This window comes from Mesorhizobium sp. M0563, assembly GCF_040321065.1.
GTDB lineage: Bacteria > Pseudomonadota > Alphaproteobacteria > Rhizobiales > Rhizobiaceae > Mesorhizobium.
The window spans coordinates 114344-170373 of the sequence record NZ_JAMYQV010000002.1; the positions used below are offsets into that span (position 1 = coordinate 114344).

Here is a 56030-nt window from a genome sequence, read left to right on the forward strand (position 1 = left end):
CAAGCTGGCCGGGTTTTCCGGCCTGCTGCACGAGAACATGTACCGCTTTGCCGGCTGGCGTTTCCTGGAAATCGGCCGCAGGCTCGAACGCGGCATCCAGATCGCCCGCACGCTCGCCCGACTGACCAGGGCCGAGGCGCCGGAAGGCGCGCTCGACATGATGCTGGAGATCGGCGACAGCGTCATGACCCACCGCCGGCAATATCCGGTGCAGGCGGGACGGCGTACCGTGGTCGACCTTCTGGCGCTCGATCCGCTCAACCCGCGCTCAATCCTGTTCCAGCTCGAACGGCTGAAGGCCGAAATCGCGCTGCTGCCCTCTGTCGGCGGTGAAGGCCATATGTCGCCGGCGGCCAAGGAAATCCTGCAGCTCAACACGTCGATCGCCATCAGGGAGCCCTCGGACATGACGGCCAAGGCCCTCAGCGACCTCGCCAATGAAATCGGCGGCCTCTACAACAGCCTCTCCAAAGCCTATTTCGGATAGAGACGGCATGCTCTACGACATCAGGCTTCACCTGCGTTACGACTATGATGCGGCGGCCGGCGGCGGCCGCCATCAGGTGCGTGTGCTGCCGCCGACCATCCCTGGCGTACAGCGCGTCATCGCCGCTTCACTGTCTTTTGTGCCGGCGCCCAGCGAACGCTCCGACTTTTCCGACTTTTTCGGCAACAGTGTCACCTCGATCGCCTTTCGTGACGCACATGATGCGCTCGACATCAGGATGAGCGCGCGTGTTTCAGTGTCGCGGCCGGAGCCCGGGCTCGACGTATCGCCCGACCTACGCCGGCTGAGGGAAGAACTCGGCGCGGTGCACTCGCTGGCGCCGGCTTCGCCGCATCACTTTCTGGCCGCCAGCGATCATGCCGGCATCGACCCGGCAATCACTGCCTATGCGAAAGGCAGTGCCAGCAGTTCGACGGTCGGCACGGCCATGGCTCTGTGCAACCGCATTCACCGCGATTTCACCTATGACGGCGAGGCGACCACGGTGCAGACGCGGGCCAGCGACGCCTTCGGCCTGAAGCGCGGCGTCTGCCAGGATTTTTCCCATATCATGATCGCCGGCCTGCGTGGCCTCGGCATTCCTGCAGGCTATGTCAGCGGATTCCTACGCACCATCCCGCCGCGTGGGAAGCCGCGGCTCGAAGGCGCCGACGCCATGCATGCCTGGGTCAAGGTGTGGTGCGGGCGCGATGCCGGCTGGCAGGAATTCGATCCGACCAACGGCATGCGGGCAAGCAACGATCATATCACGGTCGGCTATGGCCGCGACTACTCCGATGTGGCGCCGATCGTCGGCGTGCTGAAAACCACGGGCGGGCAGGTTGGCGAGCAGGCAGTCGACGTCATACCGGTCGTGCTCGAAAAGGCGTGACGGCACCTCCTCGTTGCACGGCGTCGTCGTTAATCTGTCCTGGCAATCAAAAGGCGGTGGAACCCGCAGCCAGCAGGCGGCTTATCTACGGAAATTCCGTGGAGAGGACATGCTGGACAAATCCGGGTCGTCGTCTGGCCGATCGGCTGTTAGGAAAGCTGCACCAAAGAACGGGGTGCCGCGGAACGGAGCGCTGGAGAACGGCGCGCACGCCTCGGCCGTTCGGGCCTCGCTCAACTATGTCGCCGACACCGAGCCCGGTATTCGCCGGCTGCGTTCAGGCAACGGGTTCTCGTACAAAGGGCCCGACGGACGTGCCGTCGACCAGGACGCGCTGGCACGCATCAAGGCGCTCGCCATTCCACCGGCCTGGACGGATGTGTGGATCTCGGCGGATGCCGACGGTCACATTCAGGCAACCGGTCGGGACCAGCGCGGGCGCAAGCAATACCGCTATCATCAGCACTGGGCGGAGGAGCGTGACGGGGTCAAATACTCGAGCCTCATCGCCTTCGCCGAAAGCCTGCCCGAATTGCGACGGCAGATCGATGCCGATCTGCGCCGTCACGGCCTGCCGCTGGAACGCGTCGTTGCGGCCATCGTCTGGCTGCTCGACAACACGATGATCCGCGTCGGCAACGCCGCCTACGCCCGCGATAACAAGAGTTTTGGGCTGACCACGCTGCGCGACCGCCATGTCGACATCAAGGGCTCGAGCCTGCGTTTTGCCTTCATCGGCAAATCCGGCAAGGAATGGAGATTGAAGCTTGTCGATCGCCGGATCGCCAAGATCGTGCGTGGAGCGCAGGACCTGCCGGGCCAGAAACTGTTCCAGTATCTCGACGAGGAAGGAAACAGGCATCCGGTGCGCTCCGACGACGTCAACCGCTATATCAGGGAGAATTCCGGTGTCGAGTTCAGCTCCAAGCATTTCAGAACCTGGGGCGGCACCATCCATGCGGCGTCGCTGTTTGCGCAAACAGAACGTCCCGAAAGCCAGGCGCAGCAAAAGCGGGTGATGAACAATGTCATCGACAAGGTCGCCGAGCGGCTCGGCAATACACGCGCCGTCTGCCGCCGCTGCTACATCCATCCGGAAGTCTTCCGCGCCTGGTCCGAAGGACAGCTGCTCGACGAAATGGCGGATGCCAACAAAGGCAAGCGCTCGATCGTCGGGCTCGACGACGAGGAGGCTCTGGTCTTGAGATGGCTGAAGGCGAGGGAATGACGCAGGACCGGGGGCGTATTTTTTTGTCGACGCCATGTCGGCATCGGTCCTAGTGTTTCGTCCTTTGACAGAGAAAAGGACGACCCATGCTTTACGCGATCCTCTGCTATGCCTCCGAAGACGTCGTCTGCTCCTGGAGCAAGGAGCAGGACGATGCCGTCATGGAAAAGCTTATCGGCGTACAAGAGAAATATGCCAACGCCGGGCGGCTTGGCCCCGTGGCGCGGCTTTTGCCGACGACGGCGGCGACAACGCTGCGAAAGGTCAAGGGCGAATCGATCGTCATCGACGGCCCGTTTGCCGAAACCAAGGAACAGTTCCTCGGCTTCTACACGCTCGAATGCGCCGACCTCGACGAGGCCGTCGACTTCGCGCGCGAGCTTTCCGAGGTCAACCCGAGCGGCGGCTCCTACGAGATCCGGCCGGTCTCGCTCTTCAACCCCGCCAAGGTTTCCGCATGACCGAACTTGCCTGGATCAGCACGGCAATCAGCACCGCTCGCCCGCAGGCGATGGGGGCATTGCTGCGCTACTTCCGCGACCTCGACGCGGCGGAGGAAGCATTCCAGGACGCCTGCCTGAGGGCCCTGAACAACTGGCCGAAAAATGGCCCGCCGCGCGATCCGGCAGCCTGGCTGATCTTCGTCGGCCGCAACAGCGGCATCGATGCGGTGCGCAAGCGCGCCAAGCAGGCGCCGCTGCCGGAGGAGGACCAGATCTCCGATCTCGACGATGCCGAGAGCGACATCGCCGAGCGGCTGGACGGTGCGCATTACCGCGACGATATTTTGCGGCTGCTGTTCATCTGCTGCCATCCCGACCTGCCGGCCACCCAGCAGATCGCGGTGGCGTTGCGCATCGTCTCCGGCCTGACGGTCAAGCAGATCGCCCGCGCCTTCCTCGTCGGGGAAAGCGCCATGGAGCAGCGTATCACGCGCGCCAAGGCGCGTATCGCCGACGCCGGGGTGCCGTTCGAGACGCCGGGAGCGGTCGAGCGCTCCGAACGGCTCGCCGCCGTCGCCGCCATGGTCTACCTGATCTTCAACGAAGGCTATTCCAGCAACAGCGGCGAGGCGTCGGCGCGTGCGCCGCTTTGCGAAGAGGCGATCCGGCTGGCCCGGCTGCTGCTCAGACTATTCCAGACCGAGCCGGAGATCATGGGGCTGACGGCGCTGTTGCTGCTGCAGCATGCACGCGCGCCGGCCCGCTTCGACGAGAACGGCGAGATCGTGCTGCTCGAAGACCAGGACCGCAGCCTGTGGAGCCGCAAAATGATCGATGAAGGCCTGGCGCTGGTCGATAAGGCGTTGCGCCATCGCAAGCCCGGTCCCTACCAGGTGCAAGCGGCGATCGCCGCGCTGCATGCACGGGCGGAAAAGCCCGAGGATACGGACTGGAACGAGATCGACCTGCTCTACGGGCTGCTCGAGCAGATGCAGCCGTCGCCGGTGGTGACGCTCAACCGCGCCGTCGCCGTCTCCAAGGTGCGTGGACCGGAAGCCGCACTCGCCATGATCGAGCCGCTGGAGCAGAGGCTTTCCGGTTATTTCCACTTCTTCGGCCTCAAGGGCGGCCTGCTGATGCAGCTTGGCCGCGGCGACGAGGCGCGTGTCGCTTTCGACCGCGCCATCGCGCTTGCCAACACGGCAGCCGAGGCGGCGCATATCCGCATGCATATCGACCGGCTGATGAAAGAAGGCGCCAAGCAAAGGGCGCATTGATCCGACGCCTCCGCCTGGTTCAACGGTCTGACCTTTGCTTAGACCATGCCGGGGTGGCGATTTTTCCCTGAAACGAGTAATGCCACGCCATGACAGTGCCTGATGTGCCGACCGGCACAGAGACGGCGTGGCACAAGGCTTTGACCGACGCCATATGAGCGGCGGGATCTGAAAGGGATGAAAATGACGATTGCGAAGGAAACGGCCGGGCTTCTGGCGAAACTGGGTGTTGCCGAGGGCGCGCTTACAGGCGGCGATCTCATCGTGCGTAGCCCGGTGACCGGCGAGCAGATCGCCGCGCTGAAAACCATCTCGCCGGCCGACGCGGCAACGACCATCGACAATGCCCATAAAGCTTTCCTGGCGTGGCGGCAGGTACCAGCTCCCAAGCGCGGCGAACTGGTGCGGCTGCTCGGCGAGGAATTGCGCACACACAAGGCCGAGCTTGGCCGGTTGGTCTCGATCGAAGTCGGCAAGATTCCATCCGAGGGTCTTGGCGAAGTGCAGGAGATGATCGACATCTGCGATTTCGCCGTCGGTCTCTCCCGGCAATTGTACGGCCTGACCATCGCCACCGAGCGCCCCGGCCACCGCATGATGGAGACCTGGCATCCGCTCGGCGTCGTCGGCGTCATTTCGGCCTTCAATTTCCCGGTGGCGGTCTGGTCGTGGAATGCAGCGCTGGCGCTGGTCTGCGGCGACGCGGTGGTGTGGAAGCCGTCCGAGAAGACACCGCTGACGGCGCTCGCCTGCGAAGCGATCTTCAAGCGCGCGGCAAACCGTTTCGGCGATGCGCCGGAAGGGCTGGCGCCCGTGCTGATCGGCGATCGCGCCGTCGGCGAGATCCTGGTCGACCATCCGAAGGTGCCGTTGGTCTCCGCCACCGGTTCGACGCGCATGGGCAGGGATGTCGGCCCACGGCTGGCCAAGCGCTTTGCCCGTGCCGTGCTTGAGCTCGGCGGCAACAACGCCGGCATCGTCTGCCCGACGGCCGATCTCGACATGGCGCTGCGCGCCATCGCCTTCGGCGCCATGGGCACGGCCGGCCAGCGCTGCACGACGCTCAGGCGCCTGTTCGTGCATGAAAGCGTCTATGATCACCTCGTTCCGCGCCTGAAGAAGGCCTATGAAAGCGTCTCGGTCGGCAATCCGCTGGAGACAAGCGCTCTCGTCGGCCCGCTGATCGACAAGGCTGCCTACGAGAACATGCAGAAGGCGTTGGAGGACGCGGCTTCGCATGGCGGTAAGATAACCGGCGGAATGCGGGTCGAGAACGGCCATGCGGAGGCCTACTATGTGCGTCCGGCGCTGGTCGAAATGCCGCGCCAAGTTTCGCCGGTGACGGAGGAGACCTTCGCGCCGATCCTCTATGTGATGAAATATTCGGATTTCGACGCCGTGCTCTATGAGCACAATGCGGTCGGCGCGGGGCTTTCCTCGTCCATCTTCACCCGCGACCTGCAGGAATCCGAGCGTTTCCTCGGCGTCGACGGTTCGGACTGCGGCATTGCCAACGTCAATATCGGCACTTCGGGGGCCGAGATCGGCGGCGCCTTCGGTGGCGAGAAGGAAACCGGCGGCGGCCGCGAGTCGGGCTCGGATGCCTGGAAGGCCTATATGCGCCGCGCTACCAATACGGTGAACTATTCCAAGGCGCTGCCGCTCGCCCAGGGCGTTTCGTTCGACATCGATTGAAATGCCAAACCTTCGTCGCGGCGGCGCCAAAGCCGCCACGACGGCGTTCGGCTCGCCGTTCAGCTGGCTTCGGAAGTTACAACACAATTGTCGAAGGCTGCATCGATGATGGCGAGCTTGACCGCCTGGGCGGTCATGTATTCCTGATAGAACTCGCTCGACACCCACATGACCGAGTGACCCCGCTGGCCCAACCAGCCGATGCTGCCGAGTTCCTCGGCATCGCGCAATTTGCGTGACAGGTGGGTCCGGGAAAGCTTGAGCCAGTTCGCGAAATCTCCGATTGAGACGACACCGGTCGGAATTCGGTCCAGGTCAGCATGATCGGGATCGACGCCAGACATCAGCCAATCCATGACGATGCCGCCATTGTCGAGCCAGGTGAACAAGGAAAAGGTCTGTCTCGGCTCCCGCACGGCATGCGACGAAAGCAGGCCGTCGGCCACCAGCGGCTGCAGTTTGGCGAGCAGGTCCGGTTGTGCGACGAATGCAGCCAGTCGAAATCCATTGTCCAGGCTGTCCAGCGTTTTCAGATGCGCCATGACCCAGCCGGCAACCGTCTCCAGAGTGCCCGCGGTCGGCTCAAAGGGGCGGATGCGCCCGTATTTGATCGGCAGATGCCGGATGAAACCGTAATGCAGCATCTCCTTCAGGAAGGCGTCGGCGGTGTTGCGGCTGGCCACCGAATGCCGGCAGATGTCGTCCATGAACCGTGCAGACGTAAGTCCCTTGCGATGATCGTCCGGCTCTCGATTGAAATACAAGCCAAGGCCGATATGGGCCATCAGCCAACGCTGTTGCGCGGCGAATACGGAGGCCAGCCGCGGGTTCGCTTCATAGGTTTGGAGAAGCGTCCGCGACTGAGCCTGGACATGGCGACGCAGTGCCGGATGGCTGGCAATGTCTTCAGAAACCAGCGCCATCCCCGCCGCGCCCAATCAAATTTGCAACTGGAAATGCCGGTAACAATTTCAGCCTTCGCGGGCCGTGTCCAGAGCCGGCGCATCAGGATACGAGCTGAATCCCGCCGGCTAGTGGCTTAATTCCGCGACTTGATCGCCGAGGCCCCTGATCTCGCGAGGCGCTGATCTCGCTGCAGAAGGCTAGCCTGCTTGAACCCACCAATGATGGCTTCGCCTGTCCAGCCCGTGCTCCCGCCGATGGCGACGCGGAACCAACACAAGTTTTGCTCGTTGAAGAACGCTGATTGGACTGAGACAGTGAGGAACTACAAAATGGAGAATGGCCTTTTCGCCACGCCGCCTGCAGCGTTCCGGAAAACAGAGTCGGTTTGGCTACGGGCGCTCAAGTGGCTGTTACGCCGGGTGCGCAGCGCCTCCGACAGCTCGGGAACCATGTTGAAACCAATCCTTTCCGGACCCGAGAATGATAGCGGGCCCACTACGCCTCGACGCGCTTGAGGCCGAAGCGCGCTGCGATCTTGACGCCAAAAATAACCGCTCACATGTCTCTTTATGGCTGCCGCCGCGGCCGAGAGCCATGACCGCTTCGCAGGCCCGCCACCGCGGCGTGTTCGCCTGATGCAGCAGGCGAGAGCGGCGGTGGCACGCAGCGGCGGGAACCATCGGGCATGCTTGGCTATTAGATACAGGCGGCTGCTGGTCTGCCGGGCCAGGAGCCATTTGCTATGATCATCAATCCCCCACCGGAAAGCGCCATCCCGGCATCCGTTCCGTCGGTCGATCCAAAAGCCGCCCCGACGCCTCGCAATGCCGAAGCGGAGGTCTTTTATATCGAAGCGATCCGCGAGCTTGTCGCGACGGGCATCCCCTTTCTCGTCGCCGGCACCTATGCCGTAAGCGCCTATACCGGGATCATCCGCCCGACCAAGGATCTCGACATTTTCTGCAAGGCCGGCGACTGCCCGCGCATCCTCGCCCATTTCAAGCAGATCGGCTATGCGGTCGTGGTCGAGGACGACCGGTGGCTCGGCAAGGTGTTCAGGGGCACGCATTTTTTCGACGTCATCTTCACCTCGATGAACGGCACAATGCCTGTCGACGACCAGTGGCTGGAGCATGCTCGCCAGGCCGAATTGCTGGGCAGCCACGTGCGGATCATCGGCCCAACCGAGCTTATCTGGTCCAAATGCTTCATCCAGGACCGCGGCCGGCATGATGGCGCCGACGTCGCGCACACCATCCTCAAGGCGCACGACCAGATCGACTGGCAAAGGCTGCTTTCCTACATGGAAGTTCATTGGGAAGTCTTGCTGATGCATCTGTTGAACTTCAGATGGATCTATCCGACGGAGCGAGACCGTGTGCCCGCGTGGCTGCTCGACGAGTTGCTCGACCGGCTGGCCAAGCAGCGCGAATTGCCGCCTTCCCGGATGCGGATCTGCCGCGGGCGCATGCTTTCACGAACCGACTATGAGATCGACGTCAAGCAATGGGGCTTTGCCGACGTCGGCGGTGAAGGAGAATATAGCGATGGCTGACGAGCTCGAATCTGCTTCGGCAAAGGCCGAAAACGGCGGCACACTCAAGGTCGCCGCCATCGGCGATCTGCATGTCGGCAAGGAGGACCAGGCGTCGTACCGCGATCTTTTCGGCGAGATGTCGCGCGAAGCCCAGGTTCTCGTGCTGACCGGCGACCTTACCAATCTCGGCAAGCCTCGGGAGGCCGAAATCCTTGCCGAGGAACTGCGTGCCTGCACGATCCCGGTCGTCGCCGTACTTGGCAACCACGACTATGAGTCAGGCGCCGTCGAGCAGGTCACCGACATTTTGCGTCAGGCGGGCGTTCATCTCCTCGACGGCGAGGCGACGGAGATTCACGAGGTCGGGTTCGTTGGGGTCAAGGGTTTCGTTGGCGGTTTTGGATCGCGCATGCTCGGCTCCTTTGGCGAACCGGCGATCAAGTCGATGGTGGCGGAAAGCGTGAACGAAGCGATGCGGCTTGAAAACGCGATGCGGCAGGTCCGCGCCAAACGCACGCTTGTCGTTCTGCACTACGCGCCTGTCGTCGAGACGGTCGAAGGCGAGCCGCTGGAGATTTTCCCGTTTCTCGGTTCGTCACGCCTGGCCGAGACAATAGACCGGTTCCAGGTCAGCGCAGTGGTGCATGGCCATGCGCATCGTGGCGTCTATGAGGGCCGTACGCCGGGCGGAGCGTCGGTCTATAACGTTGCCATGCATGTCGCCAAGCCGACCGGCCGCCCCTACGCCATGCTCGAAATCTGACAGGCGGCGCCGCTGGCGCAAGCAATCGCCAGACAGGCTGCAGAACGATCACGGCAACTGCCGGCTGAAAGACATCCGCTTCGGCGGAATATCGTTTTCATCCGGATTGGGAATGGGGTCCTCGTCGGGGAGCCTGTCGGGGTCCGGCTCACGCACGGGCTTGGGATCGGGGATGGGAGGCGGTGGTACCGGGGTCGGTGTTGGCTCGGGTGTGGGAATAGTGGCCATCGTGATCATCTCCTCTTGGCGCAGAACAACGCAATGGGTTAGCTGGTTCCCGGCTTCCTCGTTTTTGGAACCACACCGTCGCGCCTGCGGGTCAGCCCATCTCCGGATTCTCGTGTCTGCTGCCCGACTTGCCTGACCGCAGCAGCAGGGCAAGCGGAACGAGCAGGGCGGTTGCCACCGCGCAATAGCGGAAGACATCGACGTAGGCGAGCAGCGTGGCCTGGCGGGCGATCAACTGGCCGAGCCAGCCGATCGCCTGCTGCTTCGCCTGGACCAGCGGCGAACCCTGGGCGACGAAATGCTCGGTCGCCTGCCGAAGCACCTGCTGATAGGCGGGCGACGATTGCACGGTGTGGCCAACCAGATTCGATTGATGGATCTGGGAGCTTTGCGCAATGACGGTGTTGGACAGCGAGACGCCGATGCTGCCGCCGATATTGCGTGCAACGTTGATCAGCGCCGATGCCTGGTTGGTCTGTTGCGGGGGCAGGCCGACATAGGCCGCGGTCGAGATGGGAATGAACAGGAACGGCAGCCCGACCATCAGGAAGACACGGGCAAAGGCAAAGAAGCGGAAGCTGGCGTCCGGGGTAAGCGAGGTCATGTGCCAAAGCGCGACTGCGACCACCGACATGCCCACCATGATCAGGTATTTGGGCTGCACGATGCTGCCTACAAATCCGGACACCGGCATCAAGATCAGCATGGCGATGCCGCCCGGCATCATCGAAAGGCCCGACAGCGTCGCGGTGTAGGCAAATGTCGTCTGCTGCAGCTGCGGCACGATCTGGGTGGTGCTGAACAGGATAGCACCGACCGCCATCATAACCAGGAAGGCCGTGCCGAACTGGCGCGTGAACAATAGGCGCATGTCGACGACCGGATCGCTGCGACTGATTTCCCATGGGATAAGCAGCAGGAACGCGATCGCGGAAATCACTGCGAAAGTCGTAATGAAATTCGAGGCGAACCAATCGTAGCGCTGGCCTCGGTCGAGGAAGATCTCGAGGCACCCCAGTGCGGTAGCCACCAGGATGAATCCGACCCCGTCGATCTTCAGGCCGCCTTTCAGCCGTTCCTTGCGTTCGCGTTCGAGTACGTCCGGTTCGACCAACAGCCATTGCACCAGTGCCAGCGACAGGATGCCGAACGGCACGTTGATGAAGAAGATCCAGTGCCAGGAGAAATGGTCCGTCAGCCAGCCGCCGATCGTCGGCCCGACCGTTGGTGCGACGATGACGGCAATGCCGTAAAGCGCGAAGGCTTGCGAGCGCTTTTCCGGCGGAAAGGTATCGGCAAGGATCGATTGCTCGCTTGGCGCCATGCCGCCGCCGCCGAGGCCCTGAAGGATCCTGAACAGGATGAGCAGTTCCAGGTTGGGCGCCAGTCCGCACAGCAGCGACGCGACGGTGAAGGTCGCCACGCAAAGCATGTAGTAGCGCTTGCGGCCGATGACGCTTGCCAGCCAGCCGCTGACCGGGATGATCACCGAGTTGGCCACAAGATAGGTGGTAATGACCCAGGTGCTTTCGTCCATTCCGGCCGCCAGGCTGCCGGCGATGTTGCGCAGGGCGACATTGGCGATCGAGGTGTCCAGCACCAGCATGAAAGTGGCGATGGAAACGACAATGGCGATGAGCCAGGGATTGTGTGTCCCGGCGGCGGATCGGCTTTCGCCCTGATTTCTGGCTGCTTCGCCGCTCATTGCACCTTGACCGTCGGCACCACCGACAGCCCTGGGCCGAGAAGCACATCGGGCGGCTTGTCGAAGACGATCTTGACCGGCACGCGCTGCACCACCTTGACGTAGTTGCCGGTGGCATTTTCAGCCGGCAGGAGGCTGAAGGCGGTGCCGCTGCCGGCCTGGATGCTGTCGACGCGGCCATGGAAGGACTTGTTCGGGTACGCGTCGATATCGATGTCGACCGGTTGTCCCTGCCGCATCAGGTCGAGCTGCGTCTCCTTGAAATTGGCCCTCACCCAGACCTCGTCGGGAACGAACATCATCAATACCTGGCCAGGTTGCGCGTAGGTGCCGTCAGCGGCCGAAATGCTCGTTGCCCGCCCGGCTGCGGGTGCTGTGATGGTCGTGCGCGACAGCGTCGTGCGTGCTTGCTCCTGGCTGGCTTTGGCCTGTTCGAGCTGCGCCTCGGCGCTCCTGGCTTGTGCCTGCAAGACCGAAACCTGGCTTTTTGCTGAGGCGACATTGGCCTCGGCACTGTCCAGCGCGGCCTGATCCTGACGCAGCGTCGATGCCGCTTGCTGCGCCTGCTGCTGCGTTGCCGTGCCCTTGGCCAGGAGTTCGCGATTGCGTTGATCCTCTGCCTTGGCGAAATCCAGCGCTGCCTTGGCCTGTGCAACCTGCCTCTGGGCAGCGTTCACCTTTGCGTTTTGAGCCTCGATCTGAGCGGTGACATTGACGATTTCGGCTTCGGCCGCGGCGACGCCGGCATCGGCCTGCTTCAGATTTGCCTGATAGTCGCTGTCGTCGATGCGCAGGAGGACATCACCTGCCTGCACGTGCTGATTGCGGTAACCGCCAGCTCGGTAATGCGGCCGGCGATTTGGGCGCCGATCGTCACCGTGCGGGCGTCGATGAAGGCGTCGTCGGTCGATTCGTACTGGCGAGCGTTCAGCCACCAGATCACGACGCCTGCCGCGACGAGCAACAGCGCAAGCGCAACCGCCGCCGTCGCATAGGGATGGCGCCTGGGAAAGCCGAGCAGACCGGCCTTTCGTTGCGAGGCATCCCCGTCGGGCTTTTCCTGCCGCGGCTCTGCCGATCGCTCACGAGATTCTCGAACCCGGGCCGGTTGCTCCCGAGTTTCATTTACAGGCTCGACGTCTTGTTCGACGCTTTGCGGCTTCGTGTCCAACGGAATGGCTTTCAAGACTGATATTGCAGCCGCCGGGGCGGACGCAAAGCCAAACCGCGAGCTTCCGCAAAAGTTCCTGCCCGGAATGGGTTCGGTTAACGGGGCGACGTCGAACCCACTGAGCGGCGCCGGCGCGTTGGAACCGAGCGCCGCTTCACCGGGCAGGTGATCCGTACGCCTCATGTTGCGGTGATCCGGCCTTGTCAGCGCTCCACGGCGCGATAATTGCTCATATAGGCGTGGGCGAATTCACCTGTCGACAGGAGCCGACCATGAAACATCAAACACTCGACCAACTGCATGCCGTCGCGGAAGTTGAGTCCTTCGCGGCGTATCCGGCGATGAGCCGAAACCAGCGGATTGAACGTTGGGCAGAACTTCTCGAGCAAAACCCGACGCGATGCCTTGGGGCGCTTCCAGGCACCGAATATATGAACAGGGAAGCGCGCGACAGATCGCGTGGCGCTGGGACGCCGCTCACTGTCGCTTTCGAGGATCCGGTTCTGCGTGCCATGGGCTTGAACGACGATACCTATGGTGAGGCAAAGCGCTTCTTCGAACTGAGCGACCGGCAGTTGCACCAAATCGTTTGCCATTGCCACGTTGGCGCCACGATGCAAGCGCGATGGGCCGCTGCCAGGGTGCGCGGGATAGTTCGCGGCAACAGATTTGTTGCCTGGATGAAGGGCTTGATCGTGCATTGACGCGATACGAGGAACGGCGGAACACGCGTTCTTTCCGCGCTGCGGGGAGCGCTTCCGAACTTGGAAGGACTCGTGCCCCGTCAGGCCGCGCAGATTGTGAAACTCCTTGACGCTTGGCTGCGCCTTGTCGCGGCCATGCGTCCGTCTTTGATGCGAGAATTTGAGTTGGCCCGCCGCAATTGAGAGCCTTCGTCCGACGGGCGTTCGAGCGCCGTCCAGGCATGTGCGATCTGGCTAGGGACAACAATCCCGCGATCGTGGAAGATCCTTCGACCTGGTGAGCGGCCGATCTCTCCAAACACCCTTCGATCCGCTCTAGCGGTCGATCTCTCCAAATACCCTTCGACCCACTTTAGCGGTCGATCTCTCCAAATACGATGTCGAGCGAGCCGATGATCGCGGCAACATCGGCGATCATATGGCCTCGGGACAGGAAATCCATCGCCTGCAGGTGGGCGAAGGAAGGTGCGCGGATCTTGCATCGGTAGGGAATGTTGCCTCCGTCCGACACGAGGTAGACGCCGAACTCACCCTTCGGCGCCTCGACGGCGGCATAGACTTCACCGCGCGGCACGCGAATGCCTTCGGTATAAAGTTTGAAGTGGTGGATCGTCGCTTCCATCGAGCGCTTCATCGTAGCACGCGGCGGCGGCGTGATCTTGCGGTTCGGGATCGCGACCGGCCCCTGACCTTCGGGCGAGCGCAACTTTTCCAGACATTGCCGCATGATCCGGACCGACTGGCGCATTTCCTCCATGCGTACGAGATAGCGGTCGTAGCAGTCGCCATGCTTGCCGACCGGGATATCGAAATCCATCTCCGAATAGCATTCGTATGGCTGCGCCTTGCGCAGGTCCCAGGACGCGCCCGATCCGCGCACCATCACGCCGGAGAAGGCCCAGGCCCAGGCATCGTCGAGGCCGATCACGCCGACATCGACATTGCGCTGCTTGAAAATGCGGTTCTCGGTCAACAGCCCTTCGAGATTGTCGCAGACCTTGAGAAACGGATCGCAGAAATTCCAGATGTCGTCGAGGAGTTCCGGCGGCAGATCCTGATGCACGCCGCCGACCCTGAAATAATTCGCGTGCATGCGGGCGCCGGACGCGCGCTCGTAAAAGACCATCAGCTTCTCGCGTTCGGCGAAACCCCAGAGCGGCGGCGTCAGCGCGCCGATGTCCATGGCTTGCGTGGTGACGTTGAGGAGGTGCGACAGGAGCCGGCCTATTTCGCAGAAAAGCACGCGAATGAGTTGCCCGCGTTTCGGAACCGATATTTCAAGGAGCTTCTCGGCGGCGAGACAGAATGCGTGCTCCTGGTTCATCGGCGCGACGTAGTCGAGCCGGTCGAAATAGGGCAAGGCCTGCAGGTAGCTCTTGTACTCGATGAGCTTTTCGGTGCCGCGATGCAGCAGGCCGATGTGGGGATCGGCGCGTTCCACGATCTCGCCATCGAGTTCGAGCACCAGCCGCAGGACGCCGTGAGCGGAGGGATGTTGTGGCCCGAAATTGATGGTGAAGTTGCGAACTGCAGCCTCGGCCATGACAGTCCTCCGCGATCCAGGCGGGCTTCGGTTCCATGCCGGAACCGGCTTGTCCGCTTTCAGCCGCTCACGTCGTCGTCTGGATGATCAGCGTCAGCGTGCCGTCGCCGTCGATATTGGCGGCCACGACCTGCGTGGAATTAAGCCCGTTCGCCGCCAGTGCCGATGCCGCCTGCGGCGATGCGTCGATCGAACTTTGCAGGATACGCAAATCCTCGGCGCTGGTCTGGGTGACGACGGCCTCCGCCTGTGCCTTGATGTCAGGAGGCAGATCCTCCATCGCCACGATTGTCACTGCGGTGAAATTCTGCGCGGAGAAGGCTTGGTCAGGTGTAGCCTGGTCGGGAGTGGCCCCTTCGGGCGTGGCTTGCTCTGGCAGGGTTTGCGGGGCCGTCGGCGGGACAGGGGCAAGCTCTGGTCCCACGGATTGCGCATAGACCGGCGAGGCAAGAGCCAGTGCCGAGAGTGTGGCAATTGTCGTCGATAGCCGCATGGCCTTTCCTTCCGTTTTGCTCAGGGACGATCAATTCGGTGACGACACAACCATCGTGTCGAAATATGGTTCCGTCACGGAGGTTGCTGTCTTGCCGAAGCCGTGATTGTCGCGGAAGCGAGCGCGAAATCCGGCGTTGCCTGTCTCAGGCGGCGGTGTGGCTGCGATCGGGCTGCGGCCAGCGCTGCAATGCCTCACGGCCCTGAGCGGTCAGTTCGTAGATCCCGCGATCGGTGCGCGCGAACCAGCGATACACGTTGTGCAGCAGGATTTTGGGCGCGTTCGGCAGGTTGGGCTTCAAGTCACGCGGCCGCTTTGGGCCGTCCGCGAGTGCTGCGGCGCATGCCAGGGCCTGCTGGCGATAGGCGGTCATGATCGGCGCACGCGAGCCGCCGCCGGCGACAGGATCGCCCTGCCGACGCCGATGTTCGTCGATCAGTTTCGAGCGTCGCCGGGGATCCCGACGCGGAGCCAATGCTGTCGGGCTGAGCAGCACCTGAACCTCGCCGTTCGTCCGCACGCCAAGCAGGCCAAAGCCGAGGCGACGGCAGAGATTGCGGTATCTCACGTCGCTCTCACGGCCTTTGCCACGGCCCGACATGCATGCTGCGAGCCAGACCTCGTCGCTCACCGCCATACGGTCGACGCCCTGGAGGACCAGCTCGAGATTGAACTTCAGCTTCAGCTCGCAGATGACGACGATCGGTGGAGAGTCTGCACTCAGCGCCAGCAGATCGCAGCCGCCGATCTCACCCTTGACCATGAAACCCAGGCCTTCGAGGAAGGTCTTGACCGGGCTGTAGAGTGAAGTCTCGAGCATGGGCTTTGTTCGCTGCGAATCATCCCGCCCGATTGGCGGTTCAGCCGCGATGATCGCTCGTTGCCGTTGAACAGGAGGTAAACGACGGCCAAAGCAAGTGGTCAGAGCCGTGCCACGGCCGCTTGCTAATTTGGTATGCTGGTATAATGTGTATCTGAGGTAGCATGCTCCGCATAGCTGCGCTGTGCTGGACATCCGAGCGCCCGAGACATCGTCCAGGGCATCGTCATTTGAGCGGCGGCCCCGCCTTTTGTAATCCGCCAGCCGGCGGCGATGTGCATACAAGTCAATGGGATGACGATCGGCAGGGCCGTCGTTGGAAATCAGGAGTAACGGACAATGACAACGATTGCGCTGTTTGGCGCTGGCGGCAAAATGGGTTACCGCCTGTCGACCAATTTTCGCGGATCTCCCTATACGGTACGGCATGTCGAGGTCAGCGACGCCGGCCGCGAGCGGCTGAAGTCGGGCCTCGGCATCGATGCCGTCAGCGCCGATGAGGCGCTTGATGGCGCCGATGTGGTGATCCTGGCGGTGCCGGACACCCATATCGGCAAGGTCGCGGCGAGCATCGAGAGCAAGCTTGCATCAGGCACGATGGTCGTCGTGCTCGACGCCGCGGCACCCTTCGCCGGGCATTTGCCGCAGCGACCGGACCTGACCTATTTCGTCACCCACCCGTGCCATCCGCCGATCTTCAACGACGAGACCGACATGGCGGCCAAGAAGGACTATTTCGGCGGCGTCAAGGCCAAGCAGCACATGGTCAGCGCCTTGATGCAGGGGCCGGAGGAAGATTTCGCCAAGTGTGAGGCGATCGCCAAGATCATCTGGGCCCCGGTTATGCGCTCGCATCGAGTCACCGTCGATCACATGGCGCTGCTCGAGCCCGGCCTTTCGGAAACGGTATGCGCTTCGCTGCTCGTCGTCATGAAGGAGGCGGTCGACGAGGTGGTGGCGCGCGGGGTCGACAAGCAGGCGGCGCTCGACTTCCTGCTTGGCCATATGAACGTGCTTGGCGCCGTCATCTTCGGCGAGACCAAAGGCGTGTTCTCCGACGCCTGCAACAAGGCGATAGAGTTCGGCAAGCCGGTGCTGATGCGCGATGACTGGAAGCGGGTGTTCGAGCCGGAGGAGATTGCCGCGAGCATTCAGCGCATCACCTGAGGGCGCGACGCGTCTTCCGGAACATATCACCTGAAATTGTCATTGACTCATCATACCAGTTAGCTTAGCTGTTCGATGGCTCGGACCGTCAAGCTTCGCAGCAAGCTCAGGGCCTGGACGAGTGGAGGATAGCGGGGAAACGATCGATCGAGGTGAAGCCGGCAAAGGGCTTGTGAACCTGACGCGATCCGCGATCCGCGCTGGCTAACGAATTGAATGCATATAGCCTTGGGATCAAGGCACGGGTTTTCAACGGGAGGAATACATGAAACTAACACGCAGAATGACGCTTGCGGCTTTCGCCGGCATGCTGGCGCTTGGCACGGCCGCACCCGCCTATGCGGCGGATCTGATCGCCATCATCACGCCCTCGCATGACAATCCGTTCTTCAAGGCGGAAGCTGTCGGCGCAGAGGCCAAGGCCAAGGAACTCGGCTACGAGGCGCTGGTGCTCGTCCATGACGACGATGCCAACAAGCAGTCCGAACTTATCGACACGGCGATCGGCCGCGGCGCCAAGGCAATCATCCTCGACAATGCCGGCGCCGACGCCACCGTCGCCGCCGTGCAGAAGGCCAAGGACGCAGGTGTTCCCTCATTCCTGATCGATCGCGAGATCAATGCCACCGGCGTTGCCGTCGCGCAGATCGTCTCCAACAACTATCAGGGCGCCCAGCTCGGCGCGCAGGAATTCGTCAAGCTGATGGGCGAGAAGGGTAATTTCGTCGAGCTCGTCGGCAAGGAATCCGACACCAATGCCGGCATCCGCTCCAAGGGTTACCACGACGTCATCGACGACTATCCAGACTTGAAGATGGTGGCGCAGCAGTCGGCCAATTGGAGCCAGACCGAGGCCTATTCAAAGATGGAGTCGATCCTCCAGGCCAATCCCGATATCAAGGGCGTGATCTCCGGCAACGACACGATGGCGATGGGCGCCCATGCGGCACTCGCCGCTGCCGGCCGCAAGGACGTCATAGTCGTCGGCTTCGACGGGTCGAACGACGTGCGCGACTCAATCACCTCCGGCGGCATCAAGGCGACAGTTCTGCAGCCGGCCTTCGCGCAGGCGCAGATGGCGGTCGAGCAGGCCAACGACTTCATCAAGAACAAGAAGTCTCCCGCCGAAGAAAAGCAGCTGATGGACTGCGTCCTGGTCAATGGCGACAATGCCGCCAAGCTCGAGACGTTCGCGCTCACCAACTGAGCCGGCGTAACATCAGGCAGCAAGGGACGAGCCTCCGGTTCGTCCCTTGCTTCCATTTCGCCCTTGCTTCCATTTCTCTGGGTGCTCCTGACCGCCATGCCGAACGAGCCGACATGTTCAACACGCTGACCCGGCCGATCTTTGTCGCGTTGTTCCTCGCAGCAATAGTCAGCCTGACCGCCTGCAAGATCTTGCCGACGCCGTCGGCGGAAAACGGCGGCACTGGCTCCGCGTTCAATCCCGACAAGTTGGTCGAGGACATCTGGGCGACGAAGGTGATACCCTATCTGCAGCAGAAGGCCGGGCCGTTTCCCGAGGTGCATGCCTTGGCCAAGGCCGACCCCGCCGCTGCCGGCGCGAAATACGGCAACCCGAAGAAGCAGGCGAATTCGCCATGGACCTTCGCCGTTCGGCTCGAGGGCAAGGTCGTTGCAGCCAACACACAGTCACGGGCGGCGACGATGGACATCGATGCCGACGGCGACGGCAAGGCCGATGCGCGGGTGCAGATCGGCCCCGCCATGCGTGGGACCGCCCTGCGCGACAGCCTCGACTTCATCCAGTTCAACGATTTCACCAATCAGATCGACTTCGCCCAGTTCGGCAAGGCGTTCAACGCCTATGCCGACAAGACCGTGCTTTCCAAGCTGCCGCGCGAGACACCCGAGGGCCGCAGCGTCGAGGTACTTGGCGCCTATACGCCGGGCAGTGGCCAGGACCTGCCGCTGGTGACGCCGGCGGAGGCAGAGATCGGGCCGAAGCCATGAGCGGCAATCAAGATGTCATCCTGAAGCTGGAGGATGTCTCGAAGGTCTATTCCGGCACCGTCGCAGTCAAGCGGGCGAATTTCGAGGTGCGCAAGGGCGCGGTCAACGTGCTGGTCGGCGAAAACGGAGCCGGCAAATCGACGCTGATGAAGATCATCGCGGGCGTCGAGCAGCCGACACTCGGGCGCATTCTGCTGGACGGCGAGGAGGTTTCCTTCTCGTCATCCGGGGATGCGGTGAATCGCGGCATCGGCATGGTGTTCCAGGAGCTGAACCTGTTCGGCAATCTGACTGTCGCCGAAAATATTTTCGCCACCCGCGAGATCACCAACCGCTTCCGCAAGATCGACCGCAAAGAGCAGGAGCGCCGCGCGGCGGAGTTCCTTGAACGCCTGGAAGCCGGCATCCGGCCCGACATGCTGGTCGAGGATCTGCGCATCGGCCAGCAACAACTGGTCGAGATCGCCAAGGCGGTTTCGCTCGATGCGCGCATCCTGATCATGGATGAACCGACCTCGGCGCTCAGCGCGGCGGAAGTCGAGATCCTGTTCAAGGTGATTGCCGACCTCAAGGCGCGCGGCGTGGCAATCGTCTACATCTCGCATCGGCTCGAGGAACTGATCCGCATCGGCGACACCATCACCGTGCTGCGCGATGGGCGCATCACCGGCCAGGCGGAGATGAAAGACGTCGATACCCAGTGGATCGTGCGGCAGATGATCGGCTCCGACGCCAAGGACTTCGCCAAGGCCGACGGCCATGTTCCGGGCGAAGAGATATTCCGTGCCGAGGACATTTGCCTGCCGCGTGTCACCGGCGGGCTCGCGGTCGACCACGTCTCGCTGTCGCTGCGCGCCGGTGAAATCCTCGGCATCTACGGGCTGATGGGAGCCGGACGCAGCGAGCTGTTCGACTGCATCATGGGCCGTCACGGCCATTCGACCGGAACGATATTCATTGCCGGCAAAAAAGTGCACGAGCGGGACACGACGCGACGCATCCGCCGCGGCCTGGCGCTGATCCCCGAAGACCGCCAGCGCGAAGGGCTGGTGTCGACCCTCTCCGTCGCCAGCAATCTGACGCTGGCCAGCCTGTCGCGTTTCGTGCGCCTGTTCCACATTCGTGGTGCCGCCGAACGACAGGCGGTGGCCCAGACCGTGCGCGAATTGGCGATCAAGGTCGCCGATCCGGCGCAGGAAGTCTCGTCGCTATCGGGCGGCAACCAGCAGAAGGTGGTGATCGGCAAGGCGCTGCTCACCGGACCGAAGGTGCTGCTGATGGACGAGCCGAGCCGCGGCATCGACGTCGGCGCCAAGGCCGACGTGTTCCGCACCATGCGCAAGCTGTCGCGCGACGGCCTGGGGATCCTGTTTGCCACCTCGGATCTCGATGAGGTGATGGCGTTGTCAGACCGCATCGCGGTGATGAGCAATGGAAAATTGACTGGTATGTTCGACCGCGCCGAGGCGACAGAGGCCGCAATCGTCGCTGCCTCGGCGCTCGGCCACGGACCGGTCCCGCACGGAGAGCAAGGCGCATGACTGACATTCCAGCCAAGGCGGCGGTCACCTCCCTTTCGAGCGGCTCGGTCCTGCTGACGCTGATGAAGGCGAGGACGTTCATCGCGCTGATCGCCGTGCTGTTGTTCTTCTCGATAGCTGCCCCCAATTTCCTCTCGGCCGCCAATCTTATCCTGGTGTCGAAGCACGTGGCGCTGAACGCATTCCTCGCAATGGGCATGACCTTTGTCATCATCACCGGCGGCATCGACCTGTCGGTCGGCTCGATCGTCGGCCTGTGCGGCATGGTGGCCGGCTATCTCGTGCTCAACGGCATCGACCTGCAGGTCGGCTATACCATCTATTTCAACGTCTTCGAGATCGCGCTGATCACGCTTGCCGTCGGCATATTGATCGGCGCCGTCAACGGCTTGCTGATCACCAGGCTTAACGTTGCGCCGTTCATCGCCACGCTCGGCGTGCTCTATGTCGCGCGCGGCCTGGCGCTGCTGTCGTCCGACGGGCGCACCTTCCCCAATCTCGTCGGCAAGCCGGAGCTTGGCACCACCGGATTCGGCTTTCTCGGCGCCGGCCGGTTGCTCGGCCTGCCCGTCGCGCTGTGGATTTTGCTCGTTGTTGCATTAGGGGCCGCCTATCTCGCCAAGTACACCCCGCTCGGCCGCCACATTTTCGCCGTTGGCGGCAACGAGCGGGCGGCGCGGATTTCGGGCGTCCGCGTCAACATGGTGAAGATGTTCGTCTACATGTTCTCCGGTTTCTGCGCGGCGATCGTCGGGCTGATCATCTCGTCCGAACTGATGGCCTCGCATCCGGCGACCGGAGAGAGCTTCGAACTCAACGCCATTGCCGCGGCAGTGCTCGGCGGCACCTCGATGTCGGGCGGACGCGGCACCATTGGCGGCACCATTGTCGGCGCCTTCGTCATCGGCATTCTTTCGGACGGGCTGGTGATGATGGGGGTGAGCTCGTTCTGGCAGATGGTGATCAAGGGCCTCGTCATCATCGTCGCCGTCGTCGTCGACCAGGCACAGCGCCGGCTGCAGAGCCGGGTGACGCTGATGCAGATGGCAAAGGCCGGCTGACATGACGGAACTGCGGGGAGCGCTGATCGGCTGCGGCTTCTTCGCCATCAACCAGATGCATGCCTGGCGCGACATAGAGGGTGCCTCGATCGCTGCCATCTGCGACCGCGATCCGGACCGGTTGAGGATCGTCGGCGACCAGTTCGGGGTCGCGCGGCGCTATACCGACGCGGCAGCACTGTTTGCCGGCGAAAGGTTGGATTTCGTCGACATCGCCACCACCGCGCCGAGCCACCGTCCCCTCGTCGAGATGGCGGCGCAGCACGGCGTGCCGGTAATCTGCCAAAAACCTTTCGCGCCGACGCTTGCCGACGCCAAGGCGATAGTGAAGGCATGCGCCGTCGCCGGTGTGCCGCTGATGGTGCACGAAAATTTTCGTTGGCAGTCGCCGATCCAGGCGGTGCGTGCCGTGCTCGACAGCGGCGACATCGGCACACCCTTCTTCGGACGGATCTCGTTTCGATCGGCTTACGACGTGTTTTCCGGCCAGCCCTATTTGGCGACGGGAAAGCGCTTCATTATCGAAGACCTCGGCATCCACATCCTCGACATCGCCCGCTTTCTGCTGGGCGACGTCTCGACGGTCACTGCGCGAACGGCGCGCGTCAACCCTGCCATTGCCGGCGAGGATGTTGCGACGATGCTCATGGACCACACGAGCGGCGCCACTTCGGTGGTCGACTGCAGCTACGCGAGCAAGCTCGCGACTGAGCCGTTTCCGCAGACGCTGATCGAAATCGACGGCAGCGACGGCACGATCCGGCTGGCGCAGGGCTACCGGCTCACCGTCACCGGCAGGAGCGGAACGGCTGTCAGCGACGTCTCGCCGCCGCTGCTGCCTTGGGCATCGCGGCCGTGGCACAACATCCAGGAAAGCGTCGTCGCCATTCAAAAGCATTGGGTCGATTGCTTGACCAACGGAACCGAGCCCGCGACCTCGGGCGCGGACAACCTCAAGACATTGGCGCTGGTCGAGGCGGCCTATGCCGGCGCCGCAAGCCGCGAACCGGTGCAACTCGACGCCTTGCTGAAATGACAGCCGACGCCTTCCTCCTTTACGGCACGCATGCGGTTGAAGTCGAACCGGTCAGGCTGCGCGCCGGTGCGCTGACGGCGGACTTCGTCAACGGCAATCTGCGCAACATTCGGCAGGGCGGCACCGAAGTTCTGCGCGCCATCGCCTATATCGTCAGAGATCGCGACTGGGGCACCTACGAGCCGGCGCTCACCAACCCTGCCATCGAGCAAGATGCCGAGGCATTTTCCGTCAGCTATTCGGCAAGTTGCCAGGCACCGGACGGCAGTCGACTCGGCTTCCGCGCGACCATCAAGAGCTCCGCCGATGGCCGAGTTGGTCTTCGACGTGAGCGCTCGTCCCGACAGCGATTTCGAAACCAATCGCTGTGGCTTCTGCATCCTGCATCCGATTGCCGGCCTGGCCGGCAGCCCGGTCACGGTCGAGCATACCGACGGCAGCGTGGTCGCAACGAGGCTCCCAGAACTAATCGATCCCTGGCAGCCGTTCAAGGATCTGCGGGCGATCACCCATGAGGTCCGGGCGGGCGTCACCGCCGAATGCCGTATGGAAGGCGATGCCTTCGAGATGGAAGACCAGCGCAACTGGTCGGATGCCTCCTACAAGACCTATGTCCGGCCGCTCGCGCTGCCATGGCCCTACGTGCTGCCTGCCGGCAAGCCCTTCCGCCAGACCATCAGCTTGCGGGTGGAGGGTGGCGGGAAAGTGCCGGCCACCGCGGCAACCGCCGAACCGATTCGTGTCACGCTCGGCCAAGCCGGGCCGGTGCTGCCGGATATCGGCGTTATCATCTACCCGGATGAGGTCGAGGCCGCGCTGAGCAAGCTGTCGGTGCTGTCCGAGCTTGGCCCGCAGCAATTGATGTTCCACTTTGACCCGACGCGCGGCCACGGGCTCGACGCCTTGCGGTCCTACGCCAGGCTGGCCGCCGCCTATCCGGCTCGGACAACGCTCGAATGTGTCATTGCCGGCGACGGCGATCTCGACGTCGAGCTTTCAGGCGTCGCCGACAGGGTGCGCAAGGCCGGGCTCAAGCTCTCGGCCATTGCCGTTTCGCCCTCGGTCGACCGGCAGTCGACGCCGCCGGGCAGCGCATGGCCGCAGTGCCCGCCGCTCGAAGATGTCTATGCCGCGGCGCGGCGTGCCTTTCCCGACACCCGCCTCGGCGGCGGCATGTTCAGCTATTTCACCGAACTCAACCGCAAGCGTGTGCCGGCCGACCCGCTCGATTTCGTCACGCATTGCACTTGCCCGATCGTGCATGCCGCCGACGATCTCAGCGTCATGCAATCGCTGGAGGCGCTGCCTTTCATCACGGCGTCTGTACGGGCGATCTTCGGAACAAAACCTTATCGGATCGGGCCGTCGACCATTGCCATGCGCCAGAACCCTTATGGCGGCGCGACCAAGGCCAATCCCGACAGTCAGCGCATTGCCATGGCCGACCGCGACCCTCGCCATGCCGGACTGTTCGGGGCCGCGTGGACGATCGACTATGCCGCACGCCTCGCCCCTGCCGGGCTCGAAATGCTCACGCTCTGCAGCTTCACCGGGCCATTCGGCGTGCTGGCCTTGTCGGATGAACCGGTCGAAGAAGGTACGCGCCGGCCGATTTTCCACGCGGTGAAAGGACTTTGCGAACTGGCCGGCCATGCGCACATAACGGCAACAACGACCGATGAGACGCGGGTGCTCGGAGTGGCCAGCCGCGCCCAGACAGGCAAGATCATCGTCTGGCTGGCGAACCTTACCCCGGTCGACGTTCCAGTCGATGTTTCCGGGCTCGGCTCCGATCAGGGTTTTCTGAAGATCTGGGATGGACGAACGTCACGCCAGATTCAGCGCGACGCGTCGGGCCGAGACCGTCTTGTGATGACGCCTTACGCAATCGTCCGGATCGGCTGAAGTCATATGCCGGGGTTCATGAATCGCCGCAATTCCGCAACGGTTGCCCCTAGCCGCAGCATGTCCGCTGCCGGCTTGTCACCCGATTTGCTTTCGAAACTCGCCTGGTGCCATTCCAGTCGTCCTGGAAAAAAGACGGCTGAACGAGGCGACGTCCTGATATCCCACCCGATAGCAAATTTCTGAAACGCTCAGTTTCGTTTCCTCAAGCATGGATTTTGCCAACTCCAGCCGCCTTTCCTGGATCCATTTTCCCGGCGTTGTCTGGAACTCGTCGAAAAACCTGCGAGACAGGGTTCGCGAAGACATCGCAAATTCGGTTGCGAGAAAGTTCAAATCGATTTCCGACATCTTGTCTTTCGAGAGTTCGCGCAGCTTGTTCTCGAATGGGCTGGCCTCGTTCGATATTTCGTCGAGAGGAAATTCGTAGGGACTCTGAAATGTGCGCGGCGGAGGAAGAACCAGAAGTTTTCGAATGATCCGCTCTTCCTTCGAGAAGCCCAGATCGATCAGCAAAGCCCTGGCGAGTTCCAGTCCGGAAAACCCGCCTCCACATGTGTAAAGGCGGTCCTGGCGAATGAGCAGGCGGGAAGCGTCCCATCGCACTTGCGGAAACCGGCGGCTTGCCTCGTTCTTCAGCCACCAGGATATCGTTGCGCGCTTGCCGTCCAACAATCCTGAATTGGCGAGCAGATAACATGCGCCGCAATGTGCTGCGATGATTGCCTCCTGCTGCTGCGCGAGCGCGATCAGCGGTTTTGAATGCTCACTCTCCTCGTCGAGCGAGCGCAGAAGGTCCGGAATCTCGACACCCGGCATCGCAATGAGAATCAGGACATCCATTTTTCGCGATGGTCGAACCTTTGTCGGGAAGGAAATTCCGGTGCTTGATGTCGACCGCGTGCCCCTTGAAACGAACTCACATGAAAGAACCTGTGAACGGCAGACGTCATTCACAAGCTGAAACATTTCGACCAGAGTCGAGACAACGGCCGAATAGAAATTCGACGGCAGCCAGATCACAACGTGGAGGCTCCTGACAGCCATTGCGGTACTCCCGGTGTCGTTCTCGTCGGATGGCAAGTCTAGCATAGTCTTTGTCAAAATTGCCAATTCTAGAAAAAGAGCGGCGCCTCCAGGATGGCCGTATACGGGCTCGCTGACGAAAGCGGCCGCGGAAATCCATGGCTGGAAAGATGCAAATGCTGAAATCGCTGAATGAAAACAATGCGGCACATACATCGGATTTGAACGGCTACAGCAAACTGCGCCGGTCCCGACTCAGGCTGACCTGTGGTCAGTCAGTAGGCCGAGAACACAGTCCCGACCGCGACGCCGGTAGAGACCTGCGCTTGATTTTCAGTTGCCGGAATTCATCACGTAGAGCGCACGCGAGCGTTCGAGGTGCTTGATCATCGCCTTCTCGGCGCCATCCGCATCCTTGGCTTCGATGCGCTCGATGATCTCTTCGTGCTCGGTCAGCGTGAACTTTTCCTTGCCGGTCCAGATCAGCATTTCGGTGTGGTATTCCTTTAGCCAGCCAAGCATTGCCTCGCTGACGGCGACGTAGATCGGGTTGCCGGATATTGCCGCGATCTGGGTGTGGAATTTCATGTCGGCGGATATGAAGGCTTCCGAGTCGCCGCGAAAGCTGCGCTGCTCGATGACCGTTGCGCGCAGCCGCTGCACGTCCTCGGCGGTGGCCTTTTCAGCAGCTTCCTTTACCATGCCGCGCTCGAAGAAGATGCGCGCGTTTTTGAGGTGCTCGAGCGTATCCTTCGACGATGACAGGATGATCTTCGCCGCGCCATCGACCTGCTTGATGATCGACTTGGCGGTCAGCTGCAGCACCTTGGCCCGCTCACCATGCGAGATCGCTACCAGCCCCATATTGCTCAGCGCCTGCATCGCCTCGCGGATCGCCGGCCTGCCGACCTCGAAGCGCTCCATCAGTTCGCGCTCCGACGGCATGTCGTCGCCCGGCTGCAATTCGCCGCTGGTGATCAGGCGCTTCAGTCTCAAGAATACTTCGTCGGAAAGCTTGCGCCGGACGATCGGCTCCGAACGGTTCATCGTCGCGAATCACTCCTATGACCGGCCTCTATCTAGCATTTCCGCCACGAATTCCGGAACGCCTGTAGCCCGCCCGCCTTTACCTGCCAAGCCGGATAAGGCTTGCAATGCTTATGTACTCATTATACCAGATTTCGAGGGCCAAGGAACCTTTTTCGAACCACCCCGGCAGGCCGCGCGAATATGATTGTTCTCACCTATCGCATCGAAACACGCGGCAATATCGAGGCGCTGGCGGCCAAGATCGCAAGCGACCAGTCGACCGGAACCTTCGTCGCGCTAGCCGGCGAGACCGAAGAGCTCAAGGCTAGGGTCGCGGCGCGCGTCCTGGCGATACGGCATCTGCCGGATGCGGATCGGCCGTCTCTTCCCGAAACCGGTCCCGAAGCCGGCAATGGCCCGGTCAAGCGCGCCGACGTCGACATCGCCTTTCCGCTGGAGGCCATCGGCACCGACCTGTCAGCGCTGATGACCATTGCCATCGGCGGCACGTTTTCGATCAGGGGCCTGTCCGGCATTCGTGTGATCGACATGAAGCTACCCGAGGAGTACCGGGGCGCGCATCCCGGCCCGCAATTCGGCGTCACGGGCAGCCGCAGGCTCACCGCTGTCGCGGACCGTCCGATCATCGGGACCATCGTCAAGCCGGCGCTGGGACTCCGCCCGCACGAGACGGCCGCGATGGTGCAAGAGCTGATTGCCGCCGGCGTCGATTTCATCAAGGACGACGAGAAGCTGATGAGCCCGGCCTATTCACCGCTGTCAGAGCGGGTGAGGGCAATCATGCCGCTGATCCTCGACCACGAGCAGAAGACCGGCAAGAAGGTCATGTATGCCTTTGGCATCTCACATGCGGATCCCGACGAGATGATGCGAAACCACGACCTGGTGGCAAAGGCCGGCGGCAATTGTGCTGTGGTCAACATCAATTCGATCGGTTTTGGCGGCATGGCTTACCTCCGAAAGCGCTCCAGCCTGGTGCTCCATGCCCACCGCAATGGCTGGGACATTCTCACCCGTCATCCTGGCCTCGGCATGGACTTCAAGGTCTGGCAGCAGTTCTGGCGGCTGCTCGGCGTCGACCAATTCCAGATCAATGGCATCGCCTCGAAATACTGGGAACCCGACTGGTCCTTCGTCGAATCCTTCAAGGCGGTGACCACGCCGATCTTTTCGCCGGCCGATTGCGCATTGCCGGTCGCCGGCTCCGGCCAGTGGGGCGGGCAGGCGCCTGAAACCTTCCAGCGAACCGGCCGGACGGTCGATCTTCTCTATCTCTGCGGCGGCGGCATCGTCAGCCACCCGGACGGGCCGGGCGCCGGCGTGCGCGCCGTGCAGCAGGCCTGGAAGGCGGCGGTCCAAGACATCCCGTTGGCGGATTATGCCTTGAGCCATGTCGATCTGGCGCGGTCGATCGAGAAGTTCGGCGACGGCAAGGCGGCCTGACGCCATGCAAAACCTGCTTCTGAGTTATTATGGCGACGACCTGACCGGCTCGACCGATGTGATGGAGGCGCTCGAGCTCGGCGGCGTGCCGACCGTGCTGTTCATGCGGCAGCCGGACGAGGCGCTGCTTTCGCAATTTGCGCATTGCCGCGCCATCGGGCTGGCCGGCACCAGCAGAAGCGAGACGCCGCAGTGGATGGACACGCATCTGCGAGATGCCTTCGCCTGGCTGAAGACCCTCAACGCCGAGATCTGCCACTACAAGGTCTGCTCGACCTTCGATTCCAGCCCGGCAATCGGCAGCATCGGCCGGGCAATCGAGATCGGCCGCTCGGTTTTCCGGCAAGGCGGCGTGCCGCTGGTGGTCGGCGCGCCGCAGCTGAAGCGCTACACCGCCTTCGGTCATCTCTTCGCGGCCTACCGCGACAAATATTTCCGTATCGATCGCCATCCCGTGATGAGCCGCCATCCGACCACGCCGATGGACGAATCCGACCTGCTGATCCATCTGTCGCGCCAGACAGACCTCAGCTCGGGGCTGGTCGACCTGGCGACGCTGCAATCGGCGTCGCGGTCGGAAGCATTCGACCGGCTTGTGGAGAATGGCACAGACATCGTGCTCTTCGATGCCGACAGCCTGGAAACCCAGGCGCTTGCCGGCAAGGAGATATGGCGCGCTCGCAGGCCGGGCGGTTATTTCGTCGTCGGCTCTTCAGGCATCGAATATGCCTTGCTGGCCGAATGGGCATCGAACCGGATCGTGGATGCCAAACTCGCGTTTTCGCCGCCGGGAGCTGCCGACAGGATCGCCGTGGTCTCGGGGAGCTGCTCGCCGACGACGGAACGGCAGATCCGGCATGCTCTAGCCGATGGCTTCGACGGGATCGAGATCGACCCGGTCGAACTGGTTTCTGAGGCTTCGAACGACGCTATTGCGCGCGCGGTTGCAACCGGCCGCTCCAGCCTGAAGGCCGGGCGCAGCGTCATCCTCTACACCGCGCTCGGACCGGCGGCCGACCGCGGTGCTGAAATCGATCTCCAGGAAGGCGCCCGCCATAAGCTTGGCCGCGGCCTTGGCGAGCTTCTCCGCGAATTGACGCTTCAAGAGAAGCTACTGCGCGTGGTCATCGCCGGCGGCGATACGTCGAGCCACGCACTTGGCCAGATAGGCGTCGATGCGCTGACGGTGCGAATGCCGCTGCCGGCATCGCCGGGCTCGCCGCTTTGTCTCGCGCATTCGCGCATCGAGGCGATTGACGGGCTGGAAATTGCCCTCAAGGGCGGACAGGTCGGAACCGACCGCTATTTCTGCGCCATTCGTGATGGGATCGGCGGTTGAGAGCAGAAATTTAGGTAAGTCGTTGGTGCTCAAATCGAGATCCGGCAGCATCCATTAGCCGGCAAATCAATCAGAGGCGCGTCTGATCCCGGTTACCGCGTGCGACCCATCGCCTTGACTGGATGGCGCTGACGGGCATAGGCGACACAGGCGTCCACCGTGCTGACACAGAGTCCGTCGCGGTTGTTCGGCAGGTTGTTGTCGCCGGCGTAGGCGACCTCGGCAACATGGCCGTCAACCATTCGAATTTGCGTATTGCAATAGCCGCCGGGGGCGACGTTGACGGAACCTCCGAGCGCCGGGACGGGGCCAATGGCCACGGTCGGAACCACAATGTTGAGATTGCCGCGTTGAACGACGCGCTGATAGGTCCAGATCTGGCCGGATCTGCCAACATCGGCGGTGGCTGTCGGAAAGCCGGCACACATTCGAACATCCGCTTCGCTAAGGCCGACCATCTCCTTGCGGGCTGCCGCCGCCGTGGCGTCCTCCTTCGCAGTGCTCGACGTGTCGTCGGGCATGACGCAGGAGGACAGGATGGCGGCGCTTACGGATAGAACGAGAAGGGCAAGCTTTCGTGTGTGGAAAGATGTCATACCAACTTCGGATTGCATGGGAGCCCCGAATGCCAACCTAGGAAGTGAGCCAGTCGAGTCAACCGGCAGAAATTCACGAAGTCGTTTGGTGCGCCACCGCCGCGCATCTGCTGCAAGGGGTTGACGCTGCTGCCATGACCCTCGCACCCTGTCTTCCGCCTGGACGCCGAGTACTGGCGCACGGTGCTGTGACTTTGGTTCGGCCGACGGTGTGCTAGTTTCCAGCCAATTGCTCCGGAGACGTCATGCTTATCAAGCTGCAAGAAATCGCCCTCGCTCTTCTGCTGTTGGTCGCCGGCGCTGGGGCCAGTCATGCGGAGGCGGCCCAGCGGCCGCCGCCCACAGGCGGGGTTCTCTCGCTCCTGCCGCCGCCGCAGACTTCCGATCATTCGATCGTCATCGCCGGACGCACGCTCGATTACGAGGCCAAGGCCGGCACGCTGTCATTGCCGTCCGGCAAAGGCGATATCACCGCCGAGATTTTCTATGTCGCCTATGCACTGCATCCCGGAAAAGAAACGGGACCGGATCCGCGGCGTCCGATCACCTTCGTGTTTAATGGCGGTCCGGGAGCAGCTTCCGCCTATCTGCACCTCGGCGCGCTCGGTCCGCGGGTCCTGGCGACGGCGGCCGATGGAAGTTTCCTGCCGCCGCCACAGAGGCTGTTCGATAACCCCGACACTTGGCTCGACATGACCGACTTGGTCTTTGTGGACCCTGTCGGAACCGGTTACAGCCGTGAAGCGCCCGGCACGGAGGCACACAGCTTCTGGGGCGTCAGTCAGGACGCCGCGTCGATAGGCGCGTTCATCCGGCTCTATCTGGCGCAGACCAACCGCACGGCATCGCCGATGTTTCTTGCCGGCGAAAGCTATGGCGGGTTTCGGGCGGCATTGCTCGCCAGGAAGCTTCAGGAAGACATCGGCATCAGCCCGAGCGGCGTCGTGCTGATTTCGCCGGCGCTCGAATTCACGCTGGTGCGCCCGGACGAGTTCCAGCCGCTCCACTGGGCGCTGGAACTGCCGTCGCTGGCGGCAGTGCGCCTGCACAGCGAAGGCGTTTCCGGCCCGGCTCTGCAGGAGCGGCTGGCAGAAGTCGAACGCTATGCGCTCGGCGATTATCTGGCCGCGCTAGCCGGTGGACTGGAGCAAGGTGGACGGCTGGCGAGCCAGCGTGTCGCCGAAATCACCGGTCTGCCGCTCAACCTTGTCCAGCGGCACTTTGCACGCATTCCCATAGGGCTCTTTGCCAAGGAGTTTGCACGGGCAAAGGGCAATGTTCTCAGCGCCTATGACGGCAACATCGCGACGGCGGACGTGGCGCCAGAGAGCCTGGGAGTCGAGGGTCCCGATCCGGTGCTCGAGCGAAGCGTGCCGGCGCTCACCTCTGCTTTCGTCGGCTACGTGCGTGATGAATTGAACTTCCGTACGGATATCAGCTATCGGCTTCTCAACCGCGAAGTTAGCGGCAATTGGGACTATGGAACGAGCCCGACGCGTCAGGGCTATGCGGGTGTCATGGACGACCTTCAGCAGGCGCGCACGCTGAACCCCAATCTCGGCGTGCTGATCGTCAACGGCTACAGCGACCTGGTGACGCCGTACATGGGCTCGCGCTACCTGCTTGGTCAAATTCCTTCGCTTGCCGGCGCAAAGCCCATTCGCGCCGAGGTGCTGGAAGGCGGGCACATGATGTATCTGAGGCCGGATGGACGGGCGGCACTGAAGCAGGCCGCGTCCGAGCTTTACCGAACGACGCAATGAGACAGTTGCGCAAAAAAGCGCCGGATGCGCTGTTCGCCCTCTCATCAGGCCCTAGTTCCATCGCAATTGATCGGTTACACACCAAGGATGGCGTCTTTTAGCGACGTTCGACAGCAAATTAGCCGGTTCTCCAGAATCGCGCCACTGATGCGGCGTGTTGCCGAGCGGGCCACTCGGAACACTCGGCCACACTGGGTGACAAGCCTTGTCGGCCGCTGGAACGCGTTGTCGCTGGCCACGCAGTTCCTGCTCGCGGGTGGTCTATTCTCCCTGTCGGCCATGGTGGTGGTGGGGATTTCAGTCACGAGCCACATTGAAGCCGTGGTCACGCAGAATTCGGCATCCGCTACGGCTCTTTACGTGGACAGCGTTATCGCGCCGCTGCTTCCGGATATGCGCAAGAGCGAAGTCCTCGACGAGAGCGTCGCCCACGCGCTCGATGAAACGCTGGGACAAGGGGCACTCGGCACAAGGCTCGAATCCTTCAAGCTCTGGCGTCGCGACGGAACCATCCTGTATTCGACCGACAAGACATTGATCGGCAAGCGCTTTGAACCCAGCGGCAATCTCCGCGCGGCGTTTGCAGGCCAAATGGTTTCGGAGTTCGACAAGCTCGACGATCCGGACAGCGAGGCCGAAAGAGCCAGCGGCTTGCATCTCCTCGAGATCTACAACCCGGTGCTGCAGCCATGGTCGGGGGAAGTGGTGGCCGTTTCGGAATTCTACGAGGTCGCCACTGATTTCGAAAGAAACCTGCATCAGGCACTCATTCGAACCTGGCTGGACGTTGCCGCCGTCACAGCGGCCTTCTTTCTCGGGCTGTCGGCAATCGTGTTCCGTGGCAGCCGCACGATCAGTTCGCAGAGCCGCTCGTTGAAGCAGCGCATTGCTGAACTCTCCGACCTGCTTGCTCAAAACAGACTGTTGAGGCTGAAGGTGCAGCGTGCCTCGCAGCGCGCCACCGCACTCAACGAACGCTATCTCAGGCGCATCGGTGCGGACTTGCACGATGGGCCCGCGCAACTGGTTGCTCTCGCAGCGCTGGGGATCGACAGCCCTGTCATTGCCGATCCCGCTACGCCGTCAGCCGAACGTGCACAGGAATTGCTAGCCGTCAAAGCACATCTGGACGAAGCCATGCGCGAGATCAGGAGTATCAGCAAGGGCCTTGTCCTGCCGCATATCGAGCATGCCGAGTTGGCCGAAATTCTCGAGCTTGCCGTGCAAGCGCACGAAGAACGAACCGGAGCCAAAGTGGCGCTATCGATGACCGGCGGCCATGCGACGTTGTCGCCGGCGGCCAAGATCTGCATCTTCCGCTTCGTCCAGGAGGCGCTGAACAATGGATTTCGCCATGCCGGAGGTGAAGGTCAGTCGGTCGAGAAACATTTCGACGGCGAGCGCGTTTGTATCGAAGTGTCCGACGCCGGCCCTGGCTTTGACCCACAAATCGTGCGTCCCGAGAGGCTGGGGCTCGTTGGGCTGCGCGAGCGGGTGGAAAGCCTCGGGGGCCAGTTTACCGTGACTTCCTCACAAAGTGGCACGATCGTGAAAATGGCTCTCAACATCGTTGAAATGGGGCAGACATGACCGCAGCCATCAAGCTTGCCATCGTCGACGACCACCCTCTGTTCAGGGAAGGCGTTGTGCGCACGCTCGATCAGATCGGCGGATTCGAGATAGTCGGCGAAGGAAGCAGCAGAGATGACGCCCTGCGGATAATCGAAGACCAGCGGCCGGACATTCTGCTGATGGACATCTCGGTTCCCGGAGGTGGCCTTGGTGTGATCGGACCGGCCCTGGAGCGGCAGCCGGCATTGAAAATCGTGATGCTGACCGTTTCGGAAGAGAACCAGCACGTGATGACCGCATTGCAGAGCGGGGCAAGGGGCTATGTTTTGAAGGGGGTCGGGTCGAGGACGTTGGCTGCGATCCTGCGCACGGTAGCGTCGGGCGAACGATATGTCTGTCCACAATTATCGGCGCGCCTGTTGGCCGATCTGTCGGCTAAATCAAAAGAGCCGGCGAAAGCTGACGGACTTGCCGAACTCACCAGCCGCGAAAGGGAGATCCTGACGCTGGTTGCCGCGGGACTGAGCAACAAGCGGATCGGGCTTCGGCTGAACCTGCATGAGAAAACGATAAAGCACCACATGACGCGAATCCTGGCCAAGCTCAACGTCAGCAACAGGACCGAAGCCGCAATGACGTTGCGCGACGCGACTGAGCGCCGGCATCCGCCTGTTCGCGATCATGCTTGAGCCAAAATTGCCGCACAGCGCAGCTATGTGAACTGGCCCTCAGTTGATCATTTCAAGCAATCTGTCCCGATCGGAACGCGTCGCCAGGCGTCGAATGATGGTGCGGCCCTTGGCATCCCGCATTTCATATTGGCCGCTGTCGATGCGTTCGCTGAGGCCGTTCGAATGCACCACGCCAATGCTCGGCCCACGCACCTCGACCCGGTCTCCTGTGGTCGCGTTGACAAAGAGTTTTGGCTTGCTGTCGGGCTTTACCGCAGGGGCGGGATCAGGGGGATTGTCGTCCTGCGACTTTGCTTTGCCCTTGCCGGCTCCAGCGTTCGAGTTTGAATTGCCGGAGTTTCCACCCGAATTGCCTGAATTCCCGTTCCCGTTTCCGCCATTGCCGTTGCCGTTCCCGCCGTCTTTGGCACAGGCGGCCTGCGGGCCGAGCGTCGGCGACGGTCCGTCGAACATGACGCGATACGGGCCTACGACGAGAATGAAGGTCAACACGATTACGGAAATACCGACACGACGTCCTCGTGAAGATCTGGTCCTTCGTCTCCGGGTCGTCATCAATGAACTTGCCAGTCGCATGTCGTAAATCCCCTTAATCATACGGACCTGTCGTGCTGCCTCCTGTTCGACTTCGTGTCATGCTTAAAACAATGGTTTGTATCCGGGACGTCAAGACCCACCAGTCCCACGATGGTAACTGGTGGGTCTCGCTGGCGCAGGAAGGGACTATTTACTGCGCAAGTCTTTTGCCTTCCGTTGGTTGCGTCTCTCGGTGATAGCGCCGACTTCCCACCGTCAGCCAACAATAAATCCAATGGCCGCGATCCCGAAACACAGGCCAAACAACGGAAAAAGCAGCCAACGTGCCTGATGAATGCTCGGGTCCATAGCGGCCTCCTGTACCAGTCGGCATCGCAACGGGGTTCTTTGGAACTCAGTTCCTGAAACTCTCGCATTTCGGGCTTTTGCGATAGCAGCCTCGGACCAAAGTTTGGCCGTGCAGGTCCTTGGTCGACAGTCTTACAGACTGAAGTCCCTATGCCAGGAGCAATGGACCCCGCCTTGCATTCGGCAACCTTTGTATCCGACTGGCAGCTGCGATCCACCGCTCCCTTCGAATGCTTTGCGTTCCTGGCACTATGGCAACAGCGACGTTGGTCCACTGCCATGTCGTTGAAACGTCACCAATACAGACCCATATGAAAGTTGCGTCGGACGTCTCCTCCCATTGCGTCCGGCGCGTTCCCCTCTGGAGGTTACAGACCTTCACGCTTGGCCGGGCTTAACAGTCCGGCCTTTTTCTTTGGTCATTTGTGCAGCAATCCGCCGGACGACTCCAATCTGCGAGGCGTCAGTAAAATCGATTTGCAAATGCATTCATGTGCTCATAACCTGTCACTATGAGCACGATTTCCAAAGTTGCCACGCGAGCGGGCGTGTCGCGCACGACAGTGTCGCATGTCATCAACCATGCGGACCGGGTATCGAAACCGCTGCGTGAGCGCGTGCAAGCGGCGATCGACGAACTCGGTTATACGCCTAACCCGCAGGCGCAGAGCCTGCGCACCGGCCGCACCAACATCATCGCGATGCTGATCCCCGACATCCGCAACCCGTTCTACCCGGAGCTGGTGAAGACGGCGCAGTCGACGCTCGAAGTGGTCGGCCTCGACATGCTGATCTTCAACACCGACGTACCGGGCGGACATTCACAGGATCACGGCCGCGAGTATTTGCGCCAGATCGGGCGCAAGCGGGTCGACGGCGTCATCGTTGCCGACTTCGCGCTGCACGGCATGCACAGCGAGCTGCTCAGCCTCGATCTGCCCGCCGTCTTCATCGGCAATCTCCCCAATCAAGCCGTCGACAGCGTCCAGCTGGACGATTTCGGCGGCGGCTATCTGATGGGCGAGTATCTGGCGAAGAGGGGCCATCGCCGCGTCGCCCATGTCACCGGGCCATCCTTTTTCAAGGAGGCGATGGCGCGTGCCGCGGGCTTCGAGAAAGGGCTTGCCGACAATGGCGTGCCAATCGCCACCGATCTTCGGTTCGAGGGAAGCTATCTTGCCCCGTCAGGACGGGAGGCGGTCGCTTGGCTCCTGGACAAGCACGGCGGAAACCTGCCGTCGGCGATGTTCTTCGCCAATTATCTGATGGCCTCCGGTGCGCTGACTGAATTCTACGACCATGCGATTAATATCCGTCAGGATATCGCCATCGCGGTCTTCGATGACCTGCCTCAGCTGGAATATGTCAGGCCGAAGCTGACCCGTGTCGGCAACAGCCCGACAATGCTCGCCAAGCGCGCCACGGAAATGCTGCTCGAGCGCCTGGGCGGCAAAGTCGAGGGCGCGCCGCGCACCGAAGTGATCCCATGCGCGTTGAGCCCATCCGACAGCGCATGACGCCAAATGCCGGCAGAGGGAACGGAGGTCCTTCGCCAACGTTCGACCGAACAACACCCAGGGAGGAAATGATGACTGACAAAACGACCCTCAACCGCCGTCGGCTGATCCAGGGCGGCGCCACTTTCGCCGCCGCCGGCCTTACAGGCTTCCCGTTCATCAATAGGATGGCCTTGCGCGCTCAGGAAGCGCCGCTGAAATTCTGGCAGTTCTATGCGCCGGGCGGAGACGTGAAGCCACAGGTCCAGTGGTTCGAAAAGCTGGTGGCCGACTGGAACGACGGCCACGACCAGAAGGTCGAGCTCGAATATGTCGTCAACAGCGAATACATCTCCGGCTCCAAGCTGGCGACGGCCTTCGCGTCGGGCGAGGGCCCCGACATCTTCCTCATCAGCCCCGGCGATTTCCTGCGTTATTACAATGGCGGCGTACTGGCCGACCTGACGCCGCATATCGAGGATGCCGCCAAAGCCGATTTCCCGGAAAGCGTCATCGCCAACCGCATGCGCTCGTCTGGCAACTCATGCTGGTCGAGAAGGTCGGCATCGTCAGCCGGCTGGCGCCGCTCGTCGGCCTCAGCGGAATTTCGCTGCTCGGCGATCCAAATCTGGCGCTGTTCACGCTGGTGCTGGTCAGCGTCTGGTTCCTGATGGGCTTTTACATGCTGATCTTCCTCGGCGGGCTCCAGGACATCCCGGCAGAGTATTACGAGGCCGCAAAGATCGACGGCGCCGGGCCGGTGACAAGCTTCTGGTACATTACCTTGCCCTTGCTCAAACCGACCAGCTTCTTCGTCCTCCTGGTCTCGCTGGTCGCGGCTGTCGCCGGCGGCCAGGTCTTCGACCTGATCTATGTGATGACCAAGGGCGGGCCCGTCAATTCGACCTCGGTGCTGATCATCTACATCTACAAGCAGGCGTTCCAGTTCGGCGCCTTCGGCTATGCATCGGCAATGGCATCGCTGCTGGTGCTGGCGCTGATGCTGGTCACGGTGTTCTTCTTCCTGCTGACGCGCGGCGGACGTTTCGAGCATGACTGACAGCCGAACTCCTTCCACGCGTTCGCAGATACGAGCGGCGAGGCTTGCCTGGATGCTGGCGACCGCGGCGCTTGGCCTGATGACGGTGTTCCCGCTTGTCTGGATGCTGGTCATCTCGCTCAAGCCGGCGAGCGACGTCTTCACGCCGAGCCTCATTCCGGAACAGCCGACGCTCGGCAATTTCCTCTATGTGCTGACCGAGGTGCCGTTCCTGCGCTACCTTTTCAACTCGTTCTTCGTGTCGGCGACGGTGACCGTCGCTGCGCTGTTCTTCCATTCGATGGCCGGCTATTCGCTCGCACGGCTGCGTTTTCCGGGCCGCGACATCCTGTTCCTCGCCATGTTCTCGACGTTCCTGGTGTCGCTACCGGTGATCATCGTGCCGCTGTTCATTTTGACGCGGACGCTGCACATGCTGGACAGCTATGCCGGGCTGATCATTCCGGCGATCTTCAACGCATTCGGCATCTTCCTGCTCAGGCAATACTACCTGTCGCTGCCGAGGGAGCTGGAAGAAGCGGCGATCATGGATGGCGCCAGCTATTGGCGCATCTATTGGAGCATCATCCTGCCGCTCAGCCGGCCGATCCTGTCGGCGTTGGCGATCCTGTTCTTTCTCGCCAACTGGAACGCTTTCCTGTGGCCGTTGACGATCACATCGGACCTCAACCTCTGGGTGGTGCAGGTTGCCATCGCAAACTTCAAGAGCCAGTACGCCGCCGCCTGGAATTATGTCATGGCCGCCTCGACCATCGTCGCCGTGCCGATGCTGGTCCTCTTCGTGATCTTCCAGCGCCAGATCATGGAATCCATCAAGACAAGCGGCCTGAAATAACCGCTGAAGCAAGAGGAGAAACACATGGATAATGCCGGCCTGTCGCCGCTTCGCGGGCTCGCCAAATTGCGCGATGCCAAAACCCGCCGGTTCTCAAGCTACGACCGCACCGGCGGCAATGACGACCGGCTGCATATTGAACCTGGCCAGACGCTGGTGATTGCCGAGCATTATGGTGCCGGCATCATTACGCATATCTGGGCGACGCTCGCCTGCAAGAGCGAGGACTTCCTGCGCAAGATCGTATTGCGCGCCTATTGGGATGGTGAAGAACATCCGAGCATCGAAACACCGATCGGCGATTTCTTCGGCATGGGCCATGCCCGCACCCGCAATTTTGCCAGCCTGCCGGTGCAGGCAAGTCCAGAGGATGGCAAGGCCTTCAACTGCTATTTTCCGATGCCGTTTGCCAGCCATATGCGCTTCACCGTCACCAATGAAGCTGAGGACGACCTGCTTTTCTATTACTATGTCGATCTCGAACTGCATGAGGAACTCGAGGAAGGCCTGGGCCGCTTCCACGCCCAATACAGGCAGCAGCGACCCGATGGCATCGACGAGACGGGGCTGGCCAACGAGCAGGTCCTGTTTGGCGGGGAAAATACCGACGGGAACGGCAACTACACCATCCTGGAGGCGGAGGGTCACGGCCACTATGTCGGCCTGCTCTATTCGGTCTATTCGCGGCGCCGTTCCCCTCTATGGGACTGGTATGGCGAGGGCGACGACATGATCTTCGTCGATGGCGAGCCGGGCATTTCCGTGCCGGATGCGGTGCGCAAGCCCGATCCGCGTATCGGCCCGAAGGCCGAACTGGTCGGCGATCGTGGCGAGACCAGCCCCGGCGCCAACGACGCATGGCCGCCGACGCTGCACGGCACCGGCACGGAAGATTATTTCAATACGGCATGGTGCCCGACACAGGACTACAGTGCGTCCTATCACGGCATCATCGCCGCCGGCGGGCCGAACTGGACCGAGCCGGTTACGCTCTATCGCTGGCACATAGAAGACCCGGTCATCTTTCACAAACGCATCCGGGTGACCATCGAGCACGGTCACGCCAATCGCCGCTCTGACGACATCTCATCGGTCGCTTTCTGGTATCAGGCGGAACCGCACAAGCCGTTCGAAGAGCTTGCCGATGTCGAGAACCGCATCCCCACCTTTCGCGCGCCTTATCACAATTGGAACGCCGCCTTCGACGAGAAGAGGCGTTAGGCCGGGATGCGTTCGAGTTGAAGCGTGCATCCCGCGCTATCTGCGTCGGGGCGCGACCCTGCCGTAGCGCGCCGCCTCAGCTGCGAGGTGGAAGTTGCTGGACAGACCAGGTGTTGCCGTCGGGATCCTCAAAGAAGACAAATCTGCCCCAGGGAAAATCCTTGATATCGCTGACCACGATACCTTGAGCTGCCAGGTGCCGGTGTGCCTCATCAATATCGGGCACGACCAGTTGCAGGCCTCTTATGGATCCCGGGGGGCTGTCGACGAGGCCCTTGCCCATGGCAATCGAACAGGCCGAACCGGGCGGCGTCAATTGCACGAAACGTATCTCGTCGCTTACGGTGTGGTCGTGATCGAGATGAAAGCCGACCTTGCCGACATAAAAGGCGATTGCTCTATCGACATCCGATACGGGGACCGGGACCAGTTCCAGCTTCCAATCCATGACAGGCCTTTCGCAGCTTGATCGGCAAGTGGTGCCGAACACCGTGGACGACATCCCGCCATCTTCCCAATGCCATTGTCGGCGCGGGCCGCTCATTCAGTCAAGAGATGTCCGGCAAGAGATATCCGGTTCGGGCAACGTGAGGACTGGTCTCATTGCCGGCCTAGACGGCGAGGCGTTCGGAACCGATGAGCGCAAGCCCAGTTAGGGGGACAAAGACGCATTTCGGATCAGCAGAGACGGCTTTCATGATCGGAACGCAGATGGCCGGATACGACCATGGGAAGGTTGCGCGCGCCGTTGACGTTCGAAGAGCTGCGCGCCTCGAGACGGCGCTCACCGAAGCTGGCGAAGCTCGTCGGCAGCGAAGCCGAAGCGCCAAGAGCAGACCTGACGCAAAGAGGCTCTCCGACCTAAACCGGCTTCCATCGCTTTGCCAGGCTATTTTCACAGGACCACGAAACAATTGTCTCCGGTCGCCGTTTCGCCCGCAGAACCTTTCGAGGAGGCGACGATGAGCACAACCGGCTTGGACGTTTTTGACAAAACGCTGCAACTAACAAACATCTGGCTCGACGAGATCATGGCGGATCTTGGTCCAGATCGCCACGTCGCCTGGCACACATTGGGCGCCGTTCTGCGAACCCTGCGGGACAGGCTACAGATCGGACTGGCGGCCAAATTGGGAGCCGAACTGCCGCTGCTCGTGCGCGGCGCCTACTATGATCGCTATCGGCCCGCCGACATGCCCGACAAGACACGCTCGCTCGAGGAGTTCCTGCAACACATCGCCGATGAATTGAAATCGACCCGTCCTGTCGATCCCGAGGATGCAGTACGCTCGGTATTTCGCGTGCTTGCACGGCATATCGACCTTGGCCAGTCGGCAAAGGTGCGAGATGCGCTGCCAAAGGAAATCCAGGCGCTCTGGCCTGAAAGCGTAGGCGTCAAATAGCGGCGATCCTGCTCATGCGGACGTGCGACGGACCAACTGCCACGAAACGCTGAAAAGGGTAGGTATTGCGCCCGGTGTTGCCGAAATCAATGAGATCAGATGATCGGCAAAATGGTCGTAGTGGGCCGTTTCAGGACCGATCGTCGTCAATGCCGTATGACTGAATTCGCCCTCGTCGATATTGCCACACCCGATGACCGCTATGTCGCCCGGCACGGAGAGCCCGGCCTCCTCGAATGCGTGCAGGGCGGTCACGGCGGCAAGATCGGATTCGACGAAAAGCGCGGTCGGCCGGTCCATGCGGGCGGCCAGCGCCGTGACATTGGCAAACGCAGCCTTGCGCGCCTCTGCACCGCCGATCACAAGGTCATCTCGCAGCGGAAGGCCGCGTGCTTGCAGGAAGCTGTGATAGGCGGCGTGACGGCTTCCGTTCACCGCTTGGGGGTTTAGAAACCTGCCGACGGTGTCCAGGTCGTCACGAACGCCGCACGATGTGTTCCGCAAGGCGATGGGCCTCCTCGGCAATCGCCAATATTATGCCTGATTTGCGCGTGGAGGCGAAATCCAACCCGGCGAAGTAGATGCCTGGCAGGGCGGCCACGCCATCCTCGTGAACAGGCTGTCCTTCCGGGTCGAGCAGACCGGAAAGCCTCACCCAACTGAAATCGCCCTTGAATCCGGTGCACCACACCACGGTCGTGATGCCGGACTCGGCAGCATCAAGAGAACGGACAGCCGGATTCGGCAGCTGCGCTGCGACAGTCTCCGCTGGGTCGGGTTCCGAAACGGGGGCATCGATTCCGGAGCGGCTGATGTATTCGTCGATATAGCGTTTGACGTTGGCGGAGGCCTCATCCGCAAAACGAACATGCTCTTCGAGATCGTCGGCGAATGACAGACGGCCGTCATCTTCGACGCCTGCGAACCGCCCCAGCAGCACGACACCTTGGGCGCCGAGCCCTTGCAGGCTTATCGTGTGTTCTACCCCAAGCAGACCACGAGGTGGAATGCGCCCCGCAAGTCGAATGATCTCGTCTCGACGCACGTCGAGAAATCCGCTTTCGACGAGCCAGAGCATGATGTCGCGACCTCGGTAGTGCCGCGAGAGCCGCCCGACCCGGCTGGTGGCAAGGAAGACTGTTCGGCCTGCTTCCGCCAGTTCTTCCGCGATCTGGGCACCGGACTGGCCGCTTCCGACCACCAGCACCGCTCCAGCCGGGAGATCAGCGGCGCTGCGATAATCAGAAGCATCGATCTGGCGCAGGCCCGGCGGCAACGCAGCGGCCCAAACTGGGCGCACCGGACAATTCAAGTTGCCGCTGGCGATCACCACGTTGCGTGCCAAAAGTGTTCCGCGCGAGGTGATCAGCCGATAGCCGCCATTCTCGTGCCCGCCGGCGAGCTCGGTCACCACAGTGTCCGGTTCGACCGGCAATTCGTTTCGCCTGGCGAAATCCTCAAGCAGGGCGACGAACTGGTTGCGCGTCAGGGCACCGAACGGATCCGAACCGTCATAGCAGTCGCCGGGCATGACGGTCTGCACGTTGGGCGTATTCATCCGGAAGGAATCCCACCGCTGGGTGCGCCAGGTCTCTCCGATGCGGCCGCGCTCCAATACGGCATGGCGCAAGCCTTGCCGAGCCAGCGAATAGCTGACGCCCAGACCGGCCCAGCCGGCCCCGACTACTACTGCATCAAGGACGTTGGCATTATCCGTCATTTGCCGCGGATCCGGAGGCTAGCGCCGTTGCAGCGCTGTGAGGCGGCACTGGCGCCATCAGCGTAACGCCTCTGCCAACGGACAACCGCCAAACAGCGGCCGATGCTGCCCGAACCCATCCCCTCGATCTGCATGGTTTCGCCCCCGACGCGAGGGCACGATAACAGTTTTATCGGGTCACGGCACGATCAAATACTCATCCGAAACCGGCAATGGTTGCGGCTTAACCTGGAAAGATTGTGAAACCGCCATCGACACGGATTACCTGCCCGTTGATGAAGCGCGCGCGCGGACCGGCGAGGAAGGCCACCGCTTCGGCGATCTCTTCAGGCTCCGCATACCGGTTCAGCGATTTCTTGCTCGAATCCATGCGCTGCGGATCGACCACGCGACTCGCCTGGAACCGTGCCGTCTTGGTGGCGCCAGGGCTTACCGCATTGACGCGTACGCCATCGTCGATCAATTCCTTGGCGAGGCAGCGCGTATAATGGACGACGGCCGCCTTAAGCGTTGAGTAGACCACCTCGGGTGAGCAGCCGATATGCGCTGCCGCCGAGGCGATGTTGATCACCGAGCCCGAGCCCCGCTTGACCATCGGCGGAACGAACGCCTGGCAAACCAACATCGTGCCGATGAGATTGTTCTCGGTTAGAACCTTGATGTCGTCGTAGTCGATGTCGAGTGCGTTGTTGGGACTGGGCTTTACGCCCTTGGCGCCGATGTCGCCGCCGGCGCAGTTGACCAGAATGTGCACGTCGCCGAGGTCCGCCTCGATCTTCCTCTTCATTTCGGCGACAGCTTGCTTGTCGCCTATATTGCCGGTGACCGCGGTCACCCGTGTCCCATGCTTCTCCAAGCCCCGGGCAGAGTCGCCGAGGTCCGCGAATTCACCATATTGAGATGGCCGGGCCCAATCGAGGTCGTGGACCGCGACGTTTGCGCCAAGTTCGGCCAAGCGGTCGGCCATCACGCGGCCGAGGCCGCGTCCCGAGCCGGTGACGAAGGCGGTCAGGCCGCTGAGGTCTCGGGTGGTCATGCTGATCTCTCCATTGCAATGAAACCGAACTTCTTCATATTGGCGGCGCTGCGGCGGATCATGTCGAGCTCATACGAAACGAGCGCGCCGTCATCGTCGCGCTCCCATGGCGTGCGGTAGTCGGCGTCGTCCGCAAGACGGTTCGCGCGCGCAGCACTCAGGCAGGCCGCGAACTCGCGTGCGGTCTTCGGCGCATATCCGTTCCACCAGTCGTCCGTGAGACAGCGAACGTGACGGGCCTCCAGCGCGCCCGGTTCGAGCACCGCCGTCAGCGTGTCGTGGTGCTCGCCAAGGATGGCTGCCAGTTCGCCAAAAGGCACGGCGCCGTCGCCGATCGCGCAGCGGACCAGACGGTAGCCCTCATCCGTGAACTGCACGCGATAGTCCTTGAGGTGAACGTGGCGGACATAGGGTGCGATCCGCTGCGTGAAGGCAAGCGGCGCCTCGCCGACAGGAAAAGTGTTGCCGGTGTCGTAGGTGATGCCGACGCCCGGTCCGCCGAGCTCGCAGAACGCGACCAGTTCGTCGCTGCCGAAGTCCTGATGGTTCTCGATGCCGAGTACCCGGCCCTCGGCCGCCGCACGCGGTCCCCAATCTGTCAACGCAGCGCGGATCGTCGTATTGAACTCACTCCATTTCCGGCCCCAGGCGTTGCGGTCGCCGCACAGGACAGGCGTCAGTGCGATACGGATCGTCGTCGCCTCGAGCAGGCGCGCAGCCCGAAATGCGTTGTCCAGCGGACCTGCCACCAGCAGCCCGCCGCTCACCACGGGGACAATATCGAGCGCACTCATACGCTTGCGCAGCGCGACGATTTCGGCATCCGGCAAGTCGGTCAACCAGGGTTCGTAGATCTCGAGCGTGCGTGCGCCCAGTTCCTGCGCCAGCGCGATGAAGCCTTCCAGTCCCACGCCGTCCGGATTGTGCCGCGGCGTGCCACGGCCCTGCAGTCCGAGATAGTAGGTCAGTCCGTAGGGGTTGAGGCCGAGACGAAGCATCAGCTTGGCGGTTCCAATGGAGGGCGGAGAGGGGTCACTAGCGCAGGCCGGCATCGACGGTGATGGACTGCTTCGTGATCATGCGGCTGTCATCCGCTGCCAGGAAGAGCACGGTCCGTGCAATCTCCTCGCCCAGGAGGACGCGACGGATCAATTGCCGCTGCACCGTCTGGTCGACTGCCTCCTGCGTCTTGAACCACAGCTCGCGCTGCCGCTCGGTCATGACGGCGCCGGGTTCGACTGCATTGACGCGGATGTTGTCGGGTCCGAACGACCGCGCCAACGCACGCGTCAGCGCCACCACAGCCCCTTTGGCGGTGGCGTAGGCCACCATCTGGTCCGCTCCGAAACGCCAGGCAATTGAGGAGAAGTTTATGATCGAGCCGAAGCCGAGTTCCTGCATATGCGGATGCACAGCTTGAGCGGCGAAGAAGTGATGCCGGAGATTGATGTCGAAGCTGCGGTCCCAATATTCGGCCGTCACTGCGTCGATGGGATGGCGCTGATCATTGGCAGCGTTATTCACCAGGACGGCGACCGGACCAAGCCGCGCGCGCACGCCTTCTACCGACGCCTTTAACGCATCGACGTCGGTCACGTCGCAATGGAGATATAAGGGAGCCCGCCCGGCGGTACCGCCGAGCTCGCGCAGCAACGCCTCCGCTGGTTCGTCCTGCACATCGAGAAAGGCTACCCGGGCGCCATTCGAGGCGAAGGCGCAGACCATATCGGCGCCGATGCCGGAGGCGCCGCCGGAGATCAGCACGACCCGATCGGCCAAGCTCGGATAGGTTGCGAATTGTACGGACATCAAATTACAGAAGCGCCTTGGTTGTTGGATCGAACAGGCAGGCGCGCGACATATCGATGCCCAGCGTTATCGTCTCGCCCATGACGGGAGCGTCGTCCGGCTCGAAGCGGCCGGTGATCTCCAGGTCATCCAGCCTGAGCACGGCAAGCGTCTCGGCCCCGGTCGGCTCGACCAGCTCGACCGGCGCCTGCATGGACGCCACAGCAGGTTTGCGCGACTTCAGGTCGGTCGTGAAACGGTAGATGTGTTCCGGCCGGATACCGAGCACGACGTCCTTTGGCGCACCGGCGGGCATCGGCGCAGCAAGGGCAAGGCTGGCGTCGCTGCCGTCAGCGGCGCGTACCGAGATGCTGGTCGAGCCGGTAAGCCGCGCCGGGATGAAATTCATCGCCGGCGATCCCATGAAACCGGCAACGAACATGTTTGTCGGCCGGTCGTAGATCCGCTTCGGCGTGTCGAACTGCTGTACCGAGCCCTGGTTCATCACCGCAATGCGGGATGCAAGCGTCATCGCCTCGACCTGATCGTGGGTGACATACACCGTGGTCTTGCCGACGCGATGGTGGAGCTTCTTGATTTCGGTACGCATGTCGACGCGCAGCTTGGCGTCGAGATTGGACAGGGGCTCGTCGAACAAAAACAGCTTCGGGTCGCGGACGAGGGCACGCCCCATCGCAACGCGCTGCCGCTGGCCGCCCGAGAGCTGGCCAGGCTTGCGTTTAAGCAGCTGTTCGATCTGCAGGAGTGCGGCAACGCGCTGGACAGCTTCCGCTTGCACCGCTTTGGGCACGCCGCGGCTTTCCATGCCGAAGGTGATGTTCTGGCGCACCGTCATCGTGGGATAGAGGGCGTATGACTGGAACACCATCGCAATGTCGCGGTCCTTGGGTTGCACCGAGTTCACCAGCCGGTCGCCGATCCAAATCTCTCCCGACGTGACGGTTTCCAGGCCGGCAATCATGGCGAGCAAGGTTGACTTGCCGCAACCCGACGGACCGACAAGCGCGACGAATTCTCCGGTCTTAGCCTCGAGATTGATGCCGGAAAGTATCTCGAGCGAGCCGTAGCTCTTGTGAAGGTTGCGGATCATCAACGCGGACATGGGCGACGCCTCATTTGATGGCGCCCTGCGTGAGGCCGCGCACGAAGTATTTGCCACCGAACAGATAGATCAGCAGCGGTGGCAACGCGCCGATCAGCACGGCTGCGCTCATCACATCGTAAGCACGTGCGGTCGTGCCGCCGGCCGTGAGCGCGACCAACGCCGCCGTAATCGGCTGCTGCTGGCCCGACGTGAAGACGACGCCGAACAGATACTCGTTCCAGATGCCGGTGAACTGCCAGATGACGGTGACAATCAGAATGGGCGGCGACAGGGGCAGGATGATCTTGCGGAAGATTCGCCAGAAGCCGGCGCCGTCAATGCGCGCCGCCTTGATAAGGTCGTCCGGTATGCTGACGTAGAAATTGCGGCAGAACAGGGTGGTGAACGAGATGCCCTGGACGACGTGGATCAACACCAGCCCATATGTGGAATTGGTCAGGCCGAGCTTGCCGAGCAGGAACGCCCACGGCATCAGCGAAATCTGGCCGGGCATGAATACGCCGAGCAGCATCAGATTGAAGATCAGTTCGGAACCCCTGAAGCGCCATTTGGAGAGGATGTAGCCGTTCATGGCGCCGAGAATGGTCGAGATGATTGTGGCGGGGATCGTCATCGCCAGCGAGTTGAAGAAATTGCGCTTCATGCCCTCGCAGGTACCGCTGACACAGTAGGATCCCCAGGCCTGCGCCCACGCATCGAACCGGAAGCTGCGAGGTACGGAGATGAGGCCGTTGCGGGCAATCTCCGACTGCTCGCGCAATGAGTTGAAGATCACCACCAGCAACGGCACGAGATAGACCATCGCGAAAAGCGCCAGCACGGCATAAACAAGGAAGCGGCTCCAGAAATGCCGGCGCGTGGCTGCGGCAGCTTCCGGATCAAAGCCGGTCGGATTGGGGCGGGCCGGGTCAAAGCTGGCATTGGGGGCAATTTCAGCCATTGCGGCCCTCCGCCCGCCGGCGCCAGACGATCCACAACGAGTACGGCACCAGCACCACCGCGACTGCCGCGAGCATCATCATCGCCGCGGCGGCACCCTCGCCGATTTGCCCGCGCTGGAACATCAGGTCGTAGACATAGATGGCGGGGAAGGTGGTGGACACGCCTGGCCCACCCCGCGTCAACGCCGCCACCAGGTCGAAGGTCTTGATGGCGAATTGTATCTGAATGACCGCCACCGCCAGGAATATCGGAGCGATGGTGGGCAGGATGACCCTGCGATAGGTCCGGAAAACCGACGCGCCGTCGATTTGCGCGGCTTTGACGAGATCCGGATCGACCGACCGCAGACCGGCCAGGAAAAGTGCCATCGCGAAGCCGGACGACTGCCAGATACCGGTTATGATCACCGCATAGATCGCCGTGTTGCGGTTGGCCGTCAGGGCGAAGCTGAAGTCGGTCCAGCCAAGCCCGCGAACGAAGGCCTGGATACCGTCGACAGGGTTATAGAGCCAGCTCCACACCGTACCGGTGACGATGAAGGACACCGCCAACGGATAGAGGAAGATAGTGCGCCAAACCGCCTCGCCGCGGACGCGTTGGTCGATGGCGATCGCGAGCAGCAGGCCAACCGCCATCGAGCCAACGATATAGAAGCCGCTGAACAGGAAGAGATTCGTATAGGCGATGTTCCAGCGCCGGTTTGCCCAGAGTGAAGCGTAATTGTCCAGGCCGACGAACCCATAGGTCGGCAACAGTGACGAATTGGACAGCGAGATGTAGAGCGTCCAGAGCGTGAAGACGAAAACATAGACGAAGCTCGCCGCTATCGACGGCGCCAGCACCAGAATGGGCACCATCGTGCCGAGGCGCTCGCGCCATGGCCGGGTCGTAGCGGCTGCTCCTGGCACAATCAGGTCATGGGTGGACATCGGGCTGCTCCGGCGAAGTCAGGCCGGGCGCTTCGCCCCCGGCCATCATCGGCAGCTTCACTTCTGCGCTTCGGCCGCATCCGCCATCGCATTGGCCGCGTCCTGCGCACTCATATCCGGCGTTGCTACAAACTCGGTGATTGTATCCATGATTGCGCCGCGGACTTTTTGCGGCACCGTCATGTTGTGCGCCATCGAACGCACGAGCGTGCCGGCGGCGATCGAGGCTTGCAGATCCTTTTGCGAGAGTTGCTGGCAGGGATTGAAGCCGTTCGAAAGATCGACGTCGAGGCGGGCCGGGATGGAGCCTTTGGTCTGATTGAAAATGGTCTGGAACTCGGGCGACAGGATAGTGCTGGCAAGCAGCTTCTGTCCTTCGATGTAGTCCGGATCCTTCTGCTTGAAGAACACGACCGAGTCCGAATTCAGGATGAAGCCCGGCTTGCCCCAATCGGTCGGCGCCTGGGCGCAGACATAGTCGGTGCCCTCCTTGAAGCCGCCGGCCGTTAGCAGGCCGAGCGTCCAGTCGCCCATGATGTGGAAGGCGGCCTCGCCACGGCCGACCAGGTGCGACATGGTATCCCAGTCGCGCCCGTTCATGCCGGGGTCCATGTACTTCGAGGTCATGGTGCGGAACTGCTCGAAGGCCTTGACCATGCCGTCGCTGCGCATGGCATCGACGTCGCCCTCGACGAAAGCTTTCTTGTAGAGATCGAGATCCTGACCGTACACGACCACTTCGAAAACCGTCGAGTCGGTCCAGTCGGCGGTCGAGTGCGAAATGCAGATCTTGCCGCTGGCCACGATCTTGTCGCAGGCGGCGTTGAACTCCGCCCATGTCTTCGGCATCTCGGTGACGCCCGCATCCTTCATGACCTTCGGCGATGCCCACAGCCAGTTGATGCGGTGGATGTTCATCGGCGCCGCCACCCAATTCCCCGTCGGCTTCATCACCGGCAGCAATTCGGGAGCGACGACCTTCTCCCAATTTTCCGCCTTCGCCAGGTCGTCGAGATTGGCTGTCATGCCCGTCTCGTTCCATTCGGCGATCTCGGGGCCTTTGAGCTGCACAGCGGGAGGTGCGTTGCCGGCGATCACATCGGCACGCAGTTTGGCCAATGTGTTGGCCGTATGGCCTGCGATGGAGGTCTGCTGCCAGGTGCCACCCTTGGCGGTAAACATCTCGCCGAGCTTGGCGATAGCCTGGGCGTCCGAACCGGTTGCCCATTGATGCAAGAGGTTAGTCTTGGGCTCCGCGAGCGCTGTTCCGGTAACCAAGGTGAAGGCGGTAGCGGCTGCAAAGGCCGTCCTCAGATATTTCATCGTTTCACTCCCATATGTGATGCACGGTTCGTATCGACCGCTTGTGGCCCGCGATTTGAGGTCGTGGCCGGTGAGATGCAGTAATCTCCGTTCTTTCCAAGATGACATATTTGGGCTATCAGTCAACGTGCTTTGTGCTCATCATGAACAAACCTTCGCTTAGAAATTGGCTGATCGACAGGCCGTCCGCGTCGCCGGAGAGCCTGATCGTCCGATGCCTGCGCGAGCGCGGCGTGCTTTCTGCGTCGCAAATTACCCGCATTACCGGTTTGGCGCGGTCGACGGTTTCAACCGCGCTCAATGGCTTGAGAAAGTCGGGGATGGTGATCGAATCCTCGGTCCATCATGACGCGGCCAGGGGTATCGGCAGGCCTGCCACGACATTGACGCTCAATCCCGCTGCGGGCACCTGCGTCGGCATCCATCTGGGCCTCGACGAGATGCGCTGCGTCGTCGCCGACGTCTCGCATTCTTTCGTTGCCGAACAAACTATCCCCATGGGTCTGGACTACCAGCCGCAACAGGCGGCCCAGCTCGCCAAGTCAGTAATTGCCCGATGCTACGAAGAGAACGGTCTGCCGATGGCGGGGCTCCTGGGGGTTGGGGTCTCCGTCTCGGGCCCAGTCAGCCGCGAAGGAGTGGTGCTGCGCGCGAGTATCGTTCCGACCTGGGCCGGGGTCAACATCCGCGATGTGTTCGGGCCGGTCCTCGAACAGCCGATCTTCGCCGACAATGAGAGCAACTGCTCGGCCATTGCGGAGCTGATGTGGGGGGCTGCCGTAGGCCAGGACGATTTCGTGCTGTTCAAGGTCGATCTGGGGGTCGGCGGGGCCATTGTCCAGCATGGCCGGCTGGTGAGCGGCATCGCCGGCGGCGCCGGCGAATTCGGGCATATCAGCATCGATCCCGGCGGTGACCTTTGCCGGTGCGGCAATCGCGGATGCCTGGAGCTCTATGCCAGCTTTGCCCGGCCGCTCGAGCAGATTTCGCGCATCGTGCGGCGGCCGGTCACGATGGACGACGTGATCATGATGGCCGAGCAGGGCGACGTAAGGGCGCTGCGGATGATCGAGGACACCGCCGAGTTCGCCGGCCGTGGGCTCGGCTTGATCGGTTCGGTGCTCAATCCGCCGCTCATTATCATCGGCGGCCGCATGGCCTTGGCGGGTGACATTCTCCTGGCGCCACTGATCGCGTCATATGAACGCCACACGCTCATCAAGTCCCGCGATGTGGCGCCCGCGCTGCGCACGCGGATAATCGTTGGCAAGCACACGGAGAACGATGCATTGCTCGGCGCGGTCGGCCTCGTGCTGCGCCACAATAGCCGACTGCGATGATATGGCTACGTTCCAGGTAAACCTTGCCGTCCGAAGGCAGAGGTCATGAGTTCGAATCCCTTCGGGTGCACCAAACACCGCCATTTGCCGCCGCCTACGGCGCACGCGCCGGCCAGAGCACGCCAGCCTAGCAGCGGCGGCGACTGATTGAGTTCGAATCCGTTGAGGCGATGACGGCTCAGCCCTCATTTTGCGACATTTGGGGTCTGGTCGCACGTAAGCGGACATCACACTTCGGCGCCCACGACACCCCAGCGATCGGCCCAGGATTCCAACGTGCCCGCCCAACGACTATCAGCCTGCATTGATTAGGTCTGCACCTTGTGGCCGTTGCGAGAGTTCAGCGATCAGATGGTCGGCAACGACCCTAACGGAGGGAAGCTGCCCGCGACGATGCGGCATCAGCAGAGTCGTCGCCACGCCACGCGCTGTCCAGTCCGGTAAGATGCGGACAAGCGCGCCGGACTCGATCAGCGGCGCACAGAAGCTCCCTGCCAGGCAAGCCACGCCGAGCCCGGCCCTTGCGGCTTCCCGCAAGGAGACGGTTTCGTTGGCGATATAGCGCGGAGATGGCGTGACCTCCGCAACGACGCCTTGCCCATCGTGAAGCGTCCAGACCCTCTCCGACGACGATGCCATAACCCCATCGAGCCCGTTCGCTTCCTCGGGTCGAGAAGGCATGCCGTTCTTCCGAATATAGTCGAGCGAGGCGACGAGCCAGGCGGGGTCGTAATCGATGCGACGTTGCACGAGTTCGGTATCCGGCAACGGGGCGAAGTGGTTGCGGATGGCGATGTCGAAACCTTCCTGCACGATGTCCACGAACCTGTCGGAGACGTCGAGCATGATGCGGACCTTCGGATAGCTCGCCGCGAGACGCGGAAGGATCGGCGCTAGACGGAACTGGGCGATCGGCAGCGATGCCGTGATCCGCACCGTTCCGCTCGGTTCCGCAAGGCGACCCTTGATCACATGCTCGGCCGCCTCCGCTTCGATCAGCATGGCGGCGGCATGACGATGAAAATCTCGGCCGATCTCGGTCACGGTGAAGCTGCGCGAGGTCCGCTGGACCAGACGCACGCCGATCGCCTTTTCCAGCTCGGAGAGCCGCTTGCTGAGAGTGGACTTGGGGATGCCCAGGGCACGCCCCGCCGCAGCGAAGCCGCCATGATCAACTACTTGAACGAAAACGAGGAGGTCGTTGAGATTCAGCATCCGGAGCTCTCATCGTTCCTAAATGTGGACGATAGGTCTACAGATAACCCACTACTGCTTCTGCGTCCAATATTGCATCTCTTTGTAGCCGCCGCCGTGGGGCGGGGCTGCAATTCGGAACGTAGAAGGACGCACGTACATGGCCAATATCTCGATCCTCGGCCTCGGGGCTATGGGGCAGGCGCTGACCGCCCGATTTCTTTCGCAGGGCCACACGGTCACGGTCTGGAACCGCACGCCCGGCAAGGCCGCATCACTGCTTGCCAAAGGCGCGCGCGAGGTGAAGTCCGCCGCCGACCCGACCGCCGCAAGCGACGTCACCGTGATGTGCGTGCTGGACTATGCCGCGTCGGATTCGGTGATCGATGATGCGGCATCGGCGCTCTCCGGGCGTTCGCTGGTCAATCTGACCAACGGCACGCCGGCACAGGCGCGCGCCACGGCCGAGCGGATTGCCAAGCTGGGCGCCGCCTATCTCGACGGCGGCATCATGGCGACGCCTCCGATGATCGGCGGCGAACATGCGCTTATCCTCTACAGCGGCTCCAAAGCGGCCTTCGATGCGCACGCCCGAACGCTCGAGGCGCTTGGCGCCGCGAACTATCTCGGCGGGGATGCCGGGCTGGCATCGCTGCACGACTTGGCCCTTCTTAGCGGCATGTATGGCCTTTTCGCCGGCTTCTTCCACGCTACCGCGCTCGTAGATTCCGAAGGCATTGGCGCGGGCGCTTTCCTCAAGCTCCTTGGCCCATGGATGACCGCGATGATGGGCGAGCTGCCGGGATATGCGGAGAAGATCGACAGCGGCAGGCATGGCGTGAATGTGGTGTCGAACCTCGGGATGCAGGCCGCCTCACTGGACAACATCCTCACAGCTACCCGGGAGCAGGGCGTCGCCACCGATCTGCTCGACCCCATGCTGGACCTGTTCCGCAAACGGGTGGGAGGCGGATTCGGAGATGAGGATATTTCAGGTGTTTTCGAGCTGATCCGGCGAAAGAGCGGGAAAGGCGGGTGAAGCCGTCGTGGATGGCGCCATATCCCTCGCCGCTGCCGACATTCTCGGCCTCCCGGGGAGGCGGTGCACCAGCGTCCAAAATGAACCCAGCTTCGGGGTTCGCTGCCCGCCGGCAAGCGGTTCGTCATCCTCTCCTCGCGCGGCGATGCGGGATACACTCCCGGCGGTCGGCTGGAATTCGAGTTTTGCACGGGATGATGGCTGGAACACTCGGTCAGGCTCCGCTTGATCCGGACGACTTCCCTGCGTCCTCAATGACGTCGTAGTGGCATACACGCGGATCGAAGGAGAGCAGCTCGGCGACAGCGCCCGGTTCGACGACCGCCTTTTCGACATCTGACCCGGCAAATCTGCCGATGGCCTCCATCGATTGCCACCGGGTCTGCACCTGAAATTCGATTTCGGCATCAACTTTGCGCACGCTCAACTGCGCTCCGAGAAATCCGGCCGTCTGGAGCAATGCCGGAAGGACACTGGTTCTGAAGTGGTTGGGATAACCGTGCGGATTGGACGCCGCGGCGCGAGCGCGCCATTGACGAATAACCATCTTGCTCTCCTCGATGCGTTGCCGCCAAGCAGCGGCATGTGGACCTCAAATATCTAATGCACAACTCTGGCCGCGCTGAGCCAGGCTGGGCAACCACGTCGGCGACGTCAGCCAGCGTATCGTCGTCGACGCGGGGCAACTACAACTCGATTCGCTGTCGGCCCAAGGCGTCGCGGAACTCGATCGGGCCGGGGCGCGCGCTGCTGAGCAGTTCTGGTTTCGTAGACGCGTCTAAGCATCGGCATAGCCTACATATTGACTTGTATGATGCAACCCATATGGCCCGTCGCAGGCTGTGCCGCCTCGCGTTTGCGCATCTGGTAGGGGAGCCGCGACGGCGGCTCCCCAATTCCTCATACCCCGACGTGCACCGGCGCAGGGGCCGGCGTTCTGTCCCGCGAAAGAAGGAGCAGCGCAAGCGTTGCACCGGTGGCGGCGATGATCACACAGGCCCAAAAGCCCGCCGCATACCCTGCGGTCAGTGCTGCGGGGGTATCCGACGTCCCCGTCATCGAGACAGCGACGGTGGCGGTGATAGCTACCCCCAGAGCAGCGCCAATCTGGAACATCGCGCTGTTTATCCCGGACGCGAGGCCTGCGTCGGCTTCCTTGACCTTCGAGAGAGCTGCAACGGAACCGGCAACGGCAGCCATTCCGATACCAGGCCCGAAGGCGATCAAGCCCGGAAGCAGATGCGCGAGGTAGGTGCCTTCGGGAACAATGAAGGTGAAGAGTGCGCACCCAGCGCCCATCAAGAGCATGGCGATCACGGCAATCGCACGCGCCCCGGCCCGACCGATCCATTTACCCGTCAGTGTTGAGGAGACGATCGACAGGATTGCATAGATCATCGTGCCAAGGCCAACGACAAGCGGCGAGTAACCCAGGACCTTCTGGGCATAAAGCGACACCAAAAGTGCCATGCCGAATACGAGCGCCCCGGCGAAGAGCATGGTCAGGTTCCCGCCGACAAATGAGCGAGACCGAAAGATGGCAAGGGGAACAAGCGGGTTATTCACCCGCCTTTCGATCAGCACGAATGCGCCGAACAGTCCGAGCGTTGCACCCAACAGGCCCAGGGTTTGCGGATGGGCCCAGCCAACGCTGGGAACCTCGGTGATCGCCAGTACGAATGCCACGAGCGCCGCGGTAATCGTCACGGCGCCGAGATCGAAGCCACCGCGGCTGCCGATAGCACGGCTCTCGCGCAGCGTGAACGGGCTGAGCCCCAGGATCATGGCGCAGATGGGGACATTAATGAAGAACACCCAGCGCCAACCGAGCCAATCGGCAAGCGGTCCACCCACCAGCAGCGCGGCGGTGGCCCCGCCGGCTCCCATCGCGGACCATAGCCCCAGGGCTCGATTCCGTTCATTTCCCTCGAAGGTGGTCATGAGGATCGATAGGGCGCTGGGGGTCAATACGGCAGCAGCAATTCCTTGAACAACCCGGGCACCGATGAGAAATCCTGGATTGCCGGAAAGCCCGCACGCCAGCGAGGCGACAAGGAAAGCAGCTGTGCTCGCCATGAACAGGCGCCGCCGACCCAACAGATCCGATACTCGACCCCCGAGAAGCAGAAGCCCGCCCAGAGCCAGCATGTAGGCGCTCATCACCCACTGCACCGCGGATGGGGTGAAACCGAGTTGTGCCTCGATCGAGGGTAAGGCGAGGAGGACGATCTGTCCGTCAAGGCAAACCATAAAGAAGGCTACGCAAAGTACCGCCAATGCAATCCAGCGTCGTGGATCGGGTGCGGCGGAAAAATTCTTGGATGGGATATCCATGGGAAAGTCCTTTTGCTTGCCTGCGGCGCGATAACGCCACGAGGGAGGCGCAAGGTGATTGACTTACCGCCGGTTTGGCAAGTACCTACTATTTTGTAGGTACCCTATCGGAGCGATGTGATGGCAACGAACTTACCTGAAGCCTGCGGCCTGGGGCCGGCATTCCTTGTGATCAGCGGCAAGTGGAAAGGCACGATCCTCTGGCTTTGCCGGAAGCAGCCGCGGCGGTTTGGCGAGTTGCGTCGCCTTATTCCCGACATGAGCGAGAAGATGCTCATCCAGCATTTGCGAGAGATGGTGGC

At 62.1% G+C, this 56030-nt stretch carries 52 protein-coding genes and 3 pseudogenes (2 of these 55 running past the window's edge); 31 read left to right on the forward strand and 24 right to left on the reverse strand.

Going from position 1 to position 56030, the window contains the following annotated elements; translation table 11 throughout:
* The 6 genes from NKI50_RS03205 to amaB form a co-directional block, all read left to right on the forward strand.
* On the forward strand, positions 1 to 487 hold the end of the coding sequence (locus NKI50_RS03205) for a circularly permuted type 2 ATP-grasp protein (protein ID WP_023720246.1). Its footprint begins 1925 nt before the window's first position; the window shows 487 of its 2412 coding nt (coding positions 1926-2412); its start codon lies off the left edge, out of view; its stop codon occupies positions 485 to 487.
* Positions 488 to 494: 7 nt separating this feature from the next.
* A complete protein-coding gene (locus NKI50_RS03210; protein ID WP_023720247.1) occupies positions 495 to 1379 on the forward strand; it encodes a transglutaminase family protein in 885 nt (294 codons plus the stop codon).
* Between the two features lie 109 nt (positions 1380 to 1488).
* Positions 1489 to 2607 (forward strand): DNA topoisomerase IB, encoded by a 1119-nt coding sequence (locus NKI50_RS03215; RefSeq protein ID WP_352481989.1) that lies wholly within the window; start codon positions 1489 to 1491, stop codon positions 2605 to 2607.
* 86 nt (positions 2608 to 2693) lie between these two features.
* Entirely contained in the window at positions 2694 to 3068 is a 375-nt protein-coding gene (locus NKI50_RS03220) for a YciI family protein (protein ID WP_023720249.1), read from the forward strand.
* A complete protein-coding gene (locus NKI50_RS03225; protein WP_352481990.1) occupies positions 3065 to 4327 on the forward strand; it encodes an RNA polymerase sigma factor in 1263 nt (420 codons plus the stop codon). The genes NKI50_RS03220 and NKI50_RS03225 overlap by 4 nt, the downstream gene beginning before the upstream one ends.
* A 183-nt stretch (positions 4328 to 4510) precedes the next feature.
* The gene (gene amaB, locus NKI50_RS03230) at positions 4511 to 6022 is read left to right on the forward strand and encodes an L-piperidine-6-carboxylate dehydrogenase (RefSeq protein WP_023720251.1); all 1512 of its coding nucleotides are present in this window, start codon (positions 4511 to 4513) and stop codon (positions 6020 to 6022) included.
* A gap of 59 nt (positions 6023 to 6081) precedes the next feature.
* On the opposite strand, the gene NKI50_RS03235 is transcribed toward amaB, so the two are convergent.
* Complete coding sequence (locus tag NKI50_RS03235; RefSeq protein WP_352590664.1) at positions 6082 to 6945, reverse strand: hypothetical protein; 864 nt, start codon at positions 6943 to 6945, stop codon at positions 6082 to 6084.
* Between the two features lie 725 nt (positions 6946 to 7670).
* Here NKI50_RS03235 and NKI50_RS03240 point away from each other — a divergent pair.
* Both NKI50_RS03240 and NKI50_RS03245 read left to right on the forward strand, forming a co-directional pair.
* Positions 7671 to 8483 carry a nucleotidyltransferase family protein gene (locus NKI50_RS03240; RefSeq protein WP_023720252.1) on the forward strand — a complete coding sequence of 271 codons (813 nt, stop codon included), beginning with the start codon at positions 7671 to 7673 and terminating at the stop codon, positions 8481 to 8483.
* Entirely contained in the window at positions 8476 to 9228 is a 753-nt protein-coding gene (locus tag NKI50_RS03245) for a metallophosphoesterase family protein (RefSeq protein ID WP_023720253.1), read from the forward strand. The genes NKI50_RS03240 and NKI50_RS03245 overlap by 8 nt, the downstream gene beginning before the upstream one ends.
* Before the next feature lie 319 nt (positions 9229 to 9547).
* On the opposite strand, the gene NKI50_RS03250 is transcribed toward NKI50_RS03245, so the two are convergent.
* The 3 genes from NKI50_RS03250 to NKI50_RS03260 are packed head-to-tail and all read right to left on the reverse strand — an operon-like array spanning position 9548 to position 12515.
* Positions 9548 to 11161 carry a DHA2 family efflux MFS transporter permease subunit gene (locus NKI50_RS03250; protein ID WP_352715359.1) on the reverse strand — a complete coding sequence of 538 codons (1614 nt, stop codon included), beginning with the start codon at positions 11159 to 11161 and terminating at the stop codon, positions 9548 to 9550.
* Positions 11158 to 11976, reverse strand: a complete 819-nt coding sequence (locus NKI50_RS03255) for an HlyD family secretion protein (protein WP_352715362.1) — start codon at positions 11974 to 11976, stop codon at positions 11158 to 11160. The genes NKI50_RS03250 and NKI50_RS03255 overlap by 4 nt, the downstream gene beginning before the upstream one ends.
* On the reverse strand, positions 11919 to 12515 hold the full coding sequence (locus tag NKI50_RS03260; RefSeq protein ID WP_352715365.1) for a hypothetical protein: 597 nt from the start codon (positions 12513 to 12515) through the stop codon (positions 11919 to 11921). Before NKI50_RS03260 ends, NKI50_RS03255 begins: the two co-directional genes overlap by 58 nt.
* An 89-nt stretch (positions 12516 to 12604) precedes the next feature.
* Here NKI50_RS03260 and NKI50_RS03265 point away from each other — a divergent pair, with 89 nt between their 5' ends.
* Positions 12605 to 13036 carry a hypothetical protein gene (locus NKI50_RS03265; protein ID WP_023720256.1) on the forward strand — a complete coding sequence of 144 codons (432 nt, stop codon included), beginning with the start codon at positions 12605 to 12607 and terminating at the stop codon, positions 13034 to 13036.
* Between the two features lie 352 nt (positions 13037 to 13388).
* Here NKI50_RS03265 and NKI50_RS03270 read toward each other — a convergent pair whose 3' ends face one another.
* The 3 genes from NKI50_RS03270 to NKI50_RS03280 all read right to left on the reverse strand — a co-directional run bounded on the left by NKI50_RS03270 (position 13389) and on the right by NKI50_RS03280 (position 15892).
* Entirely contained in the window at positions 13389 to 14579 is a 1191-nt protein-coding gene (locus NKI50_RS03270) for an NADH-quinone oxidoreductase subunit D (RefSeq protein WP_352640222.1), read from the reverse strand.
* A gap of 67 nt (positions 14580 to 14646) precedes the next feature.
* Entirely contained in the window at positions 14647 to 15072 is a 426-nt protein-coding gene (locus tag NKI50_RS03275; RefSeq protein ID WP_023720258.1) for a hypothetical protein, read from the reverse strand.
* A 145-nt stretch (positions 15073 to 15217) separates the two neighbouring features.
* Positions 15218 to 15892: a DUF2161 domain-containing phosphodiesterase gene (locus NKI50_RS03280; protein ID WP_352640223.1), complete on the reverse strand. Its 675-nt coding sequence runs from the start codon at positions 15890 to 15892 to the stop codon at positions 15218 to 15220.
* 339 nt (positions 15893 to 16231) lie between these two features.
* Here NKI50_RS03280 and NKI50_RS03285 point away from each other — a divergent pair, with 339 nt between their 5' ends.
* The 7 genes and pseudogenes from NKI50_RS03285 to apnL all read left to right on the forward strand — a co-directional run bounded on the left by NKI50_RS03285 (position 16232) and on the right by apnL (position 24576).
* Positions 16232 to 17059 (forward strand): phosphogluconate dehydrogenase C-terminal domain-containing protein, encoded by an 828-nt coding sequence (locus NKI50_RS03285; RefSeq protein WP_352640224.1) that lies wholly within the window; start codon positions 16232 to 16234, stop codon positions 17057 to 17059.
* 265 nt (positions 17060 to 17324) lie between these two features.
* A complete protein-coding gene (locus NKI50_RS03290; RefSeq protein WP_352469588.1) occupies positions 17325 to 18266 on the forward strand; it encodes a D-ribose ABC transporter substrate-binding protein in 942 nt (313 codons plus the stop codon).
* Between the two features lie 113 nt (positions 18267 to 18379).
* Entirely contained in the window at positions 18380 to 19033 is a 654-nt protein-coding gene (locus NKI50_RS03295; RefSeq protein ID WP_352640225.1) for a DUF2291 family protein, read from the forward strand.
* Positions 19030 to 20574, forward strand: coding sequence for a sugar ABC transporter ATP-binding protein (locus tag NKI50_RS03300; protein WP_352640226.1), 1545 nt, complete (start codon positions 19030 to 19032; stop codon positions 20572 to 20574). The genes NKI50_RS03295 and NKI50_RS03300 overlap by 4 nt, the downstream gene beginning before the upstream one ends.
* A complete protein-coding gene (locus tag NKI50_RS03305; protein ID WP_352640227.1) occupies positions 20571 to 21635 on the forward strand; it encodes an ABC transporter permease in 1065 nt (354 codons plus the stop codon). Before NKI50_RS03300 ends, NKI50_RS03305 begins: the two co-directional genes overlap by 4 nt.
* 1 nt (position 21636) lies before the next feature.
* Positions 21637 to 22671 carry a Gfo/Idh/MocA family protein gene (locus NKI50_RS03310; RefSeq protein ID WP_352640229.1) on the forward strand — a complete coding sequence of 345 codons (1035 nt, stop codon included), beginning with the start codon at positions 21637 to 21639 and terminating at the stop codon, positions 22669 to 22671.
* A pseudogene (gene apnL / locus NKI50_RS03315) lies at positions 22668 to 24576 on the forward strand (D-apionate lactonase). The gene NKI50_RS03310 and the pseudogene apnL overlap by 4 nt, the downstream one beginning before the upstream one ends.
* A gap of 78 nt (positions 24577 to 24654) precedes the next feature.
* Here the strand turns inward: apnL and NKI50_RS03320 are convergent.
* Together NKI50_RS03320 and NKI50_RS03325 are read right to left on the reverse strand one after the other, a co-directional pair.
* Positions 24655 to 25623, reverse strand: coding sequence for a GlxA family transcriptional regulator (locus NKI50_RS03320; protein WP_352640231.1), 969 nt, complete (start codon positions 25621 to 25623; stop codon positions 24655 to 24657).
* A 312-nt stretch (positions 25624 to 25935) separates the two neighbouring features.
* Positions 25936 to 26649, reverse strand: a complete 714-nt coding sequence (locus NKI50_RS03325) for a transcriptional regulator NanR (protein WP_352590684.1) — start codon at positions 26647 to 26649, stop codon at positions 25936 to 25938.
* Between the two features lie 183 nt (positions 26650 to 26832).
* Here NKI50_RS03325 and oiaX point away from each other — a divergent pair, with 183 nt between their 5' ends.
* On the forward strand, positions 26833 to 28095 hold the full coding sequence (gene oiaX, locus NKI50_RS03330) for a 3-oxo-isoapionate-4-phosphate decarboxylase OiaX (protein ID WP_352640232.1): 1263 nt from the start codon (positions 26833 to 26835) through the stop codon (positions 28093 to 28095).
* Between the two features lie 4 nt (positions 28096 to 28099).
* A complete protein-coding gene (locus NKI50_RS03335) occupies positions 28100 to 29434 on the forward strand; it encodes a four-carbon acid sugar kinase family protein (protein WP_352482002.1) in 1335 nt (444 codons plus the stop codon).
* 92 nt (positions 29435 to 29526) lie between these two features.
* On the opposite strand, the gene NKI50_RS03340 is transcribed toward NKI50_RS03335, so the two are convergent.
* Positions 29527 to 30030, reverse strand: a complete 504-nt coding sequence (locus NKI50_RS03340; protein WP_023720270.1) for a hypothetical protein — start codon at positions 30028 to 30030, stop codon at positions 29527 to 29529.
* 245 nt (positions 30031 to 30275) lie between these two features.
* Here NKI50_RS03340 and NKI50_RS03345 point away from each other — a divergent pair, with 245 nt between their 5' ends.
* The 3 genes from NKI50_RS03345 (at position 30276) to NKI50_RS03355 (ending at position 34054) form a co-directional block, all read left to right on the forward strand.
* Positions 30276 to 31793 (forward strand): S10 family peptidase, encoded by a 1518-nt coding sequence (locus NKI50_RS03345; protein ID WP_352640234.1) that lies wholly within the window; start codon positions 30276 to 30278, stop codon positions 31791 to 31793.
* A 147-nt stretch (positions 31794 to 31940) separates the two neighbouring features.
* The gene (locus tag NKI50_RS03350; RefSeq protein ID WP_352640248.1) at positions 31941 to 33383 is read left to right on the forward strand and encodes a sensor histidine kinase; all 1443 of its coding nucleotides are present in this window, start codon (positions 31941 to 31943) and stop codon (positions 33381 to 33383) included.
* On the forward strand, positions 33380 to 34054 hold the full coding sequence (locus NKI50_RS03355) for a LuxR C-terminal-related transcriptional regulator (protein ID WP_352640235.1): 675 nt from the start codon (positions 33380 to 33382) through the stop codon (positions 34052 to 34054). Before NKI50_RS03350 ends, NKI50_RS03355 begins: the two co-directional genes overlap by 4 nt.
* 39 nt (positions 34055 to 34093) lie before the next feature.
* Here the strand turns inward: NKI50_RS03355 and NKI50_RS03360 are convergent, their stop codons facing one another.
* On the reverse strand, positions 34094 to 34549 hold the full coding sequence (locus NKI50_RS03360; RefSeq protein ID WP_502900335.1) for a hypothetical protein: 456 nt from the start codon (positions 34547 to 34549) through the stop codon (positions 34094 to 34096).
* 905 nt (positions 34550 to 35454) lie between these two features.
* Between NKI50_RS03360 and NKI50_RS03365 the strand changes: the two genes are divergently transcribed.
* The 5 genes and pseudogenes from NKI50_RS03365 (at position 35455) to NKI50_RS03385 (ending at position 39554) form a co-directional block, all read left to right on the forward strand.
* Entirely contained in the window at positions 35455 to 36459 is a 1005-nt protein-coding gene (locus tag NKI50_RS03365) for a LacI family DNA-binding transcriptional regulator (protein ID WP_352640237.1), read from the forward strand.
* Between the two features lie 71 nt (positions 36460 to 36530).
* Positions 36531 to 36965, forward strand: a pseudogene (locus tag NKI50_RS03370) (extracellular solute-binding protein); the annotation flags it as partial.
* A gap of 17 nt (positions 36966 to 36982) precedes the next feature.
* Positions 36983 to 37498: a carbohydrate ABC transporter permease gene (locus NKI50_RS03375; RefSeq protein WP_352715376.1), complete on the forward strand. Its 516-nt coding sequence runs from the start codon at positions 36983 to 36985 to the stop codon at positions 37496 to 37498.
* Positions 37491 to 38333, forward strand: a complete 843-nt coding sequence (locus tag NKI50_RS03380) for a carbohydrate ABC transporter permease (RefSeq protein ID WP_023720278.1) — start codon at positions 37491 to 37493, stop codon at positions 38331 to 38333. The genes NKI50_RS03375 and NKI50_RS03380 overlap by 8 nt, the downstream gene beginning before the upstream one ends.
* 24 nt (positions 38334 to 38357) lie before the next feature.
* Complete coding sequence (locus NKI50_RS03385; protein ID WP_023720279.1) at positions 38358 to 39554, forward strand: glycoside hydrolase family 172 protein; 1197 nt, start codon at positions 38358 to 38360, stop codon at positions 39552 to 39554.
* 76 nt (positions 39555 to 39630) lie between these two features.
* Here the strand turns inward: NKI50_RS03385 and NKI50_RS03390 are convergent, their stop codons facing one another.
* Positions 39631 to 40002: a VOC family protein gene (locus tag NKI50_RS03390; protein WP_352494756.1), complete on the reverse strand. Its 372-nt coding sequence runs from the start codon at positions 40000 to 40002 to the stop codon at positions 39631 to 39633.
* A gap of 514 nt (positions 40003 to 40516) precedes the next feature.
* Between NKI50_RS03390 and NKI50_RS03395 the strand changes: the two genes are divergently transcribed.
* Complete coding sequence (locus tag NKI50_RS03395) at positions 40517 to 40957, forward strand: DUF2267 domain-containing protein (protein WP_023720283.1); 441 nt, start codon at positions 40517 to 40519, stop codon at positions 40955 to 40957.
* 12 nt (positions 40958 to 40969) lie between these two features.
* Here NKI50_RS03395 and NKI50_RS03400 read toward each other — a convergent pair whose 3' ends face one another.
* The 9 genes from NKI50_RS03400 to NKI50_RS03440 all read right to left on the reverse strand — a co-directional run bounded on the left by NKI50_RS03400 (position 40970) and on the right by NKI50_RS03440 (position 49821).
* Positions 40970 to 41461, reverse strand: coding sequence for a substrate-binding domain-containing protein (locus NKI50_RS03400; RefSeq protein ID WP_198030514.1), 492 nt, complete (start codon positions 41459 to 41461; stop codon positions 40970 to 40972).
* The gene (locus tag NKI50_RS03405; RefSeq protein ID WP_352482017.1) at positions 41433 to 42677 is read right to left on the reverse strand and encodes a flavin-containing monooxygenase; all 1245 of its coding nucleotides are present in this window, start codon (positions 42675 to 42677) and stop codon (positions 41433 to 41435) included. Before NKI50_RS03405 ends, NKI50_RS03400 begins: the two co-directional genes overlap by 29 nt.
* A gap of 223 nt (positions 42678 to 42900) precedes the next feature.
* On the reverse strand, positions 42901 to 43713 hold the full coding sequence (locus tag NKI50_RS03410; protein ID WP_023720285.1) for an SDR family NAD(P)-dependent oxidoreductase: 813 nt from the start codon (positions 43711 to 43713) through the stop codon (positions 42901 to 42903).
* Complete coding sequence (locus tag NKI50_RS03415) at positions 43710 to 44711, reverse strand: sugar phosphate isomerase/epimerase family protein (RefSeq protein ID WP_352640242.1); 1002 nt, start codon at positions 44709 to 44711, stop codon at positions 43710 to 43712. The genes NKI50_RS03410 and NKI50_RS03415 overlap by 4 nt, the downstream gene beginning before the upstream one ends.
* Before the next feature lie 37 nt (positions 44712 to 44748).
* On the reverse strand, positions 44749 to 45522 hold the full coding sequence (locus NKI50_RS03420; RefSeq protein WP_352494758.1) for an SDR family NAD(P)-dependent oxidoreductase: 774 nt from the start codon (positions 45520 to 45522) through the stop codon (positions 44749 to 44751).
* 4 nt (positions 45523 to 45526) lie between these two features.
* Positions 45527 to 46624: an ABC transporter ATP-binding protein gene (locus NKI50_RS03425; RefSeq protein WP_352715380.1), complete on the reverse strand. Its 1098-nt coding sequence runs from the start codon at positions 46622 to 46624 to the stop codon at positions 45527 to 45529.
* Positions 46625 to 46634: 10 nt separating this feature from the next.
* Positions 46635 to 47567, reverse strand: coding sequence for a carbohydrate ABC transporter permease (locus tag NKI50_RS03430; protein WP_023720289.1), 933 nt, complete (start codon positions 47565 to 47567; stop codon positions 46635 to 46637).
* Positions 47560 to 48498 carry a carbohydrate ABC transporter permease gene (locus NKI50_RS03435; RefSeq protein ID WP_352515695.1) on the reverse strand — a complete coding sequence of 313 codons (939 nt, stop codon included), beginning with the start codon at positions 48496 to 48498 and terminating at the stop codon, positions 47560 to 47562. The genes NKI50_RS03430 and NKI50_RS03435 overlap by 8 nt, the downstream gene beginning before the upstream one ends.
* Before the next feature lie 57 nt (positions 48499 to 48555).
* A complete protein-coding gene (locus tag NKI50_RS03440) occupies positions 48556 to 49821 on the reverse strand; it encodes an ABC transporter substrate-binding protein (protein WP_352640243.1) in 1266 nt (421 codons plus the stop codon).
* A 143-nt stretch (positions 49822 to 49964) separates the two neighbouring features.
* Between NKI50_RS03440 and NKI50_RS03445 the strand changes: the two are divergent.
* A pseudogene (locus NKI50_RS03445) lies at positions 49965 to 50138 on the forward strand (ArsR family transcriptional regulator); the annotation flags it as partial.
* Positions 50139 to 50204: 66 nt separating this feature from the next.
* Positions 50205 to 51161 (forward strand): ROK family protein, encoded by a 957-nt coding sequence (locus NKI50_RS03450; protein ID WP_352494793.1) that lies wholly within the window; start codon positions 50205 to 50207, stop codon positions 51159 to 51161.
* A gap of 294 nt (positions 51162 to 51455) precedes the next feature.
* On the opposite strand, the gene NKI50_RS03455 is transcribed toward NKI50_RS03450, so the two are convergent.
* Positions 51456 to 52376: a LysR substrate-binding domain-containing protein gene (locus NKI50_RS03455; protein ID WP_352715384.1), complete on the reverse strand. Its 921-nt coding sequence runs from the start codon at positions 52374 to 52376 to the stop codon at positions 51456 to 51458.
* 139 nt (positions 52377 to 52515) lie between these two features.
* Between NKI50_RS03455 and NKI50_RS03460 the strand changes: the two genes are divergently transcribed.
* The gene (locus NKI50_RS03460) at positions 52516 to 53394 is read left to right on the forward strand and encodes an NAD(P)-dependent oxidoreductase (RefSeq protein WP_352715387.1); all 879 of its coding nucleotides are present in this window, start codon (positions 52516 to 52518) and stop codon (positions 53392 to 53394) included.
* 214 nt (positions 53395 to 53608) lie between these two features.
* Here NKI50_RS03460 and NKI50_RS03465 read toward each other — a convergent pair whose 3' ends face one another.
* A complete protein-coding gene (locus tag NKI50_RS03465) occupies positions 53609 to 53821 on the reverse strand; it encodes a hypothetical protein (RefSeq protein ID WP_352715389.1) in 213 nt (70 codons plus the stop codon).
* Between the two features lie 473 nt (positions 53822 to 54294).
* Positions 54295 to 55728, reverse strand: a complete 1434-nt coding sequence (locus tag NKI50_RS03470; RefSeq protein ID WP_352715392.1) for an MFS transporter — start codon at positions 55726 to 55728, stop codon at positions 54295 to 54297.
* Positions 55729 to 55848: 120 nt separating this feature from the next.
* Here NKI50_RS03470 and NKI50_RS03475 point away from each other — a divergent pair, with 120 nt between their 5' ends.
* Positions 55849 to 56030 carry the 5' portion of a winged helix-turn-helix transcriptional regulator gene (locus tag NKI50_RS03475; protein WP_023720297.1) on the forward strand. 172 nt of this gene lie beyond the right edge of the window, so only the first 182 of its 354 coding nucleotides appear in the window; its start codon is at positions 55849 to 55851; the stop codon falls past the right edge of the window.

What these genes read in the sequence shown, in the direction of transcription:
- NKI50_RS03380 (WP_023720278.1), top strand. Translation starts at nt 37,491, where the DNA reads ATGACTGACAGCCGAACTCCTTCCACGCGTTCGCAGATACGAGCGGCG.
- NKI50_RS03385 (WP_023720279.1), top strand. Translation starts at nt 38,358, where the DNA reads ATGGATAATGCCGGCCTGTCGCCGCTTCGCGGGCTCGCCAAATTGCGC.
- amaB (WP_023720251.1), top strand. Translation starts at nt 4,511, where the DNA reads ATGACGATTGCGAAGGAAACGGCCGGGCTTCTGGCGAAACTGGGTGTT.
- NKI50_RS03470 (WP_352715392.1), bottom strand. Translation starts at nt 55,728, where the DNA reads ATGGATATCCCATCCAAGAATTTTTCCGCCGCACCCGATCCACGACGC.
- NKI50_RS03215 (WP_352481989.1), top strand. Translation starts at nt 1,489, where the DNA reads ATGCTGGACAAATCCGGGTCGTCGTCTGGCCGATCGGCTGTTAGGAAA.
- NKI50_RS03410 (WP_023720285.1), bottom strand. Translation starts at nt 43,713, where the DNA reads ATGACCACCCGAGACCTCAGCGGCCTGACCGCCTTCGTCACCGGCTCG.
- NKI50_RS03325 (WP_352590684.1), bottom strand. Translation starts at nt 26,649, where the DNA reads ATGAACCGTTCGGAGCCGATCGTCCGGCGCAAGCTTTCCGACGAAGTA.
- NKI50_RS03405 (WP_352482017.1), bottom strand. Translation starts at nt 42,677, where the DNA reads ATGACGGATAATGCCAACGTCCTTGATGCAGTAGTAGTCGGGGCCGGC.
- NKI50_RS03440 (WP_352640243.1), bottom strand. Translation starts at nt 49,821, where the DNA reads ATGAAATATCTGAGGACGGCCTTTGCAGCCGCTACCGCCTTCACCTTG.
- NKI50_RS03280 (WP_352640223.1), bottom strand. Translation starts at nt 15,892, where the DNA reads ATGCTCGAGACTTCACTCTACAGCCCGGTCAAGACCTTCCTCGAAGGC.
- NKI50_RS03320 (WP_352640231.1), bottom strand. Translation starts at nt 25,623, where the DNA reads ATGGCTGTCAGGAGCCTCCACGTTGTGATCTGGCTGCCGTCGAATTTC.
- NKI50_RS03430 (WP_023720289.1), bottom strand. Translation starts at nt 47,567, where the DNA reads ATGGCTGAAATTGCCCCCAATGCCAGCTTTGACCCGGCCCGCCCCAAT.
- NKI50_RS03220 (WP_023720249.1), top strand. Translation starts at nt 2,694, where the DNA reads ATGCTTTACGCGATCCTCTGCTATGCCTCCGAAGACGTCGTCTGCTCC.
- NKI50_RS03350 (WP_352640248.1), top strand. Translation starts at nt 31,941, where the DNA reads ATGCGGCGTGTTGCCGAGCGGGCCACTCGGAACACTCGGCCACACTGG.
- NKI50_RS03290 (WP_352469588.1), top strand. Translation starts at nt 17,325, where the DNA reads ATGAAACTAACACGCAGAATGACGCTTGCGGCTTTCGCCGGCATGCTG.
- NKI50_RS03335 (WP_352482002.1), top strand. Translation starts at nt 28,100, where the DNA reads ATGCAAAACCTGCTTCTGAGTTATTATGGCGACGACCTGACCGGCTCG.
- NKI50_RS03420 (WP_352494758.1), bottom strand. Translation starts at nt 45,522, where the DNA reads ATGTCCGTACAATTCGCAACCTATCCGAGCTTGGCCGATCGGGTCGTG.
- NKI50_RS03425 (WP_352715380.1), bottom strand. Translation starts at nt 46,624, where the DNA reads ATGTCCGCGTTGATGATCCGCAACCTTCACAAGAGCTACGGCTCGCTC.
- NKI50_RS03390 (WP_352494756.1), bottom strand. Translation starts at nt 40,002, where the DNA reads ATGGATTGGAAGCTGGAACTGGTCCCGGTCCCCGTATCGGATGTCGAT.
- NKI50_RS03340 (WP_023720270.1), bottom strand. Translation starts at nt 30,030, where the DNA reads ATGACATCTTTCCACACACGAAAGCTTGCCCTTCTCGTTCTATCCGTA.
- NKI50_RS03285 (WP_352640224.1), top strand. Translation starts at nt 16,232, where the DNA reads ATGACAACGATTGCGCTGTTTGGCGCTGGCGGCAAAATGGGTTACCGC.
- NKI50_RS03235 (WP_352590664.1), bottom strand. Translation starts at nt 6,945, where the DNA reads ATGGCGCTGGTTTCTGAAGACATTGCCAGCCATCCGGCACTGCGTCGC.
- NKI50_RS03415 (WP_352640242.1), bottom strand. Translation starts at nt 44,711, where the DNA reads ATGCTTCGTCTCGGCCTCAACCCCTACGGACTGACCTACTATCTCGGA.
- NKI50_RS03460 (WP_352715387.1), top strand. Translation starts at nt 52,516, where the DNA reads ATGGCCAATATCTCGATCCTCGGCCTCGGGGCTATGGGGCAGGCGCTG.
- NKI50_RS03310 (WP_352640229.1), top strand. Translation starts at nt 21,637, where the DNA reads ATGACGGAACTGCGGGGAGCGCTGATCGGCTGCGGCTTCTTCGCCATC.
- NKI50_RS03265 (WP_023720256.1), top strand. Translation starts at nt 12,605, where the DNA reads ATGAAACATCAAACACTCGACCAACTGCATGCCGTCGCGGAAGTTGAG.
- NKI50_RS03240 (WP_023720252.1), top strand. Translation starts at nt 7,671, where the DNA reads ATGATCATCAATCCCCCACCGGAAAGCGCCATCCCGGCATCCGTTCCG.
- NKI50_RS03345 (WP_352640234.1), top strand. Translation starts at nt 30,276, where the DNA reads ATGCTTATCAAGCTGCAAGAAATCGCCCTCGCTCTTCTGCTGTTGGTC.
- NKI50_RS03455 (WP_352715384.1), bottom strand. Translation starts at nt 52,376, where the DNA reads ATGCTGAATCTCAACGACCTCCTCGTTTTCGTTCAAGTAGTTGATCAT.
- NKI50_RS03225 (WP_352481990.1), top strand. Translation starts at nt 3,065, where the DNA reads ATGACCGAACTTGCCTGGATCAGCACGGCAATCAGCACCGCTCGCCCG.
- NKI50_RS03305 (WP_352640227.1), top strand. Translation starts at nt 20,571, where the DNA reads ATGACTGACATTCCAGCCAAGGCGGCGGTCACCTCCCTTTCGAGCGGC.
- NKI50_RS03260 (WP_352715365.1), bottom strand. Translation starts at nt 12,515, where the DNA reads ATGAGGCGTACGGATCACCTGCCCGGTGAAGCGGCGCTCGGTTCCAAC.
- NKI50_RS03435 (WP_352515695.1), bottom strand. Translation starts at nt 48,498, where the DNA reads ATGTCCACCCATGACCTGATTGTGCCAGGAGCAGCCGCTACGACCCGG.
- NKI50_RS03210 (WP_023720247.1), top strand. Translation starts at nt 495, where the DNA reads ATGCTCTACGACATCAGGCTTCACCTGCGTTACGACTATGATGCGGCG.
- NKI50_RS03295 (WP_352640225.1), top strand. Translation starts at nt 18,380, where the DNA reads ATGTTCAACACGCTGACCCGGCCGATCTTTGTCGCGTTGTTCCTCGCA.
- NKI50_RS03365 (WP_352640237.1), top strand. Translation starts at nt 35,455, where the DNA reads ATGAGCACGATTTCCAAAGTTGCCACGCGAGCGGGCGTGTCGCGCACG.
- NKI50_RS03300 (WP_352640226.1), top strand. Translation starts at nt 19,030, where the DNA reads ATGAGCGGCAATCAAGATGTCATCCTGAAGCTGGAGGATGTCTCGAAG.
- NKI50_RS03375 (WP_352715376.1), top strand. Translation starts at nt 36,983, where the DNA reads ATGCTGGTCGAGAAGGTCGGCATCGTCAGCCGGCTGGCGCCGCTCGTC.
- NKI50_RS03395 (WP_023720283.1), top strand. Translation starts at nt 40,517, where the DNA reads ATGAGCACAACCGGCTTGGACGTTTTTGACAAAACGCTGCAACTAACA.
- NKI50_RS03245 (WP_023720253.1), top strand. Translation starts at nt 8,476, where the DNA reads ATGGCTGACGAGCTCGAATCTGCTTCGGCAAAGGCCGAAAACGGCGGC.
- NKI50_RS03270 (WP_352640222.1), bottom strand. Translation starts at nt 14,579, where the DNA reads ATGGCCGAGGCTGCAGTTCGCAACTTCACCATCAATTTCGGGCCACAA.
- NKI50_RS03250 (WP_352715359.1), bottom strand. Translation starts at nt 11,161, where the DNA reads ATGAGCGGCGAAGCAGCCAGAAATCAGGGCGAAAGCCGATCCGCCGCC.
- NKI50_RS03275 (WP_023720258.1), bottom strand. Translation starts at nt 15,072, where the DNA reads ATGCGGCTATCGACGACAATTGCCACACTCTCGGCACTGGCTCTTGCC.
- NKI50_RS03355 (WP_352640235.1), top strand. Translation starts at nt 33,380, where the DNA reads ATGACCGCAGCCATCAAGCTTGCCATCGTCGACGACCACCCTCTGTTC.
- oiaX (WP_352640232.1), top strand. Translation starts at nt 26,833, where the DNA reads ATGATTGTTCTCACCTATCGCATCGAAACACGCGGCAATATCGAGGCG.